Source organism: Vibrio sp. 1249-1 (assembly GCF_033340495.1).
This window is the reverse complement of record NZ_JAWOWJ010000004.1, coordinates 346,030-386,841: the sequence shown is the minus strand read 5'-3', so window position 1 is coordinate 386,841 and position 40,812 is coordinate 346,030. Positions and strand designations below refer to the sequence as shown.

General features: G+C 43.4%; 40 protein-coding genes. 16 read left to right on the top strand and 24 right to left on the bottom strand.

Annotated elements, in window-relative coordinates:
• Positions 1–356: 356 nt before the first annotated feature.
• On the bottom strand, positions 357–1,475 hold the full coding sequence (gene malK / locus R7Z50_RS10660; RefSeq protein WP_005375271.1) for a maltose/maltodextrin ABC transporter ATP-binding protein MalK: 1,119 nt from the start codon (positions 1,473–1,475) through the stop codon (positions 357–359).
• A gap of 672 nt (positions 1,476–2,147) precedes the next feature.
• Here malK and malE point away from each other — a divergent pair.
• The 3 genes from malE (at position 2,148) to malG (ending at position 5,883) form a co-directional block, all read left to right on the top strand.
• Positions 2,148–3,326 (top strand): maltose/maltodextrin ABC transporter substrate-binding protein MalE, encoded by a 1,179-nt coding sequence (gene malE, locus R7Z50_RS10655; RefSeq protein ID WP_005375272.1) that lies wholly within the window; start codon positions 2,148–2,150, stop codon positions 3,324–3,326.
• Between the two features lie 79 nt (positions 3,327–3,405).
• Positions 3,406–4,980, top strand: coding sequence for a maltose ABC transporter permease MalF (gene malF / locus R7Z50_RS10650; protein ID WP_005375273.1), 1,575 nt, complete (start codon positions 3,406–3,408; stop codon positions 4,978–4,980).
• Positions 4,981–4,992: 12 nt separating this feature from the next.
• Positions 4,993–5,883 (top strand): maltose ABC transporter permease MalG, encoded by an 891-nt coding sequence (gene malG / locus R7Z50_RS10645; protein ID WP_005375275.1) that lies wholly within the window; start codon positions 4,993–4,995, stop codon positions 5,881–5,883.
• Positions 5,884–6,250: 367 nt separating this feature from the next.
• On the opposite strand, the gene R7Z50_RS10640 is transcribed toward malG, so the two are convergent.
• The 3 genes from R7Z50_RS10640 to R7Z50_RS10630 form a co-directional block, all read right to left on the bottom strand.
• Complete coding sequence (locus R7Z50_RS10640) at positions 6,251–6,496, bottom strand: hypothetical protein (RefSeq protein ID WP_005375277.1); 246 nt, start codon at positions 6,494–6,496, stop codon at positions 6,251–6,253.
• A 171-nt stretch (positions 6,497–6,667) separates the two neighbouring features.
• Entirely contained in the window at positions 6,668–7,153 is a 486-nt protein-coding gene (locus tag R7Z50_RS10635) for an acyl-CoA thioesterase (protein ID WP_005375279.1), read from the bottom strand.
• Positions 7,154–7,298: 145 nt separating this feature from the next.
• On the bottom strand, positions 7,299–8,204 hold the full coding sequence (locus R7Z50_RS10630) for a DMT family transporter (protein ID WP_318149066.1): 906 nt from the start codon (positions 8,202–8,204) through the stop codon (positions 7,299–7,301).
• 98 nt (positions 8,205–8,302) lie between these two features.
• Between R7Z50_RS10630 and R7Z50_RS10625 the strand changes: the two genes are divergently transcribed.
• Positions 8,303–9,091 (top strand): AraC family transcriptional regulator, encoded by a 789-nt coding sequence (locus R7Z50_RS10625; RefSeq protein ID WP_005385013.1) that lies wholly within the window; start codon positions 8,303–8,305, stop codon positions 9,089–9,091.
• A gap of 203 nt (positions 9,092–9,294) precedes the next feature.
• On the opposite strand, the gene R7Z50_RS10620 is transcribed toward R7Z50_RS10625, so the two are convergent.
• The 7 genes from R7Z50_RS10620 to R7Z50_RS10590 all read right to left on the bottom strand — a co-directional run bounded on the left by R7Z50_RS10620 (position 9,295) and on the right by R7Z50_RS10590 (position 19,731).
• Positions 9,295–10,986 (bottom strand): ABC transporter ATP-binding protein, encoded by a 1,692-nt coding sequence (locus R7Z50_RS10620; protein WP_017821247.1) that lies wholly within the window; start codon positions 10,984–10,986, stop codon positions 9,295–9,297.
• Complete coding sequence (locus R7Z50_RS10615) at positions 10,983–12,593, bottom strand: ABC transporter ATP-binding protein (protein WP_318149065.1); 1,611 nt, start codon at positions 12,591–12,593, stop codon at positions 10,983–10,985. The genes R7Z50_RS10620 and R7Z50_RS10615 overlap by 4 nt, the downstream gene beginning before the upstream one ends.
• A gap of 264 nt (positions 12,594–12,857) precedes the next feature.
• On the bottom strand, positions 12,858–15,038 hold the full coding sequence (locus R7Z50_RS10610) for a TonB-dependent receptor (protein ID WP_085569339.1): 2,181 nt from the start codon (positions 15,036–15,038) through the stop codon (positions 12,858–12,860).
• A 94-nt stretch (positions 15,039–15,132) separates the two neighbouring features.
• A complete protein-coding gene (locus R7Z50_RS10605) occupies positions 15,133–16,101 on the bottom strand; it encodes a siderophore ABC transporter substrate-binding protein (protein ID WP_053307880.1) in 969 nt (322 codons plus the stop codon).
• A 53-nt stretch (positions 16,102–16,154) separates the two neighbouring features.
• Positions 16,155–17,108 carry an iron chelate uptake ABC transporter family permease subunit gene (locus R7Z50_RS10600; protein WP_053307879.1) on the bottom strand — a complete coding sequence of 318 codons (954 nt, stop codon included), beginning with the start codon at positions 17,106–17,108 and terminating at the stop codon, positions 16,155–16,157.
• Positions 17,105–18,049 (bottom strand): iron ABC transporter permease, encoded by a 945-nt coding sequence (locus R7Z50_RS10595; RefSeq protein WP_318149064.1) that lies wholly within the window; start codon positions 18,047–18,049, stop codon positions 17,105–17,107. Before R7Z50_RS10595 ends, R7Z50_RS10600 begins: the two co-directional genes overlap by 4 nt.
• A gap of 761 nt (positions 18,050–18,810) precedes the next feature.
• Entirely contained in the window at positions 18,811–19,731 is a 921-nt protein-coding gene (locus R7Z50_RS10590; RefSeq protein WP_005375292.1) for a M14 family metallocarboxypeptidase, read from the bottom strand.
• A gap of 172 nt (positions 19,732–19,903) precedes the next feature.
• On the opposite strand from R7Z50_RS10590, the gene R7Z50_RS10585 reads away from it, so the two are divergent.
• Complete coding sequence (locus R7Z50_RS10585) at positions 19,904–20,809, top strand: DUF808 domain-containing protein (protein ID WP_065275435.1); 906 nt, start codon at positions 19,904–19,906, stop codon at positions 20,807–20,809.
• A 95-nt stretch (positions 20,810–20,904) separates the two neighbouring features.
• Here R7Z50_RS10585 and pyrC read toward each other — a convergent pair whose 3' ends face one another.
• The gene (gene pyrC / locus R7Z50_RS10580; RefSeq protein ID WP_005385019.1) at positions 20,905–21,933 is read right to left on the bottom strand and encodes a dihydroorotase; all 1,029 of its coding nucleotides are present in this window, start codon (positions 21,931–21,933) and stop codon (positions 20,905–20,907) included.
• Positions 21,934–22,088: 155 nt separating this feature from the next.
• Positions 22,089–22,253, bottom strand: a complete 165-nt coding sequence (locus R7Z50_RS10575; protein WP_005375297.1) for a YqaE/Pmp3 family membrane protein — start codon at positions 22,251–22,253, stop codon at positions 22,089–22,091.
• A gap of 267 nt (positions 22,254–22,520) precedes the next feature.
• Between R7Z50_RS10575 and R7Z50_RS10570 the strand changes: the two genes are divergently transcribed.
• Entirely contained in the window at positions 22,521–24,338 is a 1,818-nt protein-coding gene (locus R7Z50_RS10570; RefSeq protein WP_065275434.1) for a hybrid-cluster NAD(P)-dependent oxidoreductase, read from the top strand.
• A gap of 100 nt (positions 24,339–24,438) precedes the next feature.
• Here the strand turns inward: R7Z50_RS10570 and nadE are convergent, their stop codons facing one another.
• A complete protein-coding gene (gene nadE, locus R7Z50_RS10565) occupies positions 24,439–25,269 on the bottom strand; it encodes an ammonia-dependent NAD(+) synthetase (RefSeq protein WP_065275433.1) in 831 nt (276 codons plus the stop codon).
• A 178-nt stretch (positions 25,270–25,447) separates the two neighbouring features.
• Here nadE and R7Z50_RS10560 point away from each other — a divergent pair, with 178 nt between their 5' ends.
• Together R7Z50_RS10560 and R7Z50_RS10555 are read left to right on the top strand one after the other, a co-directional pair.
• Positions 25,448–25,981 carry a nicotinate-nicotinamide nucleotide adenylyltransferase gene (locus R7Z50_RS10560; RefSeq protein ID WP_318149063.1) on the top strand — a complete coding sequence of 178 codons (534 nt, stop codon included), beginning with the start codon at positions 25,448–25,450 and terminating at the stop codon, positions 25,979–25,981.
• A 14-nt stretch (positions 25,982–25,995) separates the two neighbouring features.
• The gene (locus tag R7Z50_RS10555) at positions 25,996–26,478 is read left to right on the top strand and encodes a hypothetical protein (RefSeq protein ID WP_005375301.1); all 483 of its coding nucleotides are present in this window, start codon (positions 25,996–25,998) and stop codon (positions 26,476–26,478) included.
• Positions 26,479–26,587: 109 nt separating this feature from the next.
• Here the strand turns inward: R7Z50_RS10555 and R7Z50_RS10550 are convergent, their stop codons facing one another.
• Positions 26,588–27,196 (bottom strand): hypothetical protein, encoded by a 609-nt coding sequence (locus tag R7Z50_RS10550; protein ID WP_005375302.1) that lies wholly within the window; start codon positions 27,194–27,196, stop codon positions 26,588–26,590.
• A 191-nt stretch (positions 27,197–27,387) separates the two neighbouring features.
• Here R7Z50_RS10550 and R7Z50_RS10545 point away from each other — a divergent pair, with 191 nt between their 5' ends.
• Positions 27,388–28,497 (top strand): 1-acyl-sn-glycerol-3-phosphate acyltransferase, encoded by a 1,110-nt coding sequence (locus R7Z50_RS10545; RefSeq protein ID WP_005385027.1) that lies wholly within the window; start codon positions 27,388–27,390, stop codon positions 28,495–28,497.
• A gap of 73 nt (positions 28,498–28,570) precedes the next feature.
• On the opposite strand, the gene R7Z50_RS10540 is transcribed toward R7Z50_RS10545, so the two are convergent.
• Positions 28,571–29,170 carry a hypothetical protein gene (locus R7Z50_RS10540; protein ID WP_005375305.1) on the bottom strand — a complete coding sequence of 200 codons (600 nt, stop codon included), beginning with the start codon at positions 29,168–29,170 and terminating at the stop codon, positions 28,571–28,573.
• A gap of 319 nt (positions 29,171–29,489) precedes the next feature.
• Between R7Z50_RS10540 and R7Z50_RS10535 the strand changes: the two genes are divergently transcribed.
• Complete coding sequence (locus tag R7Z50_RS10535) at positions 29,490–29,762, top strand: YnjH family protein (RefSeq protein WP_167415898.1); 273 nt, start codon at positions 29,490–29,492, stop codon at positions 29,760–29,762.
• Between the two features lie 88 nt (positions 29,763–29,850).
• On the opposite strand, the gene R7Z50_RS10530 is transcribed toward R7Z50_RS10535, so the two are convergent.
• Positions 29,851–30,150 carry a YfcZ/YiiS family protein gene (locus R7Z50_RS10530; RefSeq protein ID WP_005375307.1) on the bottom strand — a complete coding sequence of 100 codons (300 nt, stop codon included), beginning with the start codon at positions 30,148–30,150 and terminating at the stop codon, positions 29,851–29,853.
• Between the two features lie 607 nt (positions 30,151–30,757).
• On the opposite strand from R7Z50_RS10530, the gene R7Z50_RS10525 reads away from it, so the two are divergent.
• Positions 30,758–31,219, top strand: coding sequence for a TetR/AcrR family transcriptional regulator (locus R7Z50_RS10525; protein WP_005385033.1), 462 nt, complete (start codon positions 30,758–30,760; stop codon positions 31,217–31,219).
• 112 nt (positions 31,220–31,331) lie between these two features.
• Here the strand turns inward: R7Z50_RS10525 and R7Z50_RS10520 are convergent, their stop codons facing one another.
• The 6 genes from R7Z50_RS10520 to R7Z50_RS10495 are packed head-to-tail and all read right to left on the bottom strand — an operon-like array spanning position 31,332 to position 35,913.
• Complete coding sequence (locus tag R7Z50_RS10520) at positions 31,332–32,114, bottom strand: heme ABC transporter ATP-binding protein (protein ID WP_005385036.1); 783 nt, start codon at positions 32,112–32,114, stop codon at positions 31,332–31,334.
• Positions 32,114–33,151, bottom strand: a complete 1,038-nt coding sequence (locus R7Z50_RS10515; RefSeq protein ID WP_053350537.1) for a FecCD family ABC transporter permease — start codon at positions 33,149–33,151, stop codon at positions 32,114–32,116. The genes R7Z50_RS10520 and R7Z50_RS10515 overlap by 1 nt, the downstream gene beginning before the upstream one ends.
• Before the next feature lie 9 nt (positions 33,152–33,160).
• Positions 33,161–34,030, bottom strand: coding sequence for a heme/hemin ABC transporter substrate-binding protein (locus R7Z50_RS10510; RefSeq protein WP_053350536.1), 870 nt, complete (start codon positions 34,028–34,030; stop codon positions 33,161–33,163).
• Positions 34,031–34,058: 28 nt separating this feature from the next.
• Positions 34,059–34,472: an ExbD/TolR family protein gene (locus R7Z50_RS10505; protein ID WP_053350535.1), complete on the bottom strand. Its 414-nt coding sequence runs from the start codon at positions 34,470–34,472 to the stop codon at positions 34,059–34,061.
• Positions 34,469–35,167 carry a MotA/TolQ/ExbB proton channel family protein gene (locus R7Z50_RS10500; protein ID WP_005375324.1) on the bottom strand — a complete coding sequence of 233 codons (699 nt, stop codon included), beginning with the start codon at positions 35,165–35,167 and terminating at the stop codon, positions 34,469–34,471. Before R7Z50_RS10500 ends, R7Z50_RS10505 begins: the two co-directional genes overlap by 4 nt.
• Positions 35,167–35,913, bottom strand: a complete 747-nt coding sequence (locus R7Z50_RS10495; protein ID WP_064354554.1) for an energy transducer TonB — start codon at positions 35,911–35,913, stop codon at positions 35,167–35,169. The genes R7Z50_RS10500 and R7Z50_RS10495 overlap by 1 nt, the downstream gene beginning before the upstream one ends.
• A 160-nt stretch (positions 35,914–36,073) precedes the next feature.
• Between R7Z50_RS10495 and hutW the strand changes: the two genes are divergently transcribed.
• From hutW to R7Z50_RS10475, 4 genes are all read left to right on the top strand, one after another.
• Positions 36,074–37,444 (top strand): heme anaerobic degradation radical SAM methyltransferase ChuW/HutW, encoded by a 1,371-nt coding sequence (gene hutW, locus R7Z50_RS10490; protein WP_064354555.1) that lies wholly within the window; start codon positions 36,074–36,076, stop codon positions 37,442–37,444.
• Between the two features lie 32 nt (positions 37,445–37,476).
• Positions 37,477–37,980, top strand: a complete 504-nt coding sequence (hutX, locus tag R7Z50_RS10485) for a heme utilization cystosolic carrier protein HutX (RefSeq protein WP_005385051.1) — start codon at positions 37,477–37,479, stop codon at positions 37,978–37,980.
• 56 nt (positions 37,981–38,036) lie between these two features.
• On the top strand, positions 38,037–38,567 hold the full coding sequence (gene hutZ / locus R7Z50_RS10480) for a heme utilization protein HutZ (RefSeq protein ID WP_005375331.1): 531 nt from the start codon (positions 38,037–38,039) through the stop codon (positions 38,565–38,567).
• Between the two features lie 97 nt (positions 38,568–38,664).
• Positions 38,665–39,201: an ATP:cob(I)alamin adenosyltransferase gene (locus tag R7Z50_RS10475; RefSeq protein WP_033906781.1), complete on the top strand. Its 537-nt coding sequence runs from the start codon at positions 38,665–38,667 to the stop codon at positions 39,199–39,201.
• Between the two features lie 80 nt (positions 39,202–39,281).
• Here the strand turns inward: R7Z50_RS10475 and R7Z50_RS10470 are convergent, their stop codons facing one another.
• The gene (locus tag R7Z50_RS10470; protein ID WP_033906782.1) at positions 39,282–40,196 is read right to left on the bottom strand and encodes a chemotaxis protein; all 915 of its coding nucleotides are present in this window, start codon (positions 40,194–40,196) and stop codon (positions 39,282–39,284) included.
• Positions 40,197–40,411: 215 nt separating this feature from the next.
• Between R7Z50_RS10470 and ppiC the strand changes: the two genes are divergently transcribed.
• Positions 40,412–40,753 (top strand): peptidylprolyl isomerase PpiC, encoded by a 342-nt coding sequence (gene ppiC, locus R7Z50_RS10465; RefSeq protein ID WP_080276970.1) that lies wholly within the window; start codon positions 40,412–40,414, stop codon positions 40,751–40,753.
• Positions 40,754–40,812: the final 59 nt, after the last annotated feature.

Genomic DNA, 40,812 nt, shown 5'->3' with positions numbered 1-40,812 from the left:
ATCACTCAATAGCCAAGAATGGATCAAGTGCTGAGTGTCACACTTTTTCTGTCAATAGGGGCTTGGTGAACACTTACAAAAATTTGCTTTGTTGAGGTAAGTGGAAATAAGAATGATATTTAGCCCTTTGGCTAAGTTTGGCGGGTTAGGAAAAAGCTGGTACTTACTTATGAGGAATGAGGAAAAGTATTAAAAATGAAGTATCAGTACAAAGACAATGGTTTATGTGAGGGTAGAAGAAACGGGTGATTTGATTCGTTCACGATTAATGATTTAGTATCGAATTGCTGATATTTATTAAGATAAAAAAATCCCTCTCACTTGAGAGGGATTTTTTTTGAGTAAGGACGAATGAATTATTCGACTTCTACGCCGTTTTCTTTGTATAGGCGGCGGCATGCGCGACCATCACTGTGGAACAGGTGACAACGATGAGCTGGAATACCGATCTCGATTTTATCGCCAGTGTCGACTGCAAGCGTGTCAGGCTGACGGAAAATAACGTCGGCGTCCGCACCTTCTAGGTTTAGGTATACTTGAGTTTCGTTACCTAGCTTCTCAACAATCATCACTTCACCGTGAATACTTGCATCAGCTTCAGAAGCGGATAATAGGTGCTCAGGGCGAATGCCTAAAGACATTCGGTCGCCGCGGTTAACTGTTGTACCATCCACCGGAATCCAGAAAGATACGCCGTTAGATAGTTGAACTTTGACGCGCTCTGCTTCTACTTCATCAATGAATACGCTCATGAAGTTCATTTTCGGAGAACCGATAAAGCCAGCTACAAAGCGGTTTTGTGGGTAATGGTAAAGCTCAAGCGGCTTACCAACTTGCGATACATAACCGCCGTCTAGTACAACGATTTTATCTGCCATTGTCATCGCTTCTACCTGATCGTGCGTTACGTAGATCATGGTACAACCAAGTTGGCGTTGTAGCTTAGTAATTTGTGCACGCATGTTTACACGCAGTGCCGCATCCAAGTTTGATAGTGGCTCGTCTAGAAGGAATACATTTGGCTGCGATACTAATGTTCGGCCAATCGCCACACGTTGACGCTGTCCACCAGAAAGTGCTTTTGGTTGGCGCTCAAGCAAGTGGCCTAGTTGTAGGATTTCTGCTGCTTGTTCAACACGCTTGTCGATTTCTGCTTTGTCTGCTTTTGCTAGTTTCAAGCCAAATGACATGTTGTCATATAAGTTAAGGTGCGGGTAAAGAGCGTAAGACTGGAATACCATACCAACACCACGTTTGGATGGTTCGACGTCATTCATGCGCTGGTCACCAATATACAAATCACCTGAAGTAATGTCTTCAAGACCGGCAATACAACGTAAAAGGGTAGATTTACCACAACCTGATGGACCTACGAAAACAACAAATTCACCTTCGTTGATTGTTAGGTCTACGTTCTTAGAAATCAGTACGTCGCCATACGCTTTACAAACATTTTTTAACGTGACACTCGCCATGTAGCTCGTCCTCGATCAATTTTTTATTATTCACCGCTCATCATTATATGAATTATCTAGCGAGCAGTAACAGTAGGAATCGGTAAGTTCTTGCGGTTGGTAAGAAAAGTAGGGTAGCACTTCAATAAAATGTCCTGAATAGAAGTGCTACCCATCATAGCCAAGTACGAGTTTCTCTCCCCCACATTATTCGTATTGTCTCCCCCGTGAAATAATTACCACAAACAACACTAATAATGACATTCCACTCGTCTGGCAATGCAAAACCAGCAAATCTTTTTCCTAATACGTAGGCACTGCTGGGAAAGGGTTCTTACCATCCACTCTTGGATGACTGCAGTTTCTAAGATTGTTCGTAGTGCGACATCCTCCTAATAGAAATAATTGTAGGGGGAGTAGAAAGGGAGGAGTAAAAAAGGAGGAGGAAGAAAGCAGTTGGTCGGAAATCACATTATTGCACCACCTAAAGTTGAAACCGATCACAGGAACTATCCATTTTGTGATTTGAGTCTCTTACCCTTGGCGATTTAGATCACGAAAATACGTCATAATTGTAAGGGCGTAGGGATTAGGAGGATGAGACATATTGGATTATTTCAGATGATATATGTCGAAATACGGCTGAACCTCAATGGACTAGCCCTACATCAAAAATATAAAAAGGATACGAACATGAAAAAGTTAAGCGCTGTAGCACTAGGTACTCTTGTTGCTTTGGGTTCTTTTGGTGCTAATGCTGCCATCGAAGAAGGACAACTTACTATCTGGATCAACGGTGATAAAGGCTACAACGGCCTTGCTGAAGTTGGTAAGAAATTTGAAGAAGACACAGGCATTAAAGTGACTGTGGCTCACCCAGATGGCCTTCAAGACAAATTCCCTCAAACTGCAGCGACTGGCGACGGTCCTGATATCGTATTCTGGGCTCACGACCGTTTCGGTGGTTACGCAGAAGCTGGCCTGCTAGCAGAAATTAAACCTTCTAAGAATATTCAAGAAGGTATCGTTGATTTCGCTTGGGATGCAGTACGTTACGACGGTAAATTGATCGGCTATCCAGTTGCGGTTGAGTCTCTATCTCTAATCTACAACAAAGACCTAGTTCCAAACCCACCAAAGTCTTGGGAAGAGGTTGCAGCATTAGATGCAAAACTTAAAAAAGACGGCAAGTCTGCAATCATGTGGAACCTAAAAGAACCGTACTTCACTTGGCCACTAATGGCTGCTGATGGCGGCTACGCGTTTAAATACACTTCTGAAGGTTACGATGTTAAAGACGCAGGTATCGCGAAAGAAGGCGTTAAAGACGCAATGAGCTTCGTAAAAGGCTTAGTTGACAAAGGCGTAATCTCTGCGGATATGGATTACTCAGTGTCTGAGTCTGCGTTCAACCAAGGCAAAACAGCGATGACGATCAACGGTCCATGGTCTTGGGGCAACATTGAGAAGTCTGGCGTTAACTACGGCGTGACTACGCTACCTAAGTTCCAAGGTCAATCTTCTAAGCCATTCGTTGGTGTTCTAACGGCTGGTATCAGCACTGCGTCTCCAAACAAAGATCTAGCAGTTGAGTTCATTGAGAACTACCTACTAACAAACGATGGCCTACGTATGGTTAACAACGATAAGCCTCTAGGTGCGGTAGCACTTAACTCGTTCCAACGTGAGCTAGATTCAGATACTCGTATCGCAGCAACAATGGACAATGCGATGAACGGCGAAATCATGCCAAATATCCCTCAAATGAACGCATTCTGGGGTGCGGCTAAGAACGCAATCATCAACGTAGTTGACGGTCGTCAAACTGTCGATGCAGCTCTTGCAGATGCAGAAAAACAAATGACTAAATAATTAAGTAAGACCTTTTTAAGGAGGAGGCAACTCCTCCTTACTTTTCTATATTTATTCTATATTCGCTAGCAGGTTCCCTATGCAGTCAGTTCAAGGTACAAATGCTATGACAGCACCAGAAGCCAGCCTTCCGAGCAGCAAAAAAGTGTTCATGAAATGGTCACTTTTAGGCACAGTCGGCATCATCAATGGCTACGCAACAATCCTTATGTATTCTCGCGGTGAGATTGCGTTTGCACTACTTACGCTCATTCTTACCGCTTTAGCGTTGTTCATCTTTGGTAGCAAAAAGACGTACGCACACCGTTACATCTACCCTGGTATAGCAGGGATGATCCTTTTCATTCTTTTTCCTTTGGCGTACACCATAGGTTTGGCGTTTACCAACTATAGCGCGAAAAACCAACTCTCTTTTGATCGCGCTCAGAACGTACTTTTGGACCGAACTTACCAAAGTGGTGATAGCTACCCGTTCACTTTGTATAAAACGGAGCAAGGCCATCAACTTGTGGTTGAAAAAGATGGTGAGCTACTTGCAAGCCCGACTTTTCAGCTTGATAACCTTTCAGCATCGGAGTTTGATCTTTCACCAATTGAAGAAGTAACGGGTGAAAAAGAATCAATCAAGGCGATTGTTAAGAACCGCAGTGCGTTGAGCAGTGTCGATTTACATTTGCCAAGTGGTGATGATATCCGCATGAGTGGGCTGCGCAAATTTGCTGCAGTTGTGCCTTTGTACACATTACAAGAAGATGGTGAAACGCTTTACAACAACCGGACTGAAGAAACGCTACGTCCAAATATGGAAGTAGGTTACTACCAGCCTGTCGATGAAAACGGTCAATTTGTTGGCAGCACAGTGTCACCAGGTTTCGTGGTGAACATTGGTACCCACAACTTTGAGCGTGTTTGGAAAGATGATGGTATCAAAGAGCCGTTTATCAGTATCTTTATCTGGACCATTGTTTTCTCTGCGCTAACCGTATTATTTACGCTTGTTATTGGTCTTGTCCTTGCCAGTGTGGTTCAGTGGGAAGCACTTAAAGGTCGCTCAGTTTACCGTTTGTTGCTAATCCTGCCTTATGCAGTTCCGGCGTTTATTTCTATCTTGATCTTTAAAGGTTTGTTTAACCAAAGCTTTGGTGAGATCAACATGTTGTTGGAAGGCTTATTCGGCATTAGCCCGGCTTGGTTCTCTGATCCGTTCATGGCGAAAACCATGATCTTAATTGTTAACACTTGGCTTGGTTTCCCTTACATGATGATTTTGTGTATGGGCTTACTAAAAGCGATTCCAGACGATTTATATGAAGCATCAGCCATTGATGGTGCGAACTTTGTCACGAACTTCACACGTATCACACTACCAATGATGTTGAAGCCGTTAACACCATTGTTGATCGCGAGTTTTGCATTTAACTTCAACAACTTCGTACTTATCCAGTTGTTGACTGGCGGTGGTCCAAATATGATTGGTACATCAGAGCCTGCGGGTTACACCGACCTACTAGTAAGTTACACCTACCGAATCGCATTCGAAGGTGCTGGCGGTCAAGACTTCGGCCTAGCAAGTGCGGTAGCAACGCTTATCTTCCTATTGGTTGGCGCATTGGCACTTATCAACCTACGCGTAACTAAAGTAGCTCAGGACTAAGGAGAAATTACAATGGCAATGGTACAAGGTAAGTCATTAAAGTATCGTGTTTGGGCTACTCATATTGCAATGTGGGCATTCTTGGCACTGATTATTTTCCCTTTACTGATGATCATCGCGATTTCATTCCGTGAAGGTAACTTTGCAACGGGTAGCCTGATCCCAGACAACCCAACACTTGATCACTGGAAATTGGCATTAGGTTTCTCGGTGACTAATCCAGACGGTACAGTTACACCGCCACCATTCCCAGTAATGACATGGCTGTGGAACTCTGTAAAAGTGGGTGGTATTTCTGCAATCCTAATCGTGGCGCTATCAACCACATCGGCTTACGCGTTTGCTCGTATGAAGTTCAAAGGTAAGAACACCATTCTTAAAGCGATGATGATCTTCCAGATGTTCCCTGCAGTGTTGGCATTGGTTGCTCTGTACGCGTTGTTCGACAAACTGGGTCAGTACATTCCTTTCCTTGGTCTGAACACGCATGGCGGTCTGATCTTCGCTTACTTAGGTGGTATCGCACTGCACGTTTGGACCATTAAAGGCTACTTCGAAAGTATTGACTCGTCTCTAGAAGAAGCGGCGGCTCTTGATGGTGCTACACCATGGCAAGCATTCCGTTTGGTATTGCTGCCACTGTCTGTGCCAATCCTAGCGGTAGTCTTCATCTTGTCGTTCATCATGGTAATTGGTGAAGTTCCTGTAGCGTCACTACTGCTTTCTGATGTAGACTCGTACACACTTGCAGTGGGTATGCAGCAATACCTATATCCACAAAACTACTTGTGGGGTGACTTTGCCGCAGCTGCTGTACTTTCAGCAGTGCCAATCACTGCCGTATTCTTACTTGCGCAGCGCTGGTTGGTTGGTGGTCTAACCGCTGGTGGTGTGAAAGGATAATCTCTTGTGGTCTGAGATTGATAAGAATAACTAGAAAAGGGCGACCACATGGTCGCCCTTATACTTAGCACGGATATTACAATTTTGGTTTGGCCGCCGATCAGTAATATCTTGGCTTTTATTGGCGTTACGCATAGCTGGCTGTTAGCTTAGTTCCTTACGATTCAATCACTAACAGTTTTTGTAACCATAACCTGAGTTTAGACTCAGGTTTTTTTATGCCTGTTAAAGGCAATTTTGCAATAAGTAGATAGAGATTAGCGGCTTTGCAATGGATTACACAGGGCTTGAATAATGCCCTGCGTAGCACTTCACATAAATAACTAGAGCTTAGTAAAAAGCTAAATTGAGGTAGGGAAGGAAGAGATTAAAACTCTCGGCTGGAAGGTGCGCATCCAACGTATTGAAGCAGCGTGTACAAGCTTTCTTGCTGCAGTGCGACGCGACGAAATAGATTAGCAAAGGTAACGTCACCGCCAAAGCAAGTTTGAATGTAATGATTAATTTCTGTTTCGTTATACCCCTCGACGTACATGGTTCTCACCCACTGGTACTCGACCGCTTTTAAATTGGTCAACGTCTCTTCACTTAAGGTCGTTTCTTTTAGTCTCAAGATCCAAACTCTATCCAACTCTAAAATAATGGATGGATTTAAGCAAAGCTAGGTGAAGGATTTATGACAGAGAAGGGCGAGCGTGAAACAAATGGCAAAACCATGATGTTGCTCCACACTCTGGGTCTAGGTAACGTTGAGGTACTTAATAGCGTTCTTAACGGATGCCAGTTACTTGAGGTATTTAACGTGTGCTTCCATTTCTTCCCCAATCTCTTTACGCATGTTCATAAGACGGATAGCGGATTGCTCTAAGGCTTTGTCTTCATCTGACTCTGGAATCCATTTCGGTACATCGGTTGGTTTTCCGTTTTCATCTACAGCAACCATGATAACGATACAGTGAGTGGTGAGTCTGTTTTTCATTTGCTTTGGATCACTAGCTTGCACGTCAATCGCAATGTGCATTGAGCTTCGTCCGGTATAAATGACTTTCGCGCTAACTTCGACTAAGTTGCCGACATGAATCGGAGCAACAAACCGAATGCCGCCAGCATATGCGGTAATGCAATATTTACCACTCCACGCTGCAGAACAGGCGTACGCTGCCAAGTCGATCCATTTCATTACGGCGCCGCCGTGCACTTTTCCGCCAAAATTTACGTCGCTGGGTTCTGCTAAAAAGCGAAGGGTAATGTCTCTTTGACCACTGCTCATCTGTCTTTCCTTGATGGGTTATTGTTTTCCCAATTTAGCAGCAAGATGAATTTTCGGGAATAGCGAATGAAACAAAATTTTAACTTTTATTCGAACGCTGGAAGTGACAAGCCACAGCGTAGTTCTGTGGCTTGGGGTGTAGATGTTAATTGGCGGTAGAGGCAATCTCAGAATTGGATAATGGTTTTCTCTGTCTTACTTTTACTTGCGACAGGATAACGCCAGAGATGACTAACAACCCACCAATAATGTGGTAAGTGTAAATTTTCTCACCAATTAGTGTTGAAGCAAGTATGACGGAAACCACAGGCATTAGGTTCATGAACATAGCACTTGAATCAGCACCAATTGAATCAATCGCTTTGACCCACATCAGCGGCGCGAAAATGGAAGCAGCAATACCAGCATAAGCGATTAATGGTAGCGCGTCTTGGCTTGGTAACAGTTGCTCACTAGAGAGCCAAAGTGGTGTGAGCATCAAAACAGAAAAGAAGCCCTGCATGTAAACCAGAGTCAAACTACTGAATGGCATTTTCCAGCGTTTTAGCAGAACACAATAAGCCGCGTATACCATGGCAGCAACGAGCATTAAGCTGTCACCTTGCGTTAAGTCTTGATGTAAAAAGTAAGTGATATCACCGTGACCAAGCATAAATGCCAAGCCGCCGAGCGAAATGACACCACCGACGATACTTAACATTGATATAGATTTACCGAGCAATGGGACACTTAAAAACACACTGATCAAAGGAACTAAAGAGGTGATCAGGGCCATATTAGAGGCCGTTGTTGTTAAACCGGCATAGTATCCAAGTGACTGGTTGAGAACCATACCAAGTAACGCAAGAAACGCCAACTTAGCTAAGTAAGGTCGAATAATATGTCGTTGTTTGATGATTGCAGGCAGGCAAAATGGCGTTAGGAGTACCATTGCGACAAACCAACGGTAGAAACTCATCGCACTTGGTTCAATGGCGCTCGCAGCCATCTTGTTCACAATTGAGTTACCACCCCAAATCATAACGGTGAAAAACGGAAGTAAATAAATCATGAGAACCCTATAGCACAATTATTGATGGCGCTAGTCTGGCAGGTCTTTATAATAAAAAGTATCTCTTAAAAGACATCGTAAGCGATAGGAAGACAATTTTGAAAAAGAGCGCCAGAAATCTTCACCCCTCCTTATCAATCGATCGTGCGCCATCAGATGTATTTATGAATTTCGAAGCGTTTCTCTCTAATACAGAAACACGAATTCATAGCCACCCTTGGGGGCAAGTGCAACTGATCAGCGGTGGGATTCTGGAGATGGATGCAGAAGACACAAGATTTCTAGCACCTCCACATCTTGCTATTTGGGTTCCCGCCGGAATTCGTCACACTAGCTACAACCGTAAGCCAATCGAATATTGTTCTTTGAATATTGCCCCTGAATTGACGGCGCATTTTCCAACTAAAACGAGCTTGATCAAAGTGACTCCAATCGTGTCATCTATTATTGAGGACTTTCGTCAGCGAGACATTAATGTGGCGCAAACTGATGAAGACAAGCGCTTGGTACAAGTGTTATTGGACCAGCTTGCAAAGCAAGAAGTCGAACATCACTTTTTACCGACTACCGACAATAAGTATCTTGAACCGATTTTAAAAGCAGTAGAAGAATCGCCGACGGATGAGATCAGTTTGGCGGAGTGGGCGGCAAAAGTGCATACCACAGAACGCACGTTAGCGAGACATTGCCAGAGTGAGTTGGGCATGAGCTTTACTGAGTGGCGCTTACGTGTGCGATATTTACATTCTATGGAGTTGCTGCGTAAAGGGCAGACTGTGAAAGAAGTCGCTCTGACGTTAGGTTATAACCAAGCTAGCCCTTTTATCGCGATGTTCAAGAAATACTCCGGCATGACACCGGAGCAATACAAGAATCGATTGTTGTAAAAGTGTAGAGTCTATTTTAAAAAAATTGACAATGCGCTGTATGATGACCGACTCGAAAAGCTGATGGTATTGGAAAGACCTACGTCTATCTTGTGTCAGATTGAGTCAGAATTATAACCTTGAGAATTCGCTTTATTATCATTGCTTTACAACATGCCTGTAAGATTCTTTAGATGATACAATGTGCTAAAGTGACAAAAAACTCAATTGACACCGCTTAGATTTAAGTATTGATTGTTATTAGTTTCTTCAGCCGCCAATTTGTCCCTACTTTTCAAGGAAGTAGAGTTGTACTGTGCAACTATAACTCTTCTACCCTCAATCGTGAGTTCCAATGTGGGTGACCATATATTCTGATCGCGATGCGTCACAATAATCACGGTCGAGTTCAATGTTTGAATATGTTGAGCAATACTTTTTTCGGTTGCTTCGTCTAATGCTGCCGTCGCTTCGTCGAAAATGAGGATTGGCGCCTTTTTAATGAGAGCTCGCGCAATTGCAACTCTCTGTCTTTCACCTCCTGACAACCCTGAGCCTCTTTGTCCTACTGTTTGATGTATTCCTTTAGGAGATGAGTCAATAAGTTTGTCCAATTGTGCGTGTCTTGCAAAGCTCTCAACTTCATAATCACTTGCATTGGGATTACCTAACCGAATGTTATCCGCCAATGTGCCAGTAAAAATGACCGGTTCCTGAGCAACATAGGCTATATGCTGGGTGAGCACGTCATAAGGGATATTCTTTAGATCTATCCCTCCGAGCGAAATAAGACCTTGGTCAGGATCATCAAACCTTAGAAACAGGCCCAGTAAAGTGCTTTTCCCACTGCCACTGACTCCATTGATGACGACGGTATCACCTTGTTTGATCTCCGTGCTAGCATCTTCAAAGAGATCTAAATGGCCCACAAGGTTCAGTTCGAACTTATGGTTTTTGGGGGAGGTTGCAAATTGAGGATTAGGCTCAGGCAGAACAGGGACATTCGTTAACTGAGCGTAATTTTTAATTGAGGATTTTACGTCGTTAATCGCAAAGCCTGCCAACGCGAGTTCACCCAAAGGTGCAGCTGCACGGGTAATCAATATCAATAAAGCCAAGGCTAATAAGGGTTGAGTAATCGGCTCTAAGACGAGATAGATGGCGATACCTGCAAGGGGTAAAATCGTTGCCAATCCTGATACTAAGGTTGCGATAGAAGCGTTACGATTAATAGTTGAATGAGCTTCTTCTTGTGCGTGCCAACTCTGTTCAATACGCTCGATTGAGCGCTCAGGCCCCGCTGTTGAGCGAAGTAACTCAAGGTGATCTATGAGCTCAAGTGTTGATTTAGTCGCTTGAAGCTCTGCGTCATGTCGGTCGCTATCTGAGCGACTTAGGTATCTTTGCGCCTTGTACTGAACGAGCAGTGCAACTAGTAACAATACGGCACTGAGTAGTGCAATTTCACCTCCTCCAACGACCCCAATACCGATAATTAAAAATATGGGTAACATTGGAGCGTGCAAAAATGTTTGTAGCTGATGAGCAGGAATGGCCATAAAGCCAGGTATTCCTCGTTCTGCTAGTTGAGTGAGCTGAGTTCTATGCTGATCATTAAACCAAGCTAACTTTGCTTTACTGAGCGAATGACCTACTGATGAATAAAGATCCCCAGCCAGTTTCGCACCAGAGAGAAATCCAGAACGAGTTACAATAACGGTAACTATCACAGTTAGAACAGCAGCTATTATGACGTTCAATGGTGAAGCTTGTTCGACAATAGATATTGCAAGAAATGTGTAAGCCGTTGCCTCAAATAATGCAACTAGTCCCCAACCTATAGCGACTCGATATAGACGGTGCTTTGCACTTTGTGGAATTGTCGAATTGGAATAGAGGGTATTGTGAGCCGTCATACTTCTTCATCCTGTCGTTGAGCCTTTCTGTTGAGCATCAATGTAGTGTCTGCAAGTTTCGCGAGTTCTGAGTCGTGAGTAATTATGATCAATATCTTGTCTTGTGTTTTCGCAAACTTCGCGAGATTTCTGATCACAGTGAAGGCCGTATTTTTATCGAGAGCACTGGTTGGTTCATCCAGTAATAGAACGTTGGCTTGAGTTAGAAATGTGTTAGCTATTGCGACACGTTGTTGCTCGCCTCCTGAAAGCACGCTTGCATCAGAATTGAGGTCAATCTTTAATTGAGCTTGTTGCAAAGCTTGGTTCAGCTCGTCGTCACTTGAACTTGGCGTTGATAGTTTCAAATTCTGCCTAATGGTAGTTTTGAGTACACCGATATCTTGGGGTACATAGCGTATGGAGGAGTATCGGGATATCTCAGAGAGTTTAGACAGTTGATTGCCTCCTAAGGTAACGAAGCCTGAAAGAGGTGTTTCTTGACCTGCTAATAGACGTAGTAACGTACTTTTGCCTGCTCCGCTAGGCCCCATGATGGCTGTAAATGAACCCCGTGGGAAGTAGTGGGAGAAGTTATCAATAATATTAACGGTTCCATTAGCCACTACGATATTTGATGCTTGTAGTGATAGCGGTTTTTCTCCCGCGCTCAAACTGCCACTTTCTATTTGTGGTTGCTGTAAAAAGTCGCTGATGTTCTTTGCAGCATTCTTTCCTGCGTTAACGTAGTCCAATCCATGGCCAAGCTTCAGTGCGGGTGATACGACGGCCAAACCAAAAAAGAATAGCGACGCCATTGCCACGGGACTTAATTCATAGCCAATGGTATAGGCCATTGCGAAAGTCGAAACCGCTTGAAGTAATGCGGTAGCAATTGCTGCTGGAAGGGCAACGCTACCAACCCATTTCACTATGCCGTGAGTAAAGCGTCTTGTGGCATCATTATAGCTGTCGAGTGCTCCTGCTTGCGTGCCGTAAATTCGATTTACTCGGATACCTCTTGTGTAGTCGTTTACTGCGGTAACGATATCACCCATTATTGTCATGCGCTCTTTGCCATGTTTAGCGGCGAACCTAGGTATAAAGAGTAGGTAGTACAATGATGCAATTAGACCAGGGAGCAGAGTAAGCATCGCTACCGGACCTGTGAGATTCAACATGATAAAAATAGAAGTTGCGGGTACGACAATGAATGTCACGAGTTCTGAAGGCAAATGCGCAACCATGTGGTGAAGCGTGCTGATGTCTTCGGAAACTATGCGACGCAGTTGATTATCACCATATTGAGAGATGGTCTTGCTTGGCAAGCGCGTCAAGTGCTGAGCAACTTGGCGACGTAATCGAGTGGAAAACTGCGACTCGGCATCATGAACTAACCACGAGCCCACTGATGAGGCAAGTGCGCTAGCCGCCCAAAGTCCTATGGCACCGTAAATCCATTGGTTTGCAAATTTATCGATAAGGTTTATCAAGCATAGCAGTGCACCAACTTTTGCCACAGCGGCAAGTGCTTCACAAAACGTTCCCAAAGCAAGCTTCTTAATCGATGGCTTTAAGGCTGGCATTAAGCTAGGCGTAACGTAATGTTGGCTGATTTTACTTATCATATTGTCACCTTATCTAGCCTATCAAGCGAAAATAAGGAGAACGTGGTAGAGCATATTGAGCTCTTATCGTTTTTCATATAAAGCCTATGGAAGTGGACGTTGATGGATTATGTTTTGAATTAACTTTGGCCGTAGGTGTTGCGAGCTCTTTGTCTGCTTGAATGTTGAAGATGAGTACTTCCTTTGATTTGTTGTGAATTTTCATGAACAGCCAAATGGGAGTAAGTCCCCCTTAGAAGGCAGGCTAAAGGGGAGGTGGAGGGATTAGAAATCCGCAGTAGCTGACAGCATCACTGTGCGTGGTGCGCCTAGAGCTAGGTCCGCATAGTGGGTGGTTGTCCAGTAATCTTCATCCAGTACATTGTTTACGCTAAGGCGCCAAACCACGCTTGTTTCAGCAATTTTTGAGTTGTAGCGTGCGCCAAGATCAAGAATAGTCTGTGCAGGTAATGCCTGAGTGTTTTGTGCATCAATGTACTGTTCAGACATATAGTTCGCTTGGCCGATAAGCGTGAGATCACGCATCGCAGGGAGGTTCCATTCTAATGCGAGTTTAGCTTGTAAATCGGGTAGCTTAGTTGCTTGTTTCCCCTCCTCTGTCACATCTGTTGCTTTTGTAATCTCTGCATCTGTATAGGCGATACCACCGATGAGCGTATAGTCCTTTGATAGTGTGCCGTAGAACCCCCATTCAATACCGCGATTGCGCTGTTCACCACCGAAAGAAAAAATGTTGGTATCCGGATCTTGGTACCCATTTGGCTTTTTAATCTCAAATAAACTGAACGTATGAGCAAAGCCGTCCAGGTCAAGCTTCACGCCTGCTTCAGTCTGTTTGGTTTTTTGGGGTTCAAAAGCCTCTCCTGCGTTTGCAGCGCTAGAGCCTGCTGTTTTCCCATTCGTTAAGCCTTCGGTGTAGTTACCATAAAGCGAAACTGAGCTCGAAACTTTGTATAATGCTGCAAGTGCGGGAGTGTAAGTACTTTCCTTAAACTTGGTGGTAGGAAGCGACATTCCGTTCATTATTATTCCAGATTCATAATCAATGCTCTGGTAACGCAAGCCGAGCGTGATTTGATATTTCCCATCAACAAAAGATAACGTATCGGCAATGCCATAGCTGACCTGAGTTGAATCGATAGGTAAACCATAGTAGTTGTCGTAAACTGAATTTTCTGGTCCCCAAACAGGATCATAAATATTCGAGTTCCAAGGGGCTGGATTATTATTACCTGTTGGAGAATCATTTTTATCTTCTCTAAAGTAAGTACTATTCAGTACAAGGTGGTGTTCTACTGGGCCAGTGTCAAAGTTGCTACGAACACCTATCTCACCTGAAGTCCGTTTGTTCTCAAGCTTAACTGATCCGAGAGATACCTCTAGGTTACCCTCGTTATCGATGATTTTGATTCGTTGCGGTACATTTGAATGAAAATCTGTACGGCTACCACCCAATGCGCTGTATACAGTTACAGAGTCACTAACGCTTAGCTCCCCGCGAATCATCATCCCTTTATCTTCGCTATCATTGTAGGCCCAACTTGGCGTCAATAATGTGTCAGATGGAGGAGGTGATGGGATTTTGAGACCAGAAGCGATGCTTAACCCACGGTTTGCACCTTCAACTCGCTCTGTACTGTAGTAAAAATCTGCTTCAAGGAAAGCAATGTCATTACGCCAATCAAGGCTTAATGATGCAAGTTGAGTTTTGTTGCTTTGGTTGTTTATCGCGGTGTCTCCATCTTTAAATGCACCGTTGAAACGAATACCAAATTCTTCATTTGTACCAAAGCGACGTCCAATATCGATATGTCCTCCGAATTGAGTGTCCGATAAGTAGCTGCCGGTGAAAGATGTGATTGGTGTTTCTTGTGCTCTTTTTGTCACTAAGTTGATGGTGCCACCAACAGATCCATTCGGTGGCATACCGTTGAGCAAAGAAGCAGGACCTTTAAGTACATCAATACGTTGATACATTTCAGGAGAGGTTCGGTAATAAGGAGCGATACCATACAATCCATTAAACATAACGTCGCTAATGTCTGAGTTGAAACCTCTTATTTTGAAACTTTCTTTGTTTAAGCCGGTTTCACCGCTGGTGAAAACAGAGGGATCAGAAGCTGAGATTACATCTGAGATATCGCGTGCTTGTTGGTCTTGAATGTGTTTTTCTGTGTATCCAATCGTATTGAAAGGCGTTTCCATGAAGTTTTTGTCGCCAAGCATTCCTATATTACTCGCGTGAGAAACTTTGCCAGCGGCATAAACTCTGTTTGCTTCACCATAAACTGTCATTGATTCATCTACGACTTCTTCAGCTTGAGCGATACTAATTGGTACGACAAAAGTACTAAATTGAAGTGAAATAAAGAGGGCGATATGACATGGGCTTGGTTTGTTTTTCTGTGAAGAGTCCATCGCTATCTGATGATAGTCATGAGTCATTATAGATTCCTTTTCTTTGTTTGGGCTAGCTCACATCCGTTCTGACGTCGATTGAGTGTTGAATTACTTAAGATCCAACTCATTGTTATTAGATTTAGCTTTGGTAACCTTTTAGGATGTCTTCAATTATGATTTTCAGAGATGTGATGCTTGCTGAAGTGATGTACCAAGCATCGGCATCAACAAAAACGACGTTGTCGTTTTTCCATGCTTTGGTTTGACGGAGTAGTGGGTTTGCTAAGTGTTCCGCATCAATGACAGGCTTTCCTTCCATTACTGCTGTTCGATCAATGATGTAAAGAATGTCTGGATCAGCTTGGCTAATGAACTCGCTAGAAATTGGCTGACCATGCAAACCTGTCTCCACTTTTTCACTCGCTGGTTTTACCCCCAGAACATCGAAAACGAAGCCATAACGAGACTCAACGCCAAATGAGCTGAAAGCACCATTGTTATGCATGACAACCAAAGCTTTTTCAGAACGCTCTTTCGTAACAGCGCGCACTTCTGCGACTTTTGCATCGATTTCGGCAACTTTCTGTTGGGCTAGCTCCTGCTTTTCAAAGATCTCACCAAGCTCTACAAGGTGTTTCTTAATGGTATCGACGTGATGGTCACGACTATTACGGTAGTTGATGTCAAAATGTAAAGTCGGAGCGAGTTGAGAGAGTTCTTCATACTGATTCGCATGTAGCGGAGTCATCAATACGAGATCTGGTTTTAGGGCATAGATCTTTTCCATATTAGGCTGAACTATCGCACCAAGATCCGCTATCTCAGGTGTGTCTTTGTATTTCGCTAGAAAGTGAGGAACAAAGTCTTTCACCATTCCTGAGATTGGAACATTTAGCTGATCTAAAAAGTCCACTTCGTTCATATCTAATGCTGCCACTCGTTGAGGGCGATGAGAAATAGTAGTTGCTCCGAGATTGTGTTCAATCACGATGAGCTTTTCTAATGGCTGAGTATCTTCAATTTTAGTTATTTCCGGCTCGCAACCTGATAAGGTTCCTAGAGCGCAGCAAGCAAGCGCGATACTCAAACGTAGGGGGCTATTAAACATGGGGTATTTCCTTTTTGTCAGTGAGTTGTCTTTAAACAGGCGAGTAACAGTTTTCATATTTGGCTTCTTGTTCTTATCGTGATGGCTAGGAAATATCCCCCACAAAGGACATTCACCAAAATAGAGACGGTGGTTTTAAAGTTAAATAAGTGCTCTACCAGAAGTTGACCAGACAAGAACATGACAATTGCAATAGCACAAGCAACGAGCAATATGTGTCTGTAGTTCGGTGCGCTAGTAACGGAATAAGCAATATTGGCAATAAAAATTCCCATAAAAGCCGTTGGGCCAATCAAGCTCGTCGAAATTGCTACTAAAATGGCGATTACAGCAAAGAACTTTGGTACATATTGCTTATCATTTAGTCCTAATGACATCGCTTGGTCTCGACCTAGACCTATCACATCTAGCTCGCGTGACCATCTGTTAGCAAAGAGTGCCAAAACGCTTAACGCAATACTGGAAAAAAGTAACGTAGAAGGTTTCGCTCGCTCAAACGAGGTATAGCTGAGCCCTTGAAGGATAGAGAATTCTCCAGGGCTTATTCTGAGCTGGATAAATTGAGCAAGAGTTGTCAGCACCATTGTCAAAACAAAGCCAATCAGCAGAACTTGGTGCATGTCATGTTTAAATCTATTGAGTACCCAAGATTGAATCGCTAAGGAATACAACAGAATGAGTATTGCAGAGACAGCGAAATTACCGACAACACCTAATGTAGCAATGCCAGAAGTGCCCCCTAGTAATAAGAGTAGGGTTTGCCAAACCAGATAAACCGACTCATATCCCATAATGGATGGCGTAAGAATACGATTACCAGCTAAAGCTTGGAAAATAACAGCAGAGATGGCCACGCAGCTGCCCCCAATAACTATGGCACCAAGTTTAATCAGCCTCTTAGGGATGACGTAATCAAAATCCCACCCAGAGCTTGTAAAGATAAAGGCGATAGACAGTATGCAAACGAGTATAATGCTCACTCGCATGTTTGAGTAATGTGATCTCATACTCGTGCTCCTTTCAAAAGAAACACAAGAAACATGACTCCCCCGATAGCACTGGCTGTTAATCCAATTGGGACTTCAAAAGGAAAGGCAACAACTCTGCCTATGACATCGCAAAAAATAAGTAACGAAGCGCCGCCTAGTGCAACGATTGGTAGGGTGTTTTTAAGGTGATCGCCATATTTTAGTGCGACTAGGTTAGGTATGACTAAACCGATAAAATGAATGGCACCTACGGTCACCACTGTTATAGCAACTGTCACGGAAACTAGCATTAGACCCAAGGCGGCAGTGAACGCAATATTAATTCCTAAGTTGGACGCAACATCTTCGCCCATTCCCATCACAGTAAACTTATGTGCATATAAGTAAGTCAGTAGGGTGATGGGTAAAATCAAGAAAATTATTTCATAGTGTTCTTGGACCACTTTGGAGAAACCTCCCATTAACCAACCGGACATACTCTGTAAGATGTTGTTTTGATAAGCATAAAACTCCGCTATAGCACTTAGTACACTACCAAACATAAGCCCAATCACAGGTATTAACGCAGAGTTACTGAATTTAATTTTTCGTACGATGGCAATGTAGATAAGGCCAGCGGCGAAGCAAAATAGTACGGCGAAGAGCATACGTTCAAGCTTGTCTGAGGATGGAAGCATGACGATAGATACCAAAATACCGAGCTTTGCCGCATCGATACCGCCTGTGGTGCCCGGCTCAACAAAACGATTTCTAACAATATGTTGAAGAATAACACCACATATTGCGAGACCAGATCCGGTAAGAATTAGTGCGATTAGCCTTGGTAATCTGCTAGCAGTAATCGGTAGCCAAGCTTTGTCATCCATGGTCAGCAATAACGACCAATCTAGTTGGTTTGCGCCGACGAAAATTGAAGTTAAGCACAGTATAAAAAACAGGCTTACTACGTGAATACTCATACAGAATCTGCCCCAAAATAAAGTGAGTTTCTCTTAACTTATGACTTGGGGATGGAATACGAATAATGAATATCTATTCGCATATAGGTTCTAAATTCCAACAAAACATAACCAAGTTATTTTTTATAAACATTAAGGTCACAATCCAGCCCTCAAAGTATCACTAGGCCATACCTAAAAATTCAACGTGCTGATTTGGCTTTAAAACTGGATTAACTAGCAAAAGAAAAGTGCCGCTTTCAATGCAAAGAGAAAGAGGTTCTCGATTTAAAATTAAAATACAAATGATAATTATTTTCATTATATCTTTGTTTTTTCGGTTAAGCAATGAAGTTCATATGTGTTTCTCTAAAAAGATCAATCGCGTATAAAAAACAAGGCAATGGCTAATGCATGTGCTTTTGGGTAAGTGATTAAAAAATAAAGCCAAAGAGCATTAAGCTTTCTTATTGTTTAAGGATGTTTTTCGCTTCAGAAGCTCGTTGGTTGAGGTTTGATTTAAATGGTATGACGATAGTTTGTTCAGGAAGAGGAGTTAGTAGTGACGATGATGTCTAGATGTCGTTTGTATTTTAGGATTTATTAGATACCGCATTAAAATAGCGTCATAAAGTCGTGATGCTTCGCATCTTCAGTGTTAGCGATGTTAATGCGGTAATTTCTAATAAACTAGCGGATTAATGTCTCAACTTGCTTTTGGAGCAAAGTAAAGCTGATTCACAATTCAAAGACATCGTCAGTTGCTTTATTGTTAACCTGTGTTATTCGAGCTTACTTAGTACGTAATTCAAACCACCAACTACGGCTGCAACCTGTGCATCGTTGCATTCTTCGTCGGTCACCGTTGGGCTGTCTGGGTACACTTCCGTTGTCGTGCCGTAAACGCAATTTGTTACGCCGCCACACAGGCCCAGTTTTACCATTGGGTAGTTGATAACGCCAAACTGTACGACGGGTGAACCAATGATTTCGCCGTTTTCATCTGCTGGTGCAATGTGAGTCACTTTTGCAACTGACTCAATGACCGCTTTTTGGAAGTCAGGCTGAGGGTTTTCACTATCTCCCACCGTGTAAAAGCCATCTGGGATCATACCTTCAATGTACTCAATACCATCACGAGCAGCTAAGGCTGGACGGAACTCAGTTTCGTCAGAATCTGTCGTTTCATGTAGATCAATGTGCATTAACACATCGCCTAAAGTTGCAACTAGCTTTATGAGGTTAGCGGACTCTTCGGCAGGGCTATCCTTATAGAAAGAGCGGTTTGGATCAATCGCGTTTGGATTCCAGCGGTTGATCACCTCGTAACCCCAAGGGCTTACGCAGGGTGCAACGACAATATTGAAATGCTCTGCATAGCGTTCTGCTTCTGTTTCTACAAACTTTAATGCGCCATGTACACCGCTGGTTTCGTAACCGTGCACGCCGCCTGTGACCAACACAACAGGCTTAGTTGAATCCCAATTGCGTGTTTTGATACAAAACAGAGGGAAGCGTGCCTCGTTGTATGAGAGCGCACCATATTGTTCAACATCAAAACGCTCGCGTAGGGCATCGATTTTACTGACGACTTCATCTTGGTAGCTACGTTTTACTTCTTGCGTTGCTAACCAAGCTTTACGTTCTTCTTCGTTCCAAGGTTGGCCAGGAGTACCGATCGGGTAAATGTATCCACTTTTCATCTATACTTTTTCTTTTGACTGCTGAAAGGTATCACAAGACTAGACCTGTCTTATCTTTACAGCAATATAAAACACCATTTGGGGTGGTATTCTTTGCAAAATCATCACTTTGATGAGTGATTCATTGGTGTTACATTTTGTTACTTACTCAATTTCATATAAGAGACAAAAAATGGCTGGAGCAAGTTTACTCACACTGTTGGACGATATTGCCACGGTGCTTGATGATGTCGCCTTAATGTCAAAAATGGCGGCAAAGAAAACCGCAGGTGTGTTGGGAGATGATCTAGCGTTAAACGCTCAACAAGTGTCTGGTGTTGCATCTGAGCGAGAGATTCCAGTGGTTTGGGCGGTTGCAAAAGGCTCATTCAAAAATAAATTGATTTTAGTTCCTTCAGCTTTACTTATTAGCGCGATTATTCCATGGCTTATCATGCCATTATTGCTAATTGGCGGCTTATTTCTCTGCTTTGAAGGGACAGAGAAAGTACTTGAGAAAGTGTTTCCTCACTCGCATCCGCACGAAGAAGAAGATGAGCTAGTTAATACTGGCGAGTCGATAGAAGAGTATGAAAAGCGTAAAGTTTCTGGTGCGATTCGGACAGACTTTATCCTTTCAGCAGAAATCATCGTGATTGCGTTAGGTACCGTGACAGGAGCCAGTCTTGTTACGCAAATTTTAGTTGTCAGTTTAATTGCAGTGATTATGACGGTTGGAGTTTATGGACTAGTCGCTGGGATTGTGAAGCTAGATGATTTAGGCCTTTACCTTGAAAGTCGCTCAAACGGTAAAGGTTGGGTAGCGAAAGTCGGAGGGGCCTTGGTCGCTTTTGCACCAAAGTTGATGAAGTTGTTAACCATTGTAGGAACTGCTGCGATGTTTTTGGTGGGTGGAGGAATTGTGGTGCACAACGTGCCAGCCATTCATCACTTTGTAGAGCCGATTATTATGAACTTTAGTGGTCATTCGGTTGCTACAGCCATTTTGCCTATTTTACTGAACGGTATTATCGGCTTTGTGGCGGGGTTGGTTGTGGTTGCGGTATGGACGATGGTTGAAAAGCTTCGTGGTCAATAATCACATCTAAAACATGAGACGATAATAACAAGGGTCATGACTTCTTTTTACAAAAAGCATGACCCTGTTTTATGGGTGAAACGTCAGTAAAGTACTTACTTCACTTTCCACTCGATCTGTTCATTTGCTCGAATAGGCACAACGATATCATTGCCAAATGGCATCGTTTCTGGCACATCCCAAGCGGATTTTTCTAACGTTACTGTATCTGTGTTACGTGCAATGCCGTAAAAATCAGGACCGTTGAAGCTTGCGAAAGCTTCCAAGTTTTCCAACTTGCCTTCTTTTTCGAAGACTTCTGCATAAAGCTCTAGCGCAGCGTGTGCAGTGTAAGAACCAGCACAACCGCAAGCCGATTCTTTTGCCCCTTTCGCATGTGGCGCTGAGTCTGTACCTAGGAAAAACTTCTTGCTACCACTAGTTGCTGCTTCGATCAGCGCTTGCTGGTGGGTTCCGCGCTTAAGAATTGGCAAACAGTAGAAATGAGGTTTAATACCACCCACAAGCATGTGGTTACGGTTGAAAAGAAGGTGGTGGGCAGTGATGGTAGCCGCTACGTTGTCTGAGGCATTGTTAACGAAGTTTGCTGCGTCGGCGGTGGTGATATGTTCTAGTACGATTTTAAGATTAGGGAAATCATTGACGATAGGAGCGAGGACGGTATCAAGGAATTCTTTTTCTCGGTCGAATATATCAACATCGTGATGTGTTACCTCCCCATGAACCAAAAGTAACATTCCTACTTCTTCCATTGCTTCTAAAACGTGATAAATGTTTTTCGCATTGGTCACACCGGAATCTGAGTTTGTTGTGGCGCCAGCAGGATAGAGCTTGGCAGCAACAATGTGTCCGGTTGCTTTAGCCTTACGTATTTCGTCTGGTGTCGTGTTATCTGTAAGGTAAAGCGCCATTAAAGGCTCAAACTGTTCGCCATGTTGCTCTTTGAGAATTCGGTCACGGTAGGCTAGGGCGAGCTCAGTTGTAGTAACAGGTGGGACGGTATTTGGCATAATCAGCGCACGGCCATTGTAGCGGCTGATGTCGCGAACGGTGTCTTTAAGAACTTCCCCATCGCGTAAGTGAACGTGCCAGTCGTCAGGACGAGTGATAGTCAGTGTTGTCATTAATTGCTCCCACCATTGAAAAGTTGTCTGATTGGAGCCTAAGCGCCGTATTTGCTTTTGAGCAAACGCTTGCGCTTAGGCGACAGGATGATAGAGGAATTGCCCTCATATTTCATCCCATTTTTCAATTTTATAAAGAGTGAGAGTGTAAGTGGTTACTTCATTGTTAACCAAAGCGCGTGGATCGTACCTGGTAGAAAGAAGAAACACGTCAATATTAGATTAATCAAAAAGTCTTTATTTAGACCTTTCTCCATAAACACCGCGACAGGCGGAAGAAAGATACATAACAAAATCAGAACCAGTTTTCTTGTATCCATAATTAAGCTCCAAATCGATAAATGGGAGTAGTGATAACTTGGGTGAATTATGTGTGTCGTATCACACTTTATCAAACGGTATTTGGTCAGAACGGTGTTAAAAAACGCGAATATTGAGTGTAGTAAATACTTGTCACTAAAACCAAATTTATAAGAATATGGTTTCGAGAAAGTTGAAATGGATGAAGAGGCAGCAGACTCTGCAACTTAATGTGATTTGAGTATACAATACCGCAACAAATAAAAAACACCCGTAGGAAGAAGGCCATGTCGCAACCCGTTTTATCCCAAATTAATGTTTTTCCGGTTAAGTCAGTTGGCGGATTATCGCTGTCGTCCGTATGGGTTGAGAAGCAAGGATTGAGCTTCGATCGTCGCTTTATGATTGCGAAAGCTGATGGCTCGATGATCACTGCGCGAAAGTATCCGCAAATGGTAACCATTAAGTCTGCCTTATTGTCCGATGGAGTGGTGTTTAGTAGTTTGGGTATGGAGCCACTTAAAATCCGTTACCAAGATTTCAAAATGCAGGAGACACCTGCAACGGTTTGGAAAGATACGTTTACTGCCTATACCACGACAGATGATGCAGATGACTGGTTTAGTCGTGTGTTGGGGCAACGCGTTGAGTTGTTGTTTAGTGGTGAGCAATCGAATCGTGTCCGTGAAAAGCTAGGTCAAAACGTCAGTTTTGCTGATGGTTATCCGGTTTTAGTGATCAGCCAAGCTTCACTTGATGAGCTGAACCGAAGAAGTTCAGAGCTACACTCAATGGATCAGTTTCGTACTAACTTAGTTGTCTCTGATACTAAGCCATTTGAAGAAGATTCATGGAAGCGCATACGAATCGGTGAGGTAGAGTTTGAGTCTCTCAAACCTTGCGAGCGCTGTATCCTGACTACGGTGAATACCCAAAGAGGCACATTCCGTGAGAGCAAAGAGCCGCTCAAAACCTTGCAACAGTTCCGTGCAAACGATGTCGGTGGTGTGTTCTTTGGCCAGAATCTTGTCGCGCGAAATGAAGGCATTATTCGTCAAGGCGATAAAGTTGAAGTATTGGAGTACAAAGAGCCGGAGTTTTACGCAGATAACTCGCCAGTGCGCATGAAGCTTACATGTGTTGAGCGTGAAGAAATTGCCCAAGACTTTGTGACCTTATGGTTAGAGCCAAACAAAGGTTCGTTGCCTAATTACTTGCCAGGACAACACCTACCAATAGAGGTGAATATTGATGGTAAGAAAGTGGGTCGACGCTATACCTTGTCATCCAGTCCTTCTCGCCCGGGTCGTTATGCTATTTCTGTAAAGCGTATCGCGGGTGGAAGAGTCTCTAACTCACTCTTAGACAACTTACAAGTCGGTGATGTTTTAGAGGCAGAACAACCTGACGGTCAGTTCCACCTTAAAACGCATGAAGCGCAGCCTCTGTTGTTACTCTCTGCGGGTAGTGGAGTAACACCAATGTTATCAATGGTGCGTTACTTAGCGGATCACAATCAGTTGGATAACGTGGTTTTCTACCATCAATGTCGCACCGAGAATGATATTCCTTGTCGCTCAGAGTTGGAGCAGTTAAAGCGTGAGCACCCAGCGCTAGAAGTAAAAGTCTGTTTAACGCAACCTGCTGTTGATTGGTTTGGTTTGAAAGGGCGTTTAAGTTTGTCACACATTAAGCAAATCAAAGATGTTGAACAGCGCCAAGTGTTTGTGTGTGGTCCTGATGGTTTTATGGAGAAAGCGAAAAATCTCCTGCTAAGAAAAGGGCTGCCAGAAGAAAACTACCATCAAGAAGCGTTTGGCGTATCTTCAGTCACTTCAAGACCAGAGAAGAGCATAGCGATCGATTTCAATGGGACGAAAGTTGTAGGGAATAATCAGAAAACGTTGTTAGATCAGCTTGAAGACGCAGGGAAGGTTGTTAGCAATAGCTGTCGTGCTGGCTTATGCGGCGCGTGTAAGGTTCAGCTTACGTCGGGTCAAGTACATCATCCGGACGTGCCTGCGTTGACAGATGAGGAACGTGCAATGGGAACCGTATTGGCGTGTTGTGCTGTGCCAGAGACGGACGTAACAGTAACCAACTAGGCGAGAGCAATTTTGTCCTTCGACAAAAACTGTTCCTAGACAAAAAAACGCTGCTATTTTTAGCAGCGTTTTGAGTTTTAAAGAGAGCTGAAAATATCGCTTAGTCGTAAATCGTCGGGATTGGCTGGCGTTTGTGCTGCGTTGCTTTGTAAATCGCTACCAGACGGTCACTCACTTGCTGTGGAACAGGTTTGCCCTCTAAGAAGTCGTCGATTTGCTCGTAAGTTAGGCTTAGGGCATCTTCGTCTGCTTTCTGTGGAGCAAGCTCTTCTAAGTCTGCCGTTGGCACTTTCTTCACTAGTTGCTCAGGTGCACCCAATGTAGCAGCCACTTCACGAACTTGGCGCTTACTTAATCCGAACAATGGTGCCATGTCACAAGCGCCATCACCAAATTTAGTGTAGAAACCAGTGATGTTTTCTGCTGAGTGATCAGTACCAAGAACAAGGCCGCCTACGTAGCCCGCGATCTCGTATTGAGCAACCATGCGAGCACGCGCTTTTACATTGCCTTTTACGAAGTCGACTTTTTCTGCATCAGTTGGTAGAAGGTCTGTGCCTTCTAATGCAACGTGAGAAGCCGAATGAAGCCCGTCAACACCTGCTTTGATGTTCACCGATACAGAATGGGTTGGCTGGATAAAAGACAGAGCGAGCTGAGCCTCATCTTCATCTTTTTGCTCCCCGTAAGGCAGGCGAACTGCGATAAATTGGTAGCTATTGTTGCCCGCTTCTTCGTTTAGTTGGTCTACAGCCAACTGAGCTAAACGACCACATGTCGTTGAGTCAACGCCACCGCTGATGCCAAGAACAAGAGACTTACAGCCCGCTTCTTGCAATTTACGCTTAATAAAAGCGACACGGCGTTCAATTTCAAAATGCGGATCAATTGAAGGGAGTACGCGCATTTCGTCACGGATGGATTGTTCCATTTAGGGTTCCTTTTCCTGCAAATATTTCAGACTCTAAAGCGCATTTGCTCAAATGGTGATAAACCATACAGTTGAGGCTCATTAAACGCGACTTTAGGGTCAAAAGCTGTAAAGATTAGTAGTATCATACCGAAATCATCAGATTAGAAAACTCTCTTCAACCAGGTAATCACCGGATATGAAAAAAATCGCCATTTTTGGTAGTGCATTTAACCCACCTAGTTTAGGGCATAAAAGTGTTATTGAGTCTTTGAGCCACTTTGATCTTGTGCTACTTGAGCCAAGCATTGCACACGCTTGGGGCAAGAAAATGCTTGATTACCCAACTCGGTGCAAAATGGTTGATGTGTTCATCAAGGATATGGGGCTTTCTAATGTTCAGCGTTCTGATGCAGAGCAAGCTTTATACCAACCTGGACAAAGTGTGACGACCTATGCGTTGTTAGAAAAAATTCAAGAAATCTACCCAACTGCCGATATAACTTTTGTCATTGGTCCTGATAATTTCTTCAAATTTGCTAAATTTAGTAGAGCTGAAGAGATTACGGAACGTTGGACTGTTATGGCATGTCCTGAGAAAGTAAAAGTAAGAAGCACAGATATTCGCAAAGCATTGGCCGAGGGTGAAGAGATCGGCGCCTATACAACACCTTCCGTACGTGATTTATTACTTAGTAAAGGCTTATACAGAGAAACATTGTCTGGGAACTGAGAGGTCAGATTTTCATGGTCAGAGTCGTTTTATTTAGTGCATGTGCGCTGCTTGTGGTGACACAAGCTCATTCCGCGTGTAACTATTTTTCTGATCGTTCCGTGGTGTTTGAAGATAACACTCTTCCTATCTGTGAAGAAATTTTAGATTCCATCGGCGTGTTAAGTACTGAAGCATTGATTTGGTATGCAGCGGAAGCGAAGCTTGAAGGACCAACAGAAAACTATTGGGAGGAGTGGGCGATTAAGCCGGAAGAGACCCCACTTCTAACTCAAAACTTAGAAAAGAATTACTTTGGTCTTGGTTTTTGGATGCCGGAAGAGCTCCGAGACGAAGAGAGTAAAATGGATACAGAAGAGTGGCTTCGTAGTCACGGGTTGATGTTCAGCGTTGGTTTTGGTGATAAATCAGACGGACAGCCAAGAATGCGGTTTGATTATCGTTGGCACGAATATTATGACGCTGACTGGATGATGCAGATAGAAGTACCTTTCTAGACATCTCAAGCAAATGAAAAAAGGGCGTACATTATCAATGTACGCCCTTTTTGTTTTAATCTACTTTCTGTGTCCGTAATGCTGAAGACGTAGCTTGTTGAAGAGCAAGTTATAGCGCTTCTCCAAAGACTAAAAAGCAAAGCTGTTCATATTCTTCGGTGTTACCAGCAAAAAGAGAGTCAACAATTTGCTCTTCCTTCTTCCCCGACAGTTTCATTTTTCTTGCTTCACGTAGTGTTAGTACCAAGCAAAGCTCTTTAGAAATATTCATGTCACAGCCAGGAGTCCATTGATTGATGGTTCTCGTTAACGTTGAGTGCGCTAGTTTAGGAGACAGCGTCAATACTTCATGTCTTACTACTGTCAGTAGATCGGTTTGCAGATCCGAGCGTTCGGCAGTTGTTGCTAGCTTCTCGACGAGCGCTTTTAGTAGCGGTGAAGGCTTCACAAAGCCCGCCTGTTGTGAGAAGTCGTCATTTAAACGCACAGAAAAATCACAACGATATACACGAGAATTAGGTAAAAAGGTGAGGGAGCTCAAACATCCTTGAGGAATCCAAAAATATTGGCCTGGTTCAATGGCATACTCCTGCTTACCCAATTTAATGACGGCTAACCCTTCGATGACAGATAGTAGACTGTGCTTCAGTGCTTTTTTACGCGCAGCTACATCAAGAAAGGGGTATTTAGCGTCGTGAAATTCAATTGCGTAGTTCATTATGAGTACCAGTGTTTTTTGGCGCTAAGGGTAACGTTAAACCCATACGATTCCAACCTGCTGAGAGAATTTTTTAGCATGATAAATGGTGGCTTAACTGGTATGACCATGTTAAAAGTATGGGTTGAAATGCTGCTTGTCAGCAAAACTATGCGTAAAATGTGCCAGCTTTTTTTGATATGTAATGAACAATGACAGCCAATACCGATCCTTATATTGAAATTCGTCCTTACAACGACGAAGAAATTCCAGCAGCGCTGGATCGTCTAATCCAAGATGATGAATTTATCACTGCTATCCTAGAACATCGCTTTGCTAATAAAGCAGCGTGGTTCAAAACGCTAATGAGCCCGATCCTGCGAATCTACCTGAAAGCCAAGTGGAGCAAGCTTGATTCTGTCGAAGCAATTCAGATTGAAGTGAAGAAGTATCTGAAAGATACATTGAATAAGACAACGGATGGCGTCACTTTTTCTGGTTTGGATAAGCTGGATAAAAACACGTCATACCTATTCGTTTCTAACCACCGTGATATTGCGATGGACCCTGCGCTCGTAAATTATGGCTTGTACCAAAGTGGGCACCGTACAGTTCGTATAGCGATTGGCGATAACCTGCTGAAGAAGCCATGTGCGACAGAATTGATGCGACTCAATAAGAGCTTCATCGTTAAGCGCTCTGCTAAGGCGCCTAGAGAAATGATGAAAGCATTGGGACAACTGTCAAGCTATATCAAACATTCGCTTGATACTGGCAATTCAATTTGGATTGCCCAAAAGGAAGGTCGTGCTAAAGATGGAAACGACTTTACTGATCCTGCGATTTTAAAAATGTTCCATGTTGAAGGTCGTAAACAAAAAATCAGTTTTGGTGAGTACACGCGTTCTCTGAAAATCGTTCCTGTCTCGATTGCCTATGAAAATGATCCATGTGACATTGCCAAAGCAAAAGAGCTGTACGAAAAAGCAGAAAATGGCCGCTATGAAAAAGGCGAATTTGAAGATATCGAAAGCATCATTCAAGGTATCGTTGGCTATAAAGGCCGTGTACATGTTGCGTTTGGTGATGTGATTGAGCAAGAGTTTGAAACGCCGGAATCTCTTGCTGGTGAAATCGACCGCCAAATTCACAACAACTACAAGTTGTACCCAATCAACTTGTTAGCTGCTGGGCATGAAGATTCGAGCATCATTACGGAAGCGGTTAAGCGTCATCTCGCGGATAAGTTGGATCAGCTACCTGAAGGCGCAAGACCTTATTTGGTGGCGAGCTATGCTAATCCTGTGAATAACCAAGAGTAATCTTCGTCACTGAACTCGTTGATTCAGAATGCCTTAAAGCCTCGGTCTGCCGGGGCTTTTGTTTATCTGCTCTTTAAGGTGCGACGGCACCACCAAGGGTTAAATTGCTGGGCCATTTTGTGATCCTGTTACCACCTAAATAGATATTCCCTTTCACCGTCATTGTGTCTGGAAATACTTTCAGCGCTGATCCTCCAATATAGAGATTACCATCAACCACCAATCCTTCAGGAAGATCAGAAATGGGAGTGCGAATAACACTTAGATCACCTTTTACTCGAAGTTTAGCTGGAAGCGCTTTTAACGGTGTATCTGTCAGATTTAGGTAACCGCCTAGTTTGATGCCTTTAGGCCAGTTTTCGATCTTACTACCTAGTAGGTTTGCATAGCCTTTTATCTTTGTTCCTGAGCGAATAACTTTGAGTGCGCTGTTAGTTGCTTCCAGACTGCCTTCAACATCAAGCCCTTTAGGCAAGGTTTTGATAGGGGTTTGTGAGATGTTTAAGTTGCCCTTTACCACTAGGCCAGAGGGTAGTTGGGTGTAAGGCTTGTTTCTAAGATCAAGATTGCCGTAATTATCGATGTGACCAAACTTAGAATAGTAATCTAGCTCATATGCCAAAGGAGATGAGCAGAGTAGGATTGAAGTAAGGCATAGGGAAACAAAACGCATAGTCAAAGAGTTAGTTAAATACCGAGATCAACAGGTGCTTATCTTATACTTAAATAAACCTATTATGCATTTTTTGCTCACAGTTTTTGATTCATAACTTAAATATTCAAATTAGAGATGCACGCTAAAAGTGTGCGCTTCTTTACTGCGCTAAGTAACTTCAAGCTTACTAAAATGAGATAAATTAAATGATTGAATGTGAAGCAGACCCAAGTGTAGAGGTGAGAAAAATATCAGTAGATATTTGAATAATATGAGATTCTTCCAAGAACTTCACAAAGGTCCTTGTTAGTATTATTGAGGTTTGAGGGAGATTTTCATGAAGTTAAAAAGTGTATCTATTTTTACCGCTGGTGTTATTGCAGTACTGCTGTCGGGTTCCGTTTTTGCTAAATCATACAGTACACCAGAAAACAAAGCGCTAATAGTTGCTGACGGTAAGGTAGGTCAGCGTATTTGTTACTACGATGATAAAGCCTACACCACAGGGGCCGTGATTAATGTTGAAGGCGTATTACTGATGTGTATCGCTGAGAACGATTTTGAAACCAATGGCTCGTTAAAGTGGGTCGTGTTCAAAAAAGATAAATAAACGCGCCGAAGTTGTCTGTTTCATTTAGAGCGGTTTAAGATTAAGAGATTGGAAAAATAAAAAGCGAGCATCATGCTCGCTTTTTTCATTAACGCGCGAGTGAGCGAGTTTTTAATTCAAAGATAAGTTTTTCAGCACTTACTTCAAATTTGAATCGAGCCGTCGCTTGGTTCGATTCTTCGGTTATTTCTGAAACATTGTATTCAACATCAGCACATACTGATTTAGCGAGCTCGATGTATTTTTGTAGTTCAGACTCTAGCTCTGTTTTTGTCTGTGCGAAAACCGTTACGTCGGCAACTTCGTCACCCTCTTTGATGATAAAGCCAATCTCGCCAGCACAGCCGCAGGCCTCACATACTTGGTTTTTTTCTAATTCGACACTCATAACGAATCCTCTTGTAAATACTAAGGGTATTCTATCAGGTATTTGATCTGTATCTACAAAAATGACGACTTTTGCGTAAAAAAGGAACAGAATAGGCACTTGTTAAGTAAGGGTTAAAGATTGGATTACTAAATCATCAAGAACGTTAATGTGATATATATCAACATTTAAAATCAATTAACGAACATAGTGACGAGATTTTGCTCAGTCCAGTTGAACTAATGGTTAATTTATAAGACTATTTCTTGATTGATTATTTTTAATAATTATCATTCTTGGTCTTTGAATAGTTTCGATGAATAATTGGCGCAAGGTTTTGATGAGACTAACTTTTCGCCTTATTTTGAGTAGCATGTATTGACAAAAACATAACTGAAAATTACACATTACGCAGTGTAAAGACGTTATGGTTTGGAACTCGACATGATATTAAATAGTCGCAATACATATACCCAAAGCGCTTTCAAGTGCAGCGCTTAGCAACCTGATTTCTAGGTTTTCGCTAATCGAACCGCATCGGCGAGCCGGGTATAATGCTAAGAATGATTTCATTCTGGCCTCATTTAATAGTGAGTTAGATGGATTTACAAAGAGAAGAGCTTAAAATATGCCAAAGCGTAGTAAAGAAGATACCGAAATCACTATCCAAAAGATCATGGATGCCGTTATTGATCAGCTACTCAGATTAGGTTACGACAAAATGTCGTACACGACGCTAAGCCAGCAGACAGGTATATCGCGTACCGGTATTAGCCACCACTTCCCTAAGAAAACGGACTTCACCGCCGCACTGGATGGCCGTATCTTTAAAATGTTTATTGAACACTTAGAGTTTGATAAAGGATTAAATGCATTTTCACAAAGTTGGATTAAAGCGCTGGAAGATGCTGAGTTTCTCGCGATTTTACGACTGCTATTCCATCACATTGTCACCGCTGAAAATGCGCAAGAATTTGCTGCTAATGGTATTGACCGCTTATACAAAATGGTTGAAAGCCAGTTTGGTGCGGGTGGTGACAAAGAGCTTGAGTGGTTGATTGGTCGATCATTGATCCAAATGAGCAAGTAATAGCCTTTAAAGCACCAAATTCTGCCACTATCAAAGCAAAGGCCCGCAATTCTCATATTGCGGGCCTTTGTCGTATCAAAGTGTTTTAGAGACGGCTTAGAGGAGATACGCTTTATGCTGCGGCATGCACTTGAGGGAAGTCTAGCGTCGGATGTTTTGTCACAATAGATCGATAGCCATAAACTTGCTCAATGCGCTCTGACGTTAGTGCATTCCATGGCGTGTCATCACAAACTAGTTTCCCGTTATGCAAGAGTACAAGGCGGTCTGCGTACTGAGAGGCTAGATTCAAGTCATGTAACACCACAACCACCGCTGCGTTTTGTGCTTTTGCCGTTTCACGAGCAATCTTTAACGTGTTGTGTTGGTGGGCGAGATCCAACGCTGAGGTAGGTTCATCAAGCATTAAGATTCGTTTTTCGCCAGATTGATGTAGTTGTGTCATCACTCGTGCTAGATGCAGTCGTTGCTTTTCTCCACCAGATAAAGACGGGTACAGGCTTTCTGCTAAATGCAATACGTCGGTTTGTTCCATGTAATGTAAAGCCAGTTTAGTGGTTTCTTTATTGGACAGTGATAGCGGTATTGCCCCCAGCTCTACTACTTCTCTGGCTAGAAATGGGAAGGTTAAGGTGCTGTGCTGCGGGAGCATTGCAATATGTTTGGCGCTTTTTTCAGGCTCCCAATCATGCTTTTGTTTACCGAAGTAGGTGATGTGATGATTCGAAGAGATCTCACCGCATAGAAGCTTGAGTAAAGTACTTTTACCTGCGCCATTGGGGCCGAGTAGGGCGGTCACTTCACCAGCTCGGATATCAATGTTGATGTCATCGAGCACCACACGGTTGCCATACGTCATCGAAATGTTTTTCCCCGATAAAACGATCTGGTTCATTACAAAATCTTCCCTTTTTGCTGGAACAATAAGTAGATGAAAAAGGGCGCGCCAATCAATGCGGTCACGATTCCAACTGGTAATTCAGCTGGTGCCACGGCAACACGAGCAAACATATCTGCGGCAGTAAGAAGCAGTGCTCCCATTAAGGCAGATATTGGTAATAGCGTTCGATGGTCAGGCCCAGCGAGCATGCGCCCTAAGTGAGGAATCACGAGCCCAATAAATCCAATTGCACCACTGATGCTCACCGTAATACCAACACCCAGTGCAGAAAGTAAAATAAGCTGACGTTTGAGTTTTTGAACCGGAACTCCTAAGTGTCTTGCTTCTGATTCCCCTAACAACAGAGCATTCAGCGCCATCGACTTCTTCTGAAACCAGAGCAATAGGATGACGAGTGTTATAGCAGATAGAGCAATCCCTGACCAATTTGCACCAGCTAATGAGCCCATCGACCAAAGCGTCAAATCTCGCAGCATCTGATCATCTGCGATAAAGTTCATGTAGCCAATCGCAGCCCCCGAGAGCGCGCTGATGGCAACGCCGGCTAACAACATAATTGTAACTGAGGTACCAAACTTACTTGTGCCGAGTTTATAAACGAGAATAGTCGTTAGTGCACCGCCAAGGAAAGCAAAAAGAGGCAGAGCCGCTAAGTTCATTAGTTGCGGATAGTTTTGGCTAAATTCAGCAAATACAACAATAGCGAATGCACCACCAAGAGCAGCGCCAGCAGACACACCAATGATACCAGGCTCGGCTAATGGGTTACGGAACAAGCCCTGCATAACCACACCACAAATTGCCAAAATGGCGCCGATGAACATACACAAAATGGTGCGAGGCAATCGGATTTCGTTAATGACCAACTGAATGTGAGGAGCGAGATCAGAACTGCCTCCCGTTAGGCTACGCAAACTGTCAGCAAAGCTAATGTTCATTGGGCCAACGGTAATAGAGGCGATAGCAATAAATGCTAAAAATCCACTAAGCACTGATAACGTCGTTGAAAGGGGGATGCGTCTTAACAACATGTCATGTCTCTATGGGTAAAGCAGTGCATTCAAGCGTTTAGCTTCTGCAAGGCTTTTAAGGCCCAAACCACCTACCAGAGCATGGCCATCAATCGTTATGATGTCTTTGTTCTTTCCAGCGGGTGTTGCAGCAAGAAGCGGCATTGCTTTTAAAATTGCATCGGCACCACCCAACGTTTCATAGCTGCGACCACTAACAATAATCACGTCAGGCTGCATCTCTACCATCGCTTCTGTGGATAGAGGCTTGTAAGACGAGAGTTGTGTAGCGGCTGGGTTTTGTCCGCCGGCGAGTTGAATAATTGCATCGGGTGTCGTTTGTGAGCCCGCAACATTTGCAGGTCGCCCTTCATGGATCAGCAGAAAGAGCACTTTCTTTTTCTTTGCTTGATTAGGCTGGTTTGCATTGAGTGCTTGTACTTGCGCCTGGACATCTTGCTTTAAGCTTTCAGCTTGAGCCTTGCGATCCATAAGGTTCGCAATTTGATCAATACGTTGATAAAGGCCCTCGACATTTGCATCAGTATTAACAATTTCTACATCTACGCCAGCCGATTTCAATTGGCTCAATGTTGTTTTCGGCCCCATCTCATCAGAACCAATGACTTTTGTCGGACGTAAGGCGAGCAACCCCTCCGCTGAAAGACGACGATGGTAGCCCACTTTAGGCAGTTCCATCCCTTTTGGTAATTGACTGGTGACGTCGATAGCAACCAAGCTATCTTTAGCGTCGAGTTCAAGCAAGAGTTCAGTGACGGCGCTGCCTGCGCTAACAACGCGCTCTGAGGATGGCGTTGCATTGGCAAAAAGTTGACTACTCGCAAGTAGGGAAATAGCTGCCGTGACAACAGCATGAATAGTGATGCGTGTGTTCTTCATTTTGAAAGGATCTCTATCTTACTTATTTTTATGATGGCTCTTCAGTGAGTAACTGAGTTGCTTGAATTCCGTTTTCTTGTAAAAAGCCGAGAAGTTGTACTAGCGACTGAATATTCGCGGTTTTTTCTGCTCCAATTACAATCGGTTTATCGCTTGACTTACTCTCTTCTAACAGCGCGAGGGTAAAGTTGTCCCAATCGATATATGTCTTGCCGTTAATAGCCCAGTAAGGCTCGTCTTTAAGAATATTTACCGTGATGGATTGCTTATCGACATCTGCAACAGCCTGAGATTCTGTGCTCGGTAAATTGACGTCTAATGAATCGAGTTTGACCGCTGCGGTTAACATCAGGAAAACCATGACGATAAAAATAATGTCTAACAGCGGTGTTAAATCGGGGGTTAAACCGTTACGACTATTATCTTGTGGTGTTTTAATCATTTAGTTGCTGCCTCAATCTTCTCAGAAGAGCGCAGTGTTACTTTTGAGTGGTCTGGCGAGACATGCTGTAACGAGATACCTTCAAGCCATAAGTTGACGTAGTTTAAAGTGTGCTCAAGCTTGGCGATTACACGATCCGCCCACAAACCAATGATCTGCGCTCCTGAAATGGCAGGAAGTGCGATAATGAGACCCGCGGCAGTGGTGCGCATAGCAAGACCTAGGCCGTCAGCCAAATCATTCGGAGTGATATTCCCCGTTGAAACCGCGATGCCTTTAAACATGTCAATTAAGCCAAGTACCGTACCAAGCAAGCCAATTAAAGGGCTGATGACGCCAATCAGCGTCAGCAAACGAAGGCCGGAATGCAACTGATGGCGTTTTTCTTGCAGCCAAATACCTGCGGCATCTTCTCTTAAAGATTTCGAGAAAGAATGATGAGCAAGCAACATCGCAACACCACGGTACAGAAGCGGCCGCTTATTCGACAACTCTTCAGCAAGTGCTTCAAGTTCGCTCCCATTTGTTGGGTCTAATCCTGTGAGCTTTTGGCGAATGGCTCGCTTTCCTACACCAAGGCTAATTAACACATGGAATAATCGCTCGGCGATGATCATCACGGTTAGAGCTGAGCAAATGATCAAAGGCCATGTCATCAGCCCAAATTGAGTTTGTAATTCTTGTAGTTGTTCCATTATCCATCCAACTTAAAACGAACAGGTACTTGTACTCGGTGAGCGACTTTTAGCCCACCTGAAATATGTGGTGTAAATTGCCACTGTTTGATCGCACGAAGTGCTGAGGCATCTAGCGACTCTGTGCCGGAAGACTCAATCAAAACCTGTTTAATCTGGTTACCATTCTCATCTAGCCATATCTCATACAAGGCTACACCTTCAATACCGCGTCTTTGTGCAGACCTTGGGTAACGGGGTTGTGTTGGTTGACTCACAAACGTTGGTTTGTCGACCAAGACAGGCTGAGACGTTGCCCCTTTGGATTGGCTCGCAGGTGCGGATTGTTGAGCTACCGTCTCTTTCTTCACTGGTTCCGTTTTTTTCTTTGGTTTCGCTTCGGGCTGAACCTTTTGCTTTGTTACGGTTTTGGTGGGCTCGACCGCTTTAGGTTTAGATTGTTTAACCGGTTCAGGTTTTTTCTCTACTACCTTCTTCTTAACAGCGTCTTTCTTGACGACCTGTTTTTTTACAATCTTCTTTTCTGGTTCAGGTTGGTCTTGAGGCTGCTGCTCTTTTGGTGGTGCTACATTTTCTGGTGTAGATTTTTCGACAGCTGGAGGAGCAGACACAAGATTTAGACTTACCGAACTTGCTGGGTTTCCAGCCGGCATCGCGAACACCTTTGTCTCTTGAGAAACAAAAAGAAGTGCGGCATGGATGGCAAGGGAAGCACCTCCTGCAATGACATATCTTTGTACGTTCACGGAATATCTCGGGAAACTATGAAAACTTGGGCAGATTATTACTTACAATGGAAATAAGATCAATTATCAATTGCATTATCATTACGCTCAAATTATGATTCTTGCAGAATTTTTAAGATCAGCTTCCATCCCTTACATGATGGGAGTTAAGCGAGTATATATGAGCGTCGATATCGATAAGCTTGATGAATCAGTGTTGGGCAGTGATAGTCCTGATCCATTGCGATTTGCTTTTGTTAAGAAGCATTCTGCACATGCCGGGGGAGCGAGCGTACCTGTGCCCTCGTCTCAACAACAGGCGATTTTTTCGAGTATTACGGCTAACTCAATTAAAGCGACCAATAAGCGCTGTCTTTATATTCATGTTCCGTTTTGTCGCGTTCGTTGCACTTTTTGTAACTTCTTTCAAAATGCTGCAAGTCGCACACTGGTTGATGAGTACTTTGAAGCATTAATGCAGGAGCTTAGAGAGAAAGCGGCATTACCTTGGACACAAAATGGTATTTTTCACGCCGTATATATCGGGGGCGGAACGCCAACGGATTTATCTCCAGTACAGGTTCGTGTGTTAGGCCAGGCTATCCGAGACCACTTTCCTTTGGCTGCAGACTGCGAAATCACCTTAGAAGGTCGCATCAATCGTTTTTCTGATGAGTTGTATCAAGGCGCTTTAGAGGGTGGGTTTAATCGTTTCTCTTTTGGTGTGCAAAGTTTTAATACACAAGTGCGCCGCAGCGCAAAACGTTTAGATGATAGGGAAGATGTACTCAAACGAGTGAGCGAGATCGCCAAAGAAGACAAAATTCCGGTCATTATCGATTTACTCTATGGCTTACCTTATCAAACCAAAGAAGTGTTAGAGCAAGATCTAAATGATTTCCTCTCGACTGGCGCACACGGACTGGATTTGTATCAGTTAGTGGTTGGTGGGTCAGCTCCCATGCTCAACCTCGTAGAGAAGGGAAAAATCCCGCCACCTGCGACCACACCAGAAAAAGCGGGAATGTATGAGCTCGGTGTGAACTTTATGGCCAAACACCATATGAAGCAACTTAGCGTGAACCATTGGGCAATCGATAACCGCGAGCGTAGTTTATACAATAGTTTAGCCAAGACTTATGCAGAGGTATTGCCAATTGGCTGTGGTGCTGGAGGTAATATCGGTGGCTACGGGATGATGCAACACCGCACACTAGAGACCTATATTAAAGCGGTCAAAGAAGGTCAAAGCACCATCGCGATGATGATGAAACAAAGCCCTCTAGAACCACTTTTTTCTGCACTCAAATCTGCGTTTGACCGTGGCATTGTTCAAGCAAATCAACTTCCATCATTTATGGGAGAGGACGCGTTCGGGTTTTTATTGCCTCTATTTAAAGTGTGGCAAGCGAAAGGCTTAGTACAACTACATGAACGTAGCGCAGTCCTTACTCTTGCAGGCAGCTTCTGGGCAGTGTCATTGGCTCAAAGTTGTATTCAGGTACTCACGTCGGAGATGAACGAAACCGTACCGAAAGCATCCAATAATTAATGAAAACAAATTGAACAAAAACGGAAGACACAATGGAATCAATCAAGCAACAAGTTGAAGTATTACTAGAGCAAGAACCACAATTATTGCCAGCTGCGATGGCAGAGCGTCTTGGCATTTCCGAGTTTGAGGTTGTTGCGGCTCTACCTCAGGAAATGGTGGCTATTGCACCAGGAGAGCAAGCGCAAAGCATCCTAGAAAGTTTGGTTGGTTTTGGCCCGGTGACGACCATCGTCCACTCTTTTGGTTCTATCTTTGAAGTTAAAGCGCCGTTTCCAAAAGGAAAAGTGGCGCGTGGCTATTACAATTTAATGGGTAGAGAAGGTGAACTGCACGGCCACCTTAAATTAGATAACGTTAAAAATGTCGCATTAGTCAGTAAACCGTTTATGGGTAGAGAGAGTCACTATTTTGGTTTTTTCTCGGAGTGCGGAAGCAATATTTTCAAGGTTTATTTAGGCCGTAACGAAAAGCGCGAGTTGATTGAAGAGCAAGTAACCGCATTTCGCGCCCTACAAGCCGAATTAAAAAAGTAATCACAAACATAATCGAGGCTTAACTCGAATACTAATTAGTAAAGTCAGGTATCAATATGGATCAACAAGTTAAACAAGAGCGTTTGCAAGGTCGTTTAGGGCCAGAGATCAAAGAGTTTCGTCAGGAGCGCCGTACACTTCAGCTTGCAACTGTCGATGCAGAAGGTCGCCCGAATGTAAGCTACGCGCCTTATGTTCAAAACCAGGAAGGTTATTTCGTTCTCATTTCTAAAATCGCTCGTCATGCCCGTAACCTTTTAGAAAATCCAAATGTTTCATTGATGATGATCGAAGATGAAGAGTCTTCAAAGCAGCTGTTTGCTCGTAAGCGCTTAACTTTTGATGCGGTAGCAAATGTAGTTGAGCGAGACACAGAGATGTGGCAACAAGTTGTTGGACAAATGAAAGAGCGTTTTGGTGAGATTATTGATGGTCTAAGCCAGCTAGAGGATTTCGTTTTGTTCAACTTAAAGCCAGAATCGGGGCTATTTGTTAAAGGTTTTGGTCAGGCGTATCAAGTGTCTGGTGATGATTTAGTCGATTTTGTTCACCTTCAAGAAGGTCACAAGAAAGTCGAAAGTGCCTGATTGTAAACCGATCATATGAATGTCGATTATTTGGCATAATGAACGTTTAAAGGGAGTTAGGTTATACTGACTCCCTTTTTTATATTGGAACAAAAGCATGAAACCTGTAAGCAAGGAATTGAGCGAGATTTGCTATCCGTTTATTTACGAGGACAGTCCGGTTTGTGACTTTGAAATTACAGCAGATGAACTTTGTAGTCGTATTGGCCTTGTTCTCGCTATGGAGTTGGACGAGTTTAGCCGTGATATACTGACAAGAATGCAGCCTAATGTTTATCATCTAAATGGTTCGGTTCGCGGAAAATTAGCGATTACAGAGACGGAAGTTGAAGAGTTAAAGGCCGATTATGCTTTGCTCAAGCAACGCATTGATGGTGGCTTCAAAGGCTTTGTTCTACCCGGAGGACACCCGGCAGCCAGTCAATTGCATTTGTGCCGTTGCCAAGCTAAAAAAACGGTACGAGCATTAGTTGCCGTTGAACATACAGGTAAGAAGCAGCCCGCACCTATTTTGTTTCGTTACGCGAACTTATTAGCGAATGTACTTTACAGCCTAGCTTCTTATATTAATCATACTCATCAAGTCAAAGAGACGGAATTCGTTTCTCGTAGTTACGCGATGCCAAAGAAGTGAGCTGAGAAATTAGCGGATGTGAGCATCAGGGATAGGACAAGCACTGCATTATATTCTCAAATCAACTCGTCCAATAAGAGTTAAGAAGTCATAGCTTTGGCTTCTAGCTCTTTTGCTCCGCGAAGCATCGCTTCGATTAGTTCTCCTGCATTGAATTTCTCAAGTGCCTCATGCGCGCCAACTTGGTGAGCTCTGTCTACACAGATTTCGCTCGATAACGATGTATGTAAAATGCGGTATGAATGGTTCAGAGAGGAATTATTCTGAACTTCAAATGCTAATTCATAACCGTCTAATCCGGGCATTTCAATATCGCTGACCAGAATATCAATTGGGCGATGAGCCGCAGCGTCACTTTTCATCAGTTCCAATGCATCTAAACCATTTTTACAGATTTGATACCCAATATTGATGCTATCGAGTGCGTCACACAGCTGTTTACGAGCGATGGAAGAGTCATCCACCAATAGAATACTGAGTGCTTTTAGGCGTTCTCGCTCAATATCTGTCAGCATTGGGATCTTTGAATTCTCGTACTGCGGATAAATTTTGGAAAGTAGCAGTTCCACATCCAGCATTTGAACAGTTTTATCCTCGTAGCGAGTAATTCCAGTCACGAAAATATTTTTTCCAGCGCTCGGAGGTGGCGTTTCAATAGCTTTCCAATCGCACTCAATGATCTTCTCTATACTACGAACCATAAAAGCTACCACGGTTCGCAAGCAATCTGTCACGATCAAGTAGCAGCTTTTATATTCTTCTTCACTTATAGGACGAAAGCCAACAGCCGCTGACATATCGATCACTGGTACTGTTAAGTTACGTATCGTAACGGTTCCAATGACGTGATGATGCGAGTAAGGGATCTTTGTTGTTGGCATGTACGGGACGATTTCACGGACTTTTAGCGTACCGATAGCGAAACTCTGTTGCAGGGTGAGCTTAAACATCAACATGCCCTGAGATTGATTCGCTTTGCTAATGACTTTTGCCATGAAAATAACCTTATAAACACCACCGAATTGTGTCTAATCTAATCTTATCAGACGAAGGCTTCAACCATCGGAGAGACAAATGTGAGCTTTTTAGACAATCTTTTAGAGACATAGTGATTAACTGAGCAAAACTTGTTTGTATTTTAAACTCATTATGTAGACGATTTTATATTCCTCGTGTATTAGGGCCTTTACCGCTGAGCTATTATTAAGAAATGTTTGGTCTGTTAAAAAGGATTGGGTACACTTGCGCGACCAGAATAGTGAGAGATAGATCAATGGCAAATACAGCAGCCGCATTACATATTCTTGTGAAGCACAAAGAGCAAGCGGAAGACATAATCAAGCAACTGAAAAAAGGCGCAAAGTTTCAGACATTAGCGAAGAAGTATTCAACTTGCCCGTCAGGCAAACGCGGTGGTGACCTTGGTGAATTCCGCCGTGGTCAAATGGTACCTCAGTTCGACAAAGTGTGCTTTTCTGGCGAAGTGTTAACGCCGCATTTAGTTAAAACCAAGTTCGGTTGGCATGTTGTGAAGGTGCTTTACAGAACATAAGGCTTGGTATCGACCTAAACATTGTCAGATGAAACCCACAAGCATTAAATATCATCTGT

Coding starts and splice junctions, on each gene's coding strand:
- malK (WP_005375271.1), bottom strand. CDS start 1,475: ATGGCGAGTGTCACGTTAAAAAATGTTTGTAAAGCGTATGGCGACGTA.
- malE (WP_005375272.1), top strand. CDS start 2,148: ATGAAAAAGTTAAGCGCTGTAGCACTAGGTACTCTTGTTGCTTTGGGT.
- malF (WP_005375273.1), top strand. CDS start 3,406: ATGCAGTCAGTTCAAGGTACAAATGCTATGACAGCACCAGAAGCCAGC.
- malG (WP_005375275.1), top strand. CDS start 4,993: ATGGCAATGGTACAAGGTAAGTCATTAAAGTATCGTGTTTGGGCTACT.
- R7Z50_RS10635 (WP_005375279.1), bottom strand. CDS start 7,153: ATGAGCAGTGGTCAAAGAGACATTACCCTTCGCTTTTTAGCAGAACCC.
- R7Z50_RS10630 (WP_318149066.1), bottom strand. CDS start 8,204: ATGATTTATTTACTTCCGTTTTTCACCGTTATGATTTGGGGTGGTAAC.
- R7Z50_RS10620 (WP_017821247.1), bottom strand. CDS start 10,986: ATGACGGCTCACAATACCCTCTATTCCAATTCGACAATTCCACAAAGT.
- R7Z50_RS10615 (WP_318149065.1), bottom strand. CDS start 12,593: ATGATAAGTAAAATCAGCCAACATTACGTTACGCCTAGCTTAATGCCA.
- R7Z50_RS10610 (WP_085569339.1), bottom strand. CDS start 15,038: ATGACTCATGACTATCATCAGATAGCGATGGACTCTTCACAGAAAAAC.
- R7Z50_RS10605 (WP_053307880.1), bottom strand. CDS start 16,101: ATGTTTAATAGCCCCCTACGTTTGAGTATCGCGCTTGCTTGCTGCGCT.
- R7Z50_RS10600 (WP_053307879.1), bottom strand. CDS start 17,108: ATGAGATCACATTACTCAAACATGCGAGTGAGCATTATACTCGTTTGC.
- R7Z50_RS10595 (WP_318149064.1), bottom strand. CDS start 18,049: ATGAGTATTCACGTAGTAAGCCTGTTTTTTATACTGTGCTTAACTTCA.
- R7Z50_RS10590 (WP_005375292.1), bottom strand. CDS start 19,731: ATGAAAAGTGGATACATTTACCCGATCGGTACTCCTGGCCAACCTTGG.
- R7Z50_RS10585 (WP_065275435.1), top strand. CDS start 19,904: ATGGCTGGAGCAAGTTTACTCACACTGTTGGACGATATTGCCACGGTG.
- pyrC (WP_005385019.1), bottom strand. CDS start 21,933: ATGACAACACTGACTATCACTCGTCCTGACGACTGGCACGTTCACTTA.
- R7Z50_RS10575 (WP_005375297.1), bottom strand. CDS start 22,253: ATGGATACAAGAAAACTGGTTCTGATTTTGTTATGTATCTTTCTTCCG.
- R7Z50_RS10570 (WP_065275434.1), top strand. CDS start 22,521: ATGTCGCAACCCGTTTTATCCCAAATTAATGTTTTTCCGGTTAAGTCA.
- nadE (WP_065275433.1), bottom strand. CDS start 25,269: ATGGAACAATCCATCCGTGACGAAATGCGCGTACTCCCTTCAATTGAT.
- R7Z50_RS10560 (WP_318149063.1), top strand. CDS start 25,448: ATGAAAAAAATCGCCATTTTTGGTAGTGCATTTAACCCACCTAGTTTA.
- R7Z50_RS10555 (WP_005375301.1), top strand. CDS start 25,996: ATGGTCAGAGTCGTTTTATTTAGTGCATGTGCGCTGCTTGTGGTGACA.
- R7Z50_RS10550 (WP_005375302.1), bottom strand. CDS start 27,196: ATGAACTACGCAATTGAATTTCACGACGCTAAATACCCCTTTCTTGAT.
- R7Z50_RS10545 (WP_005385027.1), top strand. CDS start 27,388: ATGACAGCCAATACCGATCCTTATATTGAAATTCGTCCTTACAACGAC.
- R7Z50_RS10540 (WP_005375305.1), bottom strand. CDS start 29,170: ATGCGTTTTGTTTCCCTATGCCTTACTTCAATCCTACTCTGCTCATCT.
- R7Z50_RS10535 (WP_167415898.1), top strand. CDS start 29,490: ATGAAGTTAAAAAGTGTATCTATTTTTACCGCTGGTGTTATTGCAGTA.
- R7Z50_RS10530 (WP_005375307.1), bottom strand. CDS start 30,150: ATGAGTGTCGAATTAGAAAAAAACCAAGTATGTGAGGCCTGCGGCTGT.
- R7Z50_RS10525 (WP_005385033.1), top strand. CDS start 30,758: ATGCCAAAGCGTAGTAAAGAAGATACCGAAATCACTATCCAAAAGATC.
- R7Z50_RS10520 (WP_005385036.1), bottom strand. CDS start 32,114: ATGAACCAGATCGTTTTATCGGGGAAAAACATTTCGATGACGTATGGC.
- R7Z50_RS10515 (WP_053350537.1), bottom strand. CDS start 33,151: ATGTTGTTAAGACGCATCCCCCTTTCAACGACGTTATCAGTGCTTAGT.
- R7Z50_RS10510 (WP_053350536.1), bottom strand. CDS start 34,030: ATGAAGAACACACGCATCACTATTCATGCTGTTGTCACGGCAGCTATT.
- R7Z50_RS10505 (WP_053350535.1), bottom strand. CDS start 34,472: ATGATTAAAACACCACAAGATAATAGTCGTAACGGTTTAACCCCCGAT.
- R7Z50_RS10500 (WP_005375324.1), bottom strand. CDS start 35,167: ATGGAACAACTACAAGAATTACAAACTCAATTTGGGCTGATGACATGG.
- hutW (WP_064354555.1), top strand. CDS start 36,074: ATGAGCGTCGATATCGATAAGCTTGATGAATCAGTGTTGGGCAGTGAT.
- hutX (WP_005385051.1), top strand. CDS start 37,477: ATGGAATCAATCAAGCAACAAGTTGAAGTATTACTAGAGCAAGAACCA.
- hutZ (WP_005375331.1), top strand. CDS start 38,037: ATGGATCAACAAGTTAAACAAGAGCGTTTGCAAGGTCGTTTAGGGCCA.
- R7Z50_RS10475 (WP_033906781.1), top strand. CDS start 38,665: ATGAAACCTGTAAGCAAGGAATTGAGCGAGATTTGCTATCCGTTTATT.
- R7Z50_RS10470 (WP_033906782.1), bottom strand. CDS start 40,196: ATGGCAAAAGTCATTAGCAAAGCGAATCAATCTCAGGGCATGTTGATG.
- ppiC (WP_080276970.1), top strand. CDS start 40,412: ATGTTTGGTCTGTTAAAAAGGATTGGGTACACTTGCGCGACCAGAATA.